Raw genomic sequence first — 54,630 nt, forward strand, 5'->3', positions numbered from 1 at the left:
CCTCGCGCGCGCCACTGCCGCGATCACTGAAGGGACAGCCGTTGCCGAGCGCTCGATGTGTTCGTGACTGGCTATCAAAACCCCACCACAGAACTCCACCGCAAAACCCGCTTCAGAGCACCGGCTCGGACTCGCCGTACGCGGCCACGACGACGGTCGTGGTGTAGGCGCCGGGCGTCGGGCTCGCGGTCTCGACGAGGCGTTCGCGGTCGTCGAGCGTCCAGTCGCGGAGCTCCGCGCCCGCGTCCAGCCCCGCGTCGATGCGCTCGCGGACGTCCTCGGCGTCGGTGCCGGTCACCTCGTAGAACAGTCCCGGGCCGGGGCCGGTCGCCCAGCCGAGGCCGGCGACGATGGCGTCCGAGTCGGAGCCTGCTGCGTCGGTCGCCGAATCCGCGTCGGCCGCGCCGGCGCGCTCGCTCCCGTCGCCCTCCGCGGCACCGGCCACGTCGCCCTGCCGAAAGCTCGCGCCCTCCGGGCCGACGGTCCGGCGCGCCTCGACGACGGTGAGGCGGTTGCCGGCGGGACCGAGGTCGGGCGCGCGGTCGACCGCTTCGACGGTCGCCTCGGCCGGGACGACCGAGGAGACGGAGACGAGGTTGTAGTTGTGGAGGTTGGCGTCGGCGAGCGCCGCGTCGTAGGAGGCCATCTCCGTGGGCGCGACGCCGGTCCCGGCGGCCACGTGGATCGCGTTCATAGAGGAGCGCGGCGCTCGCGGCGGTAAGGCGTTACGAACCCCGGCGACACCGCCCGGTCTCAAGGCCGGCGGCGTCCGGGGAACCCGTCTCGAAGCGCTTACCCTCGCGCCCCTCCCAGTTCCGGCCATGACCGAGACGCGCGTCGAGTGGCGCGAGTGGGGCCCGGAAGCGTTCGCCGCGGCCGCGGAGACCGACCGGCCGGTGCTGCTCTCGCTCACGGCGACGTGGTGTGCGGACTGTCACGAGATGGACGCGAAGACGTACGCGGAGCCGCGGATCGCGGCCAACGTCAACGACGGCTTCGTGCCGGTCCGCGTCGACGTGGACCGCAACCCCCGCGTCCGCGAGCGGTACAACATGGGCGGGTTCCCCTCGACCGTCTTCCTCGCGCCGGACGGCACCCTCCTGACGGGCGCCGGCTACCTCGACCCCGAGGGCATGCGCCAGGTGCTCGATTCGGTCCGCGAAATGTACGCCGAGAAGGGCGCCGACGCCGGACGCGTTCCGCGGGCGCTCGCGGGCGACCTCCCGCCGACCGACCAGGTGACGGAGGCCATCGAGGAGCACCTCGTCGGGCAGTTGGACGTGAAGTTCGACGAGGAACACGCCGGCTGGGGCGACGACGCGAAGTTCCCGCTCCCGCGGACCGTCGAGTTCGCGCTCAAGCGCGACCGCGACCGCGCGCTCCGCACGCTCGATGCGGTCCGGAACCACCTCACCGACGAGGTCGCCGGCGGCTTCTTCCGCTACGCGGGGGGCCGAGACTGGACCGACGTGCACTACGAGAAGCCGCTGGACACGAACGCGGCCGTGCTGCGGGCCTTCGCCAACGCCTACCTCTACACCGGCGAGGAGGCCTACCGCCAGCCGGCCGCGGGCGCGGTGTCGTTCCTCACCGACGACCTCTGGACCGGCGTCGGCGTCGGCGGCAGCCTCGGCCCGGGCACGGGCCGCGCCTACTACGCCCGCAGCGCCGGCGACCGCGCCGACCTCGACGCCCCGCGCGAGGACCTCACCGTCTACGCGGGCGGCAACGCCCTCGCCGCGGACGCCATGCTCGCGTTCCACGCCTACACCGACGACGAGCGCGCCGGCGAGTACGCCGAGCGGATCCTGGGCGTCCTCCGCCGCGACCTGATCGACGCCGAGACTGGCGCAGTCACCAGGTTCCGCGCCGGCGACGCCGTGGGTGAGACCGACCTGCTCGAGGACGCAGCCCGAGTCGTCGCCGCGCTCGTCCGCGCCGAGTCGGTCCTCGGGGAGGGCGCCGACCTCGCGCGGACCGTCGCCGACCGCGCGATCGAGCGCCTCCACGACGGGGGGTCGTTCGTCGACGGGCCACGGGAGGGCGAGGCGCTCCTCGACCGCCCGTTCCGCCCCGTGGACGGCAACGTGGAGATGGCGGAGACGCTGTTGGACCTCTCGCTCGTCACCGGCGAGGAGCGGTACGAGGCGGTGGCCCGCGAGACGGCCGCCGCGTTCGCGGGTGCGTCCGAGCGGTTCGGCGTCCAGGTCGCGGGCTACGGCAGCCTCGTCGGCCGACTGACGCGCGGGTCGACGCTCGTCGCGGTCGGTACCGAACCGGGCAGCGACCTCCATCGGGCCGCGCTGCGGGTCGCCGACCACGAGAAGGTCGTCGTCCCGAACGCGCACCGCGGCGCGGGACCGCTCGACGTCGAGGAGGGGGCCGCCGTCGTCCGCGTGGGCGACCGGACCGCCGACCCGGCGACAACGCCGGACGAGTTGATGGCGCGCGTCGCGGACGCGGTGGCGTAGCGCGAATCGTCGCCGGTTCCACACCGATGCGGGGACATTCCCGCCGTGGGGCACGTCGGTAAACCCCCGGTGCGTTTATGAGCCTCGGCGGAGTCGGTCCGGTATGGCGAGCTTACGCGACCTCGGGCTCTCGGAGTACGAGGAGCGCACCTATCGCGCGCTGTTGCGGACCGGACCGACGACCGCGAAGGACCTCTCGCGGGCGAGCGAGGTGCCGATGGGGCGCATCTACGACGTGCTCAACAGCCTCGAACAGCACGACCTCGTCAGGAGTCAGGCGGCGAGCCGGCCCAAAAAGTACGTCGCGGTGGAGCCGGACGCAGCGCTGGACCGGCTTCTCGACGCGAAAAAGCGGGAGTTAGCCGAGCGCGCCGAGCAGTACGAGTCCGTCGTCGACGAGCTCTCGTCGGAGCTGGAGTCCGCTGATCCGGTGGAGGGGGAGTTCTGGACCGCCGCCGTCGGGTCCGAGGAGACGACGGACCTCCTGTTGGAGCGCATCGCGGCCGCCGAGCGGCGCATGATCGTCGTCGCCGGGGGGCCGACGGTCGGGTTCGACCTCGGGTCCGTCGGCGAGCAGGTGACCGAGCAGCTGGAGGCGGCGCTCGACCGCGGCGTCGAGATCAGGGTCCTGTTGTCGCCCGCGGTCGTCGACGAGCTCCCCCGGAGCGTCGGCCGGCGCTACACCGCCGAGCTGTCCGACCACGAGGGGTTCGCGGTGCGGACCGCCGAGGGCGTCGACGGGACGTTCAACCTGTTCGACGGCGTCGAGACCTGCATCGAGGTGCCCCATCCCCTCTCGACGGAGGAGCCGTTCGCGATGATCGACCTGAAGGATCCGGAGTTCGCGGCCGACGTGAAAGCGCAGTTCGAGCCGCGGTGGGAGGAGGCGGAGCCGCTGCAGTTCGGGTGAGGGCGGGGGCGAGGAGGAGGACGGGACGGCCTCGGTCAGTCGCCGTTCAGCTCGGCGCGCAGCTGCCCCATCGTGACCTCGCGTTCGGCGTGCGCGTTGTGCTGATGGATCGACTCGTCGTTCGACTGCGCAAGGTGGATCACGGCGTCGTCCTCGAGGTGATCGAACTCGTCGACCGTGCTCTCGGCGAGCGCGCGGACGCAGTCCTCCACGAACTTCGCGTCGGAGTGGGCCGCGAACGTCATGTGGTCCTCGTCGGGACGCTTGGCCATGTTGTAGATGCGGGCGCTCATGGCGTCGCGCGCGATGTCGATGATGTCGCCGAGGTCGACCTCGGGATCGCCGTTCGCGGTGACGGTCAGCGTCGCGTGTCCGCGCTGGGAGTGGCCCGGCTGCGGGACGGCGTCGAGGAATTCCTCGGTCGTCTCCTCGTCGACGCCCAGCTCGTGGAGCTTGTCGCGGGCGCGGGACTCGGACATGCCCTGCGAGCAGGGGCAGACCGTCATGCCGGTGACCTCGGCGCCGATCTCCTCGCGGGTACCCTCCTCGGTCGCCTCCGCGGAGGCGATGATCCGCGCGGTGTTCTGTGTCTGCCGGCCCGACGCGGGCGTCTCCTCGCGCGTGATCAGGTCCGCCTCCATGTGGACCTCCGCCGTGGAGGTGTAGTCGTGTTTCGCCAGCAGGCGCTCGGCCGCGTCGCCGCAGACGTCCTCGACGCGGTAGGCCTCCTCGCGGGTGATCTCCTCCAAGATCTCGTCGATCGTCTCCATGTTGCGGGACATGTCGATCCCCTTTCGGCCGCTCGGGAGGTCGACGAACACCTCGAACTCGGCCATGAGGACGATGGGACGTTTGTCCTCGCGCGCCAGCTTGACGAGCTTCTCGACGCCGGTCACGCCGACCTGCGAGAGGCCGACCGCGACGTCCGGCTCGCTCGCCTGTACGTCGGGAAGTTGATGACTCATTACCGGAATGGAGGGGCGAACGCGAATGAGTGCTTCGGAACCGGCGGGGTCGCGGGGCGATGGACGGGACTGAACGGGGCAGCCGGCAAGGGCTTTTCTGGGTGTCGTCGACCGATCGGCGAGGATGAACGCAGAGCGGGAGCAGCAGAAATCCCGAGCGGTGCGCTCAGTCGCCCGCTCGCGCCCGCGACCGGGCCTCGTCGACGGAGGCGTCCTCGCGGACGAGCGCGTCGACGAACAGCTCGCCGGCCTTGTACGAGGAGCGGACCATCGGCCCCGAGGCGCAGTAGAGGAAGCCGAGCTCGTTCTCCGCGACGCGCTTCCAGGTGTCGAAGACGTCCGGGTGGACGTACTCGAAGACGTCGAGGTGCGAGCGGGAGGGCTGGAGGTACTGGCCGAACGTGACGATGTCGACGCCGACCTCGCGGAGGTCTCGCATCGTCCGGTACACCTCGTGGTCGTACTCGCCGAGCCCGAGCATGACGCTCGTTTTCGTGTGGATGTCGGACTCCCGATCGACCTGATCGAGCACCGCCAGCGTCTGCTCGTAGCCCGCGCGACGGTCCCGAACCGGCCACTGGAGGCGCTCGACCGTCTCGACGTTGTGGGCGATCACGTCCGGCTCCGCGTCGACGATCCGGCGGACTGCCTCGGGGTCGCCGCCGAAGTCCGGGATCAGCACCTCGACGAGGACCTCCGGGTCCCTATCTTTGATCGCGCGGATCGTCTCCGCGAAGTGGGCCGAGCCGCCGTCCGCCAGATCGTCTCGGTCGACCGAGGTGAGGACGACGTACTCCAGTCCGATCTCCGCGACCGCGTCCGCGACGTTCGCGGGTTCGTCGGGGTCTAACGCCTCCATCCCGCCGGTCTCCACGTCACAGAAGTTACAGCCGCGCGAGCAGCGGTCGCCCATCAGCATGAACGTCGCCGTTCCCGGTCCGGTACCGGGGCCGTCGCGGCCGGACCAGCACTCCCCGAGGTTCGGGCAGTTGGCCTCCTCACAGACCGTGTTGAGGTTCCGGTCGCGGAGCGTCGACTTGATCTCGGCGAACCGCCGGCCCGAGGGCGGTCGCATCTTGAGCCAGTCGGGCTTCCGCCGCCTGCTGCTCATGTCTCACCCTTCGCCGCCGGGGGCAAAAACGTGCGGATCCGGCGGGTCGTGTGCCCATGGCGCGTGAGCGCACACCACCGCCGTCGCGGTCCTAACCCAGAAAAGTCAACTTTCAAACACATCGGTGCCCTTTTGTTGCCCGGTTCCAATCGCGGAAGGGTGCCGACATGTTCGATCTCTCTCAGGAAGAGATAACCGAGGGATCCATCCCCCGAGCGCTCACCGTGCTGGCGGTGCCGCTGATCGGGATGAACCTCGTCCACGTGGTCAACACCATCGTGGACACCTTCTGGCTGGGGCGGCTGGGGGAGAACGCGGTCGCGGCGGTCGGACTGAACGTCCCGGTGTTAGCGCTGTTCGCGGCGATCTCGGTGTTGACCTTCTCGGGGACGCAGATAGTCGTCTCACAGCTCGTCGGTGGCGGTGACCTGCCGACAGCGCGGCGGGCGACGTTCAACGGCGTCCTCCTGACGCTGGCGGTCGTGACCGTCGTCGTGGTGGCCGTCGCGCCGAACGCGCGGGCGTTCATGTCGCTGCTCGGCGCGGACGCGGCGCTCGCGGGGACGGCGGGGCTCTACCTCGGAACGGTGCTTCTGTTCTACCCTCTCGGCTTCGCGAGCGACACGGTGGAGTACGCCTACGCAGCGGTCGGGGACTCGCGGGCGGGGCTCCACATCAACGTCCTCACCGCGGCGACGAACCTCCTCCTCGACCCCCTGCTGATCTTCGGCGTCTGGCGGTTCCCCGAACTCGGCGTCCGGGGCGCCGCGCTGGCGAGCGGGATCGGGATGACCGTCGGCGCCGCGCTCACGCTGGTGTACGTGGCGGGCTACCGCGACACGTTCGTCCTCACGCGGGAGTCGCTCCGCGTCGACGCCGACCTCCTGCGGGAAATCCTCAAGGTGGGGGCGCCGCTGGGCGCCCAGCGCGTCGTGAGTCAGGTCGTCCGCGTGCTCGTGATCGGGCTCGTGACGGTCGCGGGCGGCGCCGCCGGCGTGGCCGCGTACACCGTCGGCGCGCGCGTGGCCGGGCTCGCGATCGTCCCCGCGACGGGACTCCAGCAGGCCGCCCAGTCGGTGATCGGACAGAACCTCGGCGCCGAGCAGCCGGCGCGGGCCCACCGAACCACGACCGCAGGAGTGGCGATGATCGTCGGGCTGTTGACCGTCCTCGGGCTGTTCCAGTGGTTCTTCCCCGGACTGGTGGTCGCGGCGCTCGTCCCCGGACTCACCGAGGCGGGCCGCGAGCTGACCGTCCTCTACCTCAGGATACTCGCGGTCGGGTATCCCGCGATGGGCGCAACGTACGTCCTGTTCGCGGGGTTCAACGGCGCCTCCCGGACGAAGACCTCGCTCGCGGCAGACCTCGGGAAGTACTGGGGGATCCGGTTCCCCATCGCTCTGCTCGCGGTTCCTGCGGGCATCACGTTCGGCGCGTTCGGGGTCTCGGTCGCGCCGGGGCTCGGCTGGGGCGTCGAGGCGGTCTTCTGGGCCGTGACCGTGTCGAACGTCCTCGGCTTCCTCGGCGTCGGCGCCTACTACGTCTACACGACCCGCGAAGGGATGTTCCAGCGCGCGGCCGAACGTGCGAGCGAGAGCGCGGGCGACGACGGCGGAGAGAGCGCCGAGGCGGCCCCGTGACCAGTACTCAAAAAAGCCGAACGCGACGCGGTCAGTCGTCCGCAGGCGCGGTCGTCCCGGTGTACACCACGTCGGGGATGGTGATCCCGGTCGCCGCGATGCCGAACAGCACCAGCGGCGAGAGGAAGCCGAAGAAGTAGAAGGGGGCGTACTCCAGCGTCGGCACGCCCGTCACGCCCGCCATGTAGACGGCGCCCGCGTGCCACGGGAACAGCGCGCCGGTGGGCGTCCCGGCCGCCTCGACCGCCCGCGAGAGCTGGTCGCTGTCGAGGCCGAACTCGTCGTACGCGTTCCGCAGCGTCACGCCCGGAAGCACGATGCTCATGTACTGCTGGGCGGTGAGCGCGTTGATGGCGATGGCGGAGAACCCGGTCCCGGCCACGAGCGCGCCGGGACTGCGGATCCCCTGCACGAGCCCGTGCGAGAGCACCGCGAGGACCCCGGTGCGCTCGAGCAGGCCGCCGAGCGACAGAGCCGCGACGACGACGGTGATCGTCCACGCGGAGCCGGTGAGCCCGCCGGAGGCGAGCAGCTCGTTCACCAGCTCGGAGCCGGACTCGGGCGCGGTGCCGTACATGAAGACCTCCCAGGCGGGGACGAAGCCGGCGCCCTGCAGGAGGATCGTCGTGAGGACGCCCGCGAACGCGCCCGCCACGAGCGTCGGGAGCGCGGGGTACCCTCGCAGCGCGAGGCCGAAGGTGACGAGCAGCGGGAGGAAGACGAGCACCGAGACCTCGTAGGTGCCCGCGAGTGCCGTCTGGATCGCGGCGACCTGGCCCTCCGGGATGGCGCCGGCCGTCCGAAGGCCGAGGACCGCGAAGGCGGCGACCGCGATGCCGAACGCCAGCAGCGTGCCCGCCTGCATGCGGTCGATGTGGTCGTAGAGGTCGGTGTTGGTGACGCCGGCCGCGAGGTTGGTCGTGTCCGACAGCGGCGACTGCTTGTCGCCCGCGTAGGCGCCGGAGATCACCGCGCCGACCGTCATCGGCTCGGGAACGCCGAGGCCGGCCCCGATGCCGACGAACGCGACGCCGAGCGTCCCCACCGTGGTCCACGAGGAGCCGATGGCGAACGCAACCACGCCGGCCAGCAGCGCGGCCGCCGGGAGGAACGTCCGCGGCGTGAGGATCGACAGCCCGTAGTACATCAGACCGGGGATCGTCCCCGCGGCGATCCACGTCGCGATCAGCGCGTAGATGGTGAAGATGATGAGCAGCGCCTGCAGCCCCATCAGGAGGCCGTTGGCGACGCCCTCGAACAGCTCCTCCCACTCGTAGCCGGCGTACAGCCCGACGCCGCCGACGAAGACGATGCTCCACAAAAGCGGCACGTGTGGATCCATCCCGAGCACGGCCGACCCGATCCCGAGGAACGCGACCACCGCGAGCACCGGCACCAGCGCCAGCCGGAACGACGGCCGGCGGTCCGGGTCGATCTCCTCGTAGGTGGTCGGCGTGAACTCGCGTGTCATCGACCACATATATGCTATTAGCGCATAAGTATCCGTTGAATCATGCGCACAAAGCATGACTCGCGGTAACGGAACCCACGGGACTTGCGGTCACGCGGCGAGTGTGTTCGCCTCCCGAGCGCGGCGCTCGGCTCCGAGAAGCCGCGCGGGCCCCAAACGGACGGTCTTATACGCGGCGGCCGTCAAAACCGGGCAACATGATATTTGAGGACCTCCCCACGACACCTCGATCGGAGGAACTCCTCGACAAGGCCTTCTCGCGGGCGGCCCGGGCCGGGCACGCCAAGAGTGGCCACGAGGCGCAGCTGTCGATGCTCACCACCGCCGCGAACATCCTCTCGGACAACCTCCAGAACGTGTCCACGTCGTGGCCGGACTTCGAGTACGACGTCGATCCGTTCTACTACGAGCTGGCCGACGCCATCGTCGACGTGGACCGGCTCCGCCAGGCGCTCTCCGAGGTGACCTGGGCGGGGCGACAGATCGCGGAGATCCGCAGCGAGTACCAGTCGAAGATCAACGACTCGAACCTCGAGGTCGCCCGCAAACACCGCAAGCAGGCGTTCGCGCGCATGGCGGACATCATGGACGAGATCGAGGACGACCTGCGCGCGGTCGGGGACGCCCGCGACGACCTGAAAGGACTCCCCGAGATCAACGTCGACGAGCCGGCCATCGTCGTCGCCGGCTACCCCAACGTGGGGAAGTCCTCGTTCGTCAACGCCGTCACCCGCGCCTCCAACGAGATCGCGGAGTACCCCTTCACCACCAAGGGCGTCCAGATCGGGCACTTCGAGCGCGACCGCATCCGCTACCAGATCATCGACACGCCGGGCGTGCTGGACCGGCCGGTCGAGGACCGCAACGACATCGAGCGACAGGCGGTCTCCGCGCTGGAACACCTCGCGGACTGCGTGCTGTTCGTGCTCGACGCCTCCGGTGACTGCGGCTACCCCATCGAGTCGCAGCTCGAGCTCCTCGCGGAGGTCGAGGAGCTGTTCGGGGACGCCGTGCCCGTCATCACGGTCTGTAACAAGAGCGACCGCTCGACGGACGTCGAGGCGGACCACTACATGAGCGTCGCCGAGGGCGAGAACGTCGAGGCCGTCCTCGACGCCGCGGTCGAGGCGGTCGGCTTCGAGCCGGACCTCCCCTCGCGCGAGGACGCCTGAGCCCCTCCCCGGGTAGCGAGCGGGAGCGTTCATAGCCCCAGAAAAAGACCGAGCGTTCGGCACCGACTGCCCGTTCAGTGATCGGCGACAGCCCTGATCGCGGTCGGCGCGCGCGAGCAACGCGCGCGAGGGAGGCGGCGGCGCGGCCGCCTGCGGTGCGTTGCGGTCTCGCGGCCGCGCCGCCGCCGAGGCTGGGGAGGTGCGAGGCTGCTGTGCGGTTGCGGTGCGGGGCGGTGCGGGGCGGTGCGGGGCGGAGCGGGGCGGGGCGGTGCGGGGCGGAGCGGGGCGGTGCGGGGCGGAGCGGGGCGGTGCGGGGCGGAGCGGGGCGGAGCGGGGCGGTGCGGGGCGGTGCGGGGCGGAGCGGTGGGTGGGGCTGAAAGGGGCAGCCGGCTCGATCCGGCCCCGACGACGTAAGCACCGCAGTCCCGCGGCGACCCTGTGTCGCCGCGACTGTTCGAGGAGCGCAGCGAGGCGCGGCCGGTCGAGCCGGCTGGGGCTTTCTGGGTGGTGCTGTTCCACGCAGCAGGATCTGCCGCAGTTTCAAAAACGCCCTACTGAGTGCCGGCGAGAGCGCTCGAACCGCAAACCCGCCACACGAGCTGACCGTCCCCGTTACCGTTCCTTTTGAGCCTGCCGAGAACGCCGCCGGATCAGTCTCAGTCCCCGTCCGGCCGCTTCAGCGACAGCACCGTGCGGTCGAACTCGCAGACGAGGGTGTCCTCCTCGCCGTCCTCCACGCGGAACGCCTCGACGTGCATCGTGACGACGCCGCGCTCGCCGTCGCTGGTCTCCCGCTTGTCGGTCACCGTCGACTGCGCGCGGATGGTGTCGCCGTGGAAGACGGGGTTCGGGTGCTCCACCGCGTCGTACGAGAGGTTGGCGACGATGGTGCCGTCCGTCGTCTCCGGGATGGAGACGCCGACCGCGAGCGACATGGTGTAGAGCCCGTTGACCAACCGCTCCCCGAACTGCGTGTCGGCCGCGAACTCGGCGTCGAGGTGGAGCGGCTGCTGGTTCATCGTCATGTCGCAGAACTGCTGGTTGTCCGCCTCGCTCACCGTGCGCCGTCGCGCGTGCTCGATCGTCTCCCCGACGGTGAACTCCTCGTAGTAGCGTCCGCTCATGCCCGGCAGGTCCCCCGAGCGGACCAAATGTCTGTCGCCTCGCGGGCCCGGAGCGTGCGAGGGCCAACGGGACCGCGACCGGTCGCGGCCGCGCGCGCCGCGGTTCGACCTTTTTTGTCGTCTCGCGCGACAGACCGTGTATGGCCAGACGCAGCCTGCTGTTCTCACCCGGGGACAGTCCCGACCTGATGCGGAAGGCGCCCGCCGCGGGCGCGGACGTGATCTGCTTCGACCTGGAGGACGCGGTCGCGCCGACGCGAAAGGACGAGGCCCGCGCGGCCGTCCGCGAGGTGCTCGCCGCGCCCGACTTCGATCCCGACGCCGAAGTCTGCGTCCGGCTGACCGCCGACGAAGCGGCGCGGGACCTCGACGCGCTCGCGGGCGAGGGATCGACCGAGTCGCCGGCGGAATCCCCCCGACTCGACGCGGTGATGCTGCCGAAGGTGGAGACCGCCCAGCGCGTCGACGACGCGGCCGCGCTGTGTGCGGAACGAGACCTCGACCTCGCGGTGTTCGCGCTGCTGGAGACGGCCGCGGGCGTGCTCCACGCGGAGGCGATCGCGGCCGCGGACGCCACCGCGGCGGTCGTCTTCGGCGCGGAGGACCTCGCGGCCGACGTGGGCGCGACGCGGACCGACGAGGGAACCGAGGTGCTGTACGCCCGCCAGCACGTGCTGCTCGCGGCCAGCGCCGCGGGCGTCGACGCCATCGACACCGTGTTCACGGATTTCTCCGACGAGGCGGGGCTCCGCGAGGAGACACGGTTCGCAGTCGAGCTGGGGTACGACGGCAAGCTGGCGATCCACCCGGCACAGGTGACGCCGATCAACGAGGCGTTCACGCCCGACCCGGAGCGCGTCGCGTGGGCCGAGCGCGTCCTCGACGCCCGCGAGGAGGCGGCCGCCGAAGGGAAGGGCGTCTTCGAGGTCGACGGCGAGATGATCGACGCGCCCCTCATCGCGCAGGCGGAGCGCGTTCTGGAGCGCGCTCGCGCCGCGGGACTACGCTGATCCCCGCCGGCGGCGCACGGACACCGAGGAGACCACGCTGGACGCAGATATTGCGGCGAGTGCGACGCTGAGACGACACAGTTAACTCCGCGGCAAAAGCCGATTTCGGTATGTCGGACCAAGCCAATCCGTTCGAGAGTCTGCAGGAGCAGATCGCGGACGCGGCCGCGTATCTCGACGCCGACGAGGGGGTCATCGAGCGCCTGAGCAACCCCGAGCGGGTCCTCGAGACGAACCTCACCGTCGAGCGCGACGACGGGTCGCTGGAGACGGTTCGCGCCTACCGAGCGCAGTTCAACGGCGACCGCGGGCCGTACAAGGGGGGCATCCGGTACCACCCGGGCGTCACGCGCGACGAGGTGAAGGCGCTCTCGGGCTGGATGGTGTACAAGTGCGCGGTCGTGGACATCCCCTACGGCGGCGGGAAGGGGGGGATCGAGATCGACCCCGACGACTACTCCGAGGCGGAGCTGGAGCGGTTGACGCGCGCCTACGCGACCGAACTCCGGCCGATGATCGGCGAGGACCGGGACATCCCCGCGCCGGACGTCAACACCGGCCAGCGGGAGATGAACTGGATCAAGGACACCTACGAGACGCTCGAGAACACCACGGCGCCCGGCGTCATCACGGGGAAGGCGCCCGGATCGGGCGGCTCCGCGGGCCGCGTCGAGGCGACCGGTCGGTCGGTGATGCTCGCGGCCCGCGAGGTGTTCGACTGGATCGGCGAGCAGATCGAGGGCGCGACCGTCGCGGTACAGGGGTACGGCAACGCCGGCTCGGTCGCGGCGAAACTGCTGGAGGACGTGGGCGCGAACGTCGTCGCGGTCTCCGACTCCTCCGGCGGGATCTACGATCCCCGCGGCCTCGACACGCGCGCCGTGAAGGCGCACAAAGGTGAGACCGGCTCCGTCGCCGACTACGGCGACACCGAGGCGATCAGCAACGAGGAGCTGCTGACGCTCGACGTGGACCTGCTGGTCCCCGCGGCGCTGGAGAACGCGGTCGACGCCGACCTGGCCGAGCGCGTGGAGGCGGACGTTGTCGTCGAGGCAGCGAACGGACCGCTGACGCCGGACGCCGACGACGTGCTCGCCGAGCGCGACGTCTGGGTCGTGCCGGACGTGCTGGCGAACGCCGGCGGCGTCACCGTCTCGTACTTCGAGTGGGTCCAGAACAGACAGCGCTTCTCGTGGACCGAGGACCGCGTCAACTCGGAGCTGAAGCGGGTCATCTCGGACGGGTTCGACGGACTGGTCGACGCCTACGAGGAGTACGACCTCCCGAACCTCCGGACGGCCGCGTACGTCGTCGCCATCGAGCGCGTGGTCGACGCCTACGAGCAGGGCGGCAACTGGCCCTGATCGGCGAAACGGCTCTCTCGGGGGTTACTCCGCCTCGGCCGTCTCGGACAGTCGCGCGGCGAGATACGCCGCGATCGGCTCGTCCTCCTCCTCGACGAACCGCGCGACCTCCTCGCCGTCGCGCTCCACGACGACGGTGGGGATCAGCTCGATGCCGTACTCCTCGACGCCGGGGCCGGCCTTTCCCTCCGGGGTCTTCTCGACCGGGTGGTGTTCGATGCGCTCCTCGGGCACGCCCGCGGCCTCGAGCGCGGCCGCGAACTGCGGGAGCTGCTGGCGACAGTCGATACACCAGTCGCCGCCCCACACCTTGAACACGTACTCCTCGGCCGCGAGCGCGTCGAGGACGCCCTCCTGTCCGGCCGCGTCCCACGACTCGCTCGGCTGAAGCGTCTGCAGGCTCATGTCGGCGAGTACGCGGCCGACCCTCAAAAGGAGCGCGGCGCCGGCGAATCCGGCAGTCCCGGCGAATGCGGCACCCCCGACGAATCCGGGCCGGTGTGAGCCGGTCGGTCGGGGGTCGCTGCGGGCCGACCTCGGCCAGGTCTCCCACGCGTTTGCCGCGGTCCGGTGGGCGTTTACGTCGCGGCGGCGAACGGTGAACCGATGAACGACGACATCCTGGACAGCCTCGGCTCGCCGCTGGTCCGGGTCGGGTCGCCTGCGGGAACGACCGTCGCGGCGAAGATCGAGTCGCGCAACCCCGGCGGCTCCGCGAAGGACCGCCCGGCGACGTACATGATCGAGGCCGCCGAGGAGGCCGGCGATCTCCGTCCGGGCGACGCCATCGTGGAGGCCACCTCCGGCAACACCGGCATCGGGATCGCGATGGCCGGCGCCGCGAAGGGCTACGACGTGATCATCGTGATGCCGGCCTCGAAGTCGCCCGAGCGCCGCCGGATCATGCGCGCGTACGGCGCCGACATCGAGCTCGTGGAGGGAGACATCTCGGACGCGCGAACTCGGGCCGACGAGATCGAGTCGGAGCGGGGCGCGGCCCAGCTCCACCAGTTCGAGAACCCCGCGAACCCCCGCGCCCACTACGAGACGACCGCCGCGGAGCTACTGGAGCAGGTCGGCGACCGGACGGTGGACGCGCTCGTCGCCGGCGTCGGCACCGGCGGCACGCTCACCGGCGTCGGGCGCCGACTCCGCGAGGCGTTCCCCGACGTGCGGATCGACGCCGTCGAGCCCGCCGAGAGCGCGGTGCTTGCCGGCGAGGAGCCGACCGGCGACGAGTTCCAGGGAATGGGGCCGGGGTTCGTCTCGCCGAACCTCGACACGGAGCTGATCGACGAGCTACACGCGGTGACGATCGAGGAGGCCGAGGCCGAGTGCCGCCGGCTCGCCCGCGAGGAGGGGATCCTCGTCGGGCAGTCCTCCGGCGCCTCGAACCTCGCCGCGAAGGCGGTCGCCGAGGACCTCCGCGAGGAGGGTCGATACGCCGGCGACGAGCCGCTCGTTGTGACGGTCTTCTGGGACAGCGGCGAGCGCTACATGTCGACCGGGATGTTCGACTAAGGGACACTTCTGAAACCGGGCGCCCCGTCGGGCGCCGCCTCACTCGCCGCGGACGAGGTACTCCTGCTGGACGGCGACCACCTCGGCGGAGTCCTCGCAGTCGGCGTAGCGGCGGAGCGGTTCCTCGTTCAACTCGAGGAACGTCTCGCCCCACGTGAACTTCGCGAGGACCCGCTCGGCGTGGTCGCGCTCGCCGAAGATGCAGAGCGCGGCCGCGAGCGCCTCGACCGTCGTGAGCCGCATCGGGCGCCCGAAGTTGACCGGGTTCGCGGCGACGAGGTACGGGAGCGCGCGGTGCTCGCCCGGCATCGAGAACCGCTTCTCGCCCGCGGACTCCCACGAGCAGTCGAGCGCGACGAGCGTCCCTTCGCTGGTGTCGGCGTCCGCGGGCGAGAGCGCGCGCTCGGCGTGCGGGTTCAAAACGACGCCGTAAGGGGTCGCGCGGTCCGACCGGTGGAGGGTCGCCAGGTCGAAGCGCGCCAGCTTGCGCGCCGTGCACTTGTCGGGGTCGTCGTCGCCCTCGTACCGGACGTGGAGTTCCACGACACTGGATGGGCGGCTCGGGGTGAAAAGTCGACCGCTCCGATCAGCGACCGAACCGGCGCTGGCGGTTCTGAAAGTCGAGGACGGCCCGCAGGTAGTCCCGCTTCCGGAAGTCGCGCCAGTTCACGTCCGTGAAGTACAGCTCCGAGTAGACCGACTGCCAGATGGCGAAGTCGGAGAGCCGCTCCGCGCCCGTCTTGATCACCAGGTCCGGCTCCGCGGGGAAGACGAGGCGGTCGGAGATCTCCGCCTCGTCGACCGCCTCGGGGTCAAGATCGCCGTCGGCCACGTCCTCGGCGATCGACCGCACCGCGGCCGCGAACTCCCGTTTGCCGCCGAGCCCTATGCTGATCCGGATCGGGGCGTCGGCGCGCTCGGTGTCGTCGGGCGCGCGGACCGCCACCTCGAGCGGGGCGTCGACTTCGCGGAGCTCGCGCTCCAGCGTCGGGACGACCGCCTCGTCGAGCACCGAGACCATCACCGTCACGCGCTCGGCACCGTACTCGACGGCCCATCGGAGCGCGTCCGAGAGCGTCTCGTAGGCGCCCTGTTCGAGCAGGTCGCGCTCGGTGATCACCACCGCGACGTGGGCCGGCGGGGCGGCGTCGTGGAACCGATGGCGGAGGGCGAGGTACGCGTCGTAAACTCCCACGCTCGGGTCGTGGCGGCCCCGAGCCAAAAGTTCGCGGGTCCGGGACCTCGCCCCGGCGTCGGCCTCGGACGGCCGACTCCCGAGGCATCGGCGGAGTGTGCGGTTCGGGACCGTTAAGTGCGCGTCGGGGGAATCCCGGGGTGTGAATCGGAGGACACGGCGCGCCGCGGCGTTCGCGGCGGTGTCGCTGCTCGCGCTTGCCGCCCCGCTTTTGGGGCCGGCGGCGCCCGCCCCGTTCGCGGCCGTGGCCATCCTCGCGGCGTTCGTGGTTCGCGAGGGGCGGCTGTTCGAGCTGTTCGCGCGCCCCGGCGACCGCCGGGACCGCCGGCTCAACGGTCTGGCGGGCTTCGCGCTCGGCGCGACCGGACTCGCGGTGTTCGCGAGCATCCCGGCCGTCTCGCTCTCGCCCGCCGTGTTCGCGGCCGCCGTGCTCATCGTCGGTGTCGGCAACCTCGGGACGCAAGCGGCCCGCGAGCACACCGACGAGGAGTTCCTCCACGCGACCGGCTTCGTGCTGCTGGGATCGATCGGCGGCCTCCTCGCGCTCGTGGCCGTCTCCGCGGGGGTTGGCGCGTCGGTCCGACTGCCGGCGTTCGTCTTCCTCGCCACCTCGGGGGCGCTCGCGGCCGCGTTGCTGCGGAGCGTCCTGCTGGAACAGGACGACCCCGTCGTGATGGTCTCCGTGGGCCTGCTCTGCTGGCTGTTCGCGGCCCTGGTCGTCGACGTGACGCTCGCGAGGATCGGTATCGCGCTGGCGGTCACGGCCGCGCTCGGGTACGTCTCCTACGCGCTCGGCACCGCCTCGGTCGCGGGGATGCTCACCGGCGTGCTGCTCGGACTCGTTACCATCGTGCTCGGCGGATTCGGCTGGTTCGCGGCGCTCATCGCCTTCTACGCGGTGGGGGGACTCGCCTCCAAGTTCCGCTTCGAGGAGAAGGCCGAGCGCGGCGTCGCACAGGAGAACGAGGGTGCCCGCGGCACGGGCAACGTGCTGGCCAACTCCGCGGTCGCGCTCGTCGCCGTGGTGGGCTACGCTGCGACCGACCACGCGGCGATGCCCGCCGACCCCTTCGTCTTCGCGTTCGCGGGCGCGGTCGCGACCGCGATGGCGGACACCCTCTCCTCGGAGATCGGCGGCCTCTTCGACAACCCTCGGCTCGTCACCACGCTCGAACGCGTGCCGCCGGGGACCGACGGCGCGATCACCCTGCAGGGCGAACTCGCGGGCATCGCCGGCGCCGGGCTCGTCGGCGCGCTCGCCGCGATAGGAATGCCCGTCGGCGACCCCCTGGTCGGCGGCGGCGTCGTCGTGGGGGCCGGCTTCGCGGGGATGACCGTCGACAGCCTGCTCGGCGCGCTTGTCGAGGGCGACCGGATCGGCAACCAGACCGTCAACTTCCTCGCGACGCTGTCGGGCGCGCTCGTCGCGGTCGCCCTCGCGTTCGGGGTGGTGCTGTCGTGACCACCGGCGAGGCGACCGCAGCCCCGCGCGTCCGACACGCCCGGCCGGCAGAAGCCGCGTCGGTCGAGCGACTCCAGACGCACCTTCGGGACCCGAGCCCGGACCTGCTGGCGTACGGCCTCGCGATGGGCGACGTGCTCGTCTCGGTCACGGGGAGGGAATCCGCCGGAGCCACCGGCGCCGGGGCGGGACCCGACATGCCCGTCGGATACCTGCTCCCAGTCCACGGCCCGGAGGCGCTCCACCTCGGCGAGCTCGCGGTCGCACCTGAGTTCCGGCGACAGGGTCGCGCCCGCGGTCTGCTCGAAACCGCGATAGCCGCGGCGACCGGTCCCGTCACGCTCCTGGTCGCTCCGGAGAACGAGGCGGCGCGGGCGCTCTACGAAGATCTGGACTTCGAGGTCGCGGAGCGTCGCGAGGGCGCGTACCCGGACGGCGACGCGCTGCTGTACCGGCTCGACGAAGAGTAGGTCGTCAGGCGGCCTCGGCACGGAGGTCGCCCGAGGTCCGGACGCGCGTCCCGACCGGTTTCTTGACGAAGTCGCCGGTCGCGGTGCCGAACAGCTCCGAGACCCCGCGCTGTGCCGCCACGTCGAGCAGGCGCTGGTTCACGGTCCCGTCGAGTACCACCGTGTGGGGCGGCTCCGCGGCGTCGGCGACCGCGTCGAAGGCGTCCTCGGCGTCGGCCTCCGCCAGCACGCCGCCGTCGGCGTCGAGCAGTCGCACGCGGCCGCTCCCCGAGTCGACCACCTCCTGCACGTGCTCCTCGAAGGAGCGTGCGCCATCGTCCTCGGCCGATTCGGTTGCGGTCGGCGCAGGCGTCTCCGTGCTCTCGGACTCGCCCGACGTGGACCGCTCTTTCTCCCGCTCGGTCGCGTCGGGTTCGACTGCGTCGCTTTCGGTCGCACCGCCTTCTGTCGCACCGCCTTCTGTCGCACCGCCTTCGGTCGCACCGCTTTCTGTCGCCTCGGAGTCGCTCGCCGCCGATCCCTCGGCCCTCCGCGCGTCAGCATCCCGCTCCTCGGCGCGGCGGTCGTCATCGGTCCGTTCGTCGGCATCGTGGGTCGCGTGCTGATCGTCGGCCGACGCTCCGTCCCCGCGCTCCTCGGTGGCCCCCGCGTCCGACCCGTCGGCCGCTGAACCGCCGTCGTCCGCCTCGACGGCGGCCTCGCGCAGGTTCGGCTCGTCGGCGACGGTCGCGTACGGCACCTTCGCGCGGAGCGCCTCCAGCACCTCGCCGCGGTCGAGGTCCTCGACGGAGCGCCCGGCGGGCGCGAACGCGGCGTAGTCCACGTCGCCGACCTGTCCGAGCTCGCGGAGGATCAGCTCGCCGCCGCGGTCGCCGTCGAGGAACGCCGTGACGGTGCGGTCCGCCGTCAGGTCCGCGACCGCGTCCGGGACGTTCGTCCCCTCGACCGCGACCGCGTTCTTGATGCCGGCGTCGAGGAGGGTCGAGACGTCCGCGCGCCCCTCGACCACGATGACCGCATCGGAGTCGCCGACGCGCGGGCCCGCGGGTAGCCCCTCGTACTCGGTGACGCCCTCGACTCGGGCGGCCTCGCGGACCTCGTCCAGCACGTCGTCGCTGGACAGCGAGGTCTCCTCGAACCCCGACGCGAGCAGTTCCTTCGCGCGGTCGACGACCTCGCGACGCTTGGCCGCGCGGACGTCCTCGATGCTGGTCACCTCGACGGAGGCCTCGCAGGGCCCGATCCGCGTGATCGTCTCGAGAGCGGCGCCGAGGATGGCCGTCTCCACCTTCTCGAGGCTCGAGGCGACGGTGAGCTCTCCGAACGACTGTCCGTTCTCCGATTCGATCGCGACGTCGATCCGGCCGACTTTGTCCGACTGCTGGAGGTCGCGCAGGTCCAACTCGTCGCCGAGCAGGCCTTCGGTCTGCCCGAAGACCGCGCCGACCACGTCGGACCGCTCGACCACCCCGTCGGCCGCGATGGTCGCGTGAATGAGATATTTTGCTGTGTCTTCCATGTGAGATCCCCTTCCGGGGCGTGTTGATGATGATGAACGGCGGCCGTGCCGCCACCTCGTGAAGTTGGTCCGAGCCGGGGAAATAGCTATCGTGTCGGCCTCCGATCGCTCCGTCTGAAGAAAAAATTTCTTCGAATAAGCTGTTCGGTGGACTTCAGCAGAATTTATTACCGGTTGGCGTGTTTTCTCGCCGACGATGGCAGATCAGAATCGAGATTTCGTCTGGATCCCGACGTTCGCGGTGCTGATCGTCTTCGCGGTGCCCTGGTTCCTCTGGGGCGTCGACCGCGTGGTCGCCGGCCTCCCGGTGTGGGTGTGGTGGCACGTCGGCTGGATGTGTCTGTGTGCGGTCCTGTTCGCGCGGTTCGCGCGAGGGGCGTGGAATCGCGGAATGCGCGTGGACTTCGGGCCGACCGCGGACGGAACGGATGCGGAAGCCTTCGACCGCGACGACGCCCGCGCCGACGGCGGTGAGCGCGCGTGAGCCTCGCGGTGCAACTCGGCGTCGTCGTCGGCTACCTGCTGGTGGCGCTCGCGGTCGGCCTCGCCGCCTACCGCGTCGCGGAGTCGACCGCCGCCGACTACTACCTCGCCGGGCGGTCGCTCGGGACCGTCGTGCTGCTTTTCACCACGTTCGCGACGCTTTTGTCGGCGTTCACCTTCTTCGGCGGGCCGGACCTCGCGTACGCGGCCGGCCCGGAGTGGATCCTCGTGATGGGGGCCATGGACGGCGTGCTGTTCGCGGTGCTGTGGTACGTCATCGGCTACCGCCAGTGGCTGATCGGGCGAGCGCAGGGGTACCTCACGCTCGGCGAGCTGCTGGGAGACCGGTTCGACTCGACGGGCCTGCGCGCGCTCGTCGCGGGCGTGAGCCTGCTGTGGCTGTTCCCGTACGTGATGCTCCAACAGATGGGTGCCGGAGAGGCCCTCGTCGGGCTCACGGATGGCGCGGTTCCCTACTGGGGCGGCGCGGCGCTCATCACCGTCTTCATGGTCGCGTACGTCGGCCTCGCTGGAATGCGCGGCGTCGCGTGGACGGACACGGTCCAGGGGCTGTTCATGCTCTCGGTCGTCTGGGTCGCGGTCGTCTGGGTGCTCTCTTCGGTCGGCGGCCTCGGCGCCGCGACGGGCGCGATGGTCGAGGCCCGGCCCGACTTCGCGAGCCTCGGCGGCGGCACGTACACGCCGGGGTTCATCGTCTCCTCGGCGATCACCATCGCGTTCGGCGTGACGATGTTCCCGCAGATCAACCAGCGGTTCTTCGTCGCCGGCTCCGAGCGCGTCCTCAAGCGCTCGTTCGCGCTGTGGCCGGTCCTCGTGCTGCTCCTTTTCGTCCCCGCGTTCATGCTCGGTGCGTGGGCCGCCGGGCTCCCTATCGAGGTGCCGGAGGGCGCGAACGTGCTCCCGGTGCTGCTGAACGAGTACACCCCGGGGTGGTTCGCGGCGCTGGTGATCGCGGGCGCGATGGCCGCGATGATGTCCTCCTCGGACTCGATGCTGCTGTCGGGGTCGTCGTACCTCACACGGGACCTCTACCGGCCGCTCGTCGACCCGGCCGCGAGCGAGCGGCGCGAGGCGTGGGTCGCTCGGGTCGGCGTCGCCCTGTTCGCGACGCTGGCGTTCCTCGCGAGCCTCACGCGGCCCGGGACGCTGATCGAGGTCGGCGACACCGCCTTCTCCGGGTTCGCGCTCCTGGCCCCGCCGGTGATCCTCGCGCTCTACTGGCGCGGCGCGACGACGTGGGGCATGGTCGCCGGCATCGTCGTCCCGCAGGTCGCGTACCTCCTGCTCGTGCTCGTCCCCGCGCTCCCCCGGAGCTACGCCGGGTGGGACTACGCGCTCGCGCTGATGGTCCTGGCCGCGGCCCTCACGGTCGCCGTCTCGGTGGCCACGACCGCGTCGCCGACCGCGGACCCGCGTCGAGTCGGTCTGGGTGCGGACTAAGCGCGGATTGGGGCGGCTATCCGTCGTCGGCCTCAGGGCCGACGCGGTCGCTGATCGCCCCGGTGACTCGGGCCGCGGTCCGGGCGTCGACATGGCGCTCCGCGAACGCGACCCGGGCGCTCTCGGCGGCCTCGCGGTCGACGGAGAAGTCGGGTGACGCGAGTCCGTCTCGGACCGCGGGGTCGTCGTAGGCGACCTCCCACAGCACCAGCGGTTCGGGCGGCGCGGCGCCGAACGCCCGTCGCCCCGTCAGCGGCTCGGTGTCGAGCGCTCGGTCCACGTCAGCCAGGTCGGCGTCACCCGTCCCGACCGCGCGGACCAGCGTAACCGCGCGCCGGACGAACGCGCGCGGGAAGCCGTCGGCGGCGAACTCGATCACCAGCGCGTCCCCCTCTCGGGTCGCCCCCGCGGAGAGGTCGCGGACCGTCCCCTCGTCGTCGGGCGTGAAGTTCGCGAAGTCGTGGCTCCCGGAGAGGCGGTCGAGCGCGGCGCGGACGCGGGCGGCGTCGATCCGCCCGGCCGGGGATCCGGAGCGGGGATCGCGGGGCGCATGGAGGTAGTAGCGGTAGACGCGCCGCGCGGCGTGATGCTGGGCGTGGAACCCCTCGGGCACCTCGGCGCTCGCCCACGCGCGGACGGTGCCGGGGAGTTGGCCGTTGAACGCGCGCGGCGTGAGCCAGTCGGGGGCGTCGAACGCCACCGTCTGGCCGACCGCGGAGACGCCGGCGTCGGTCCGGCCCGCGGCCGCGTACCCCGGCGGCCGGTGGTCGTCCGCGCCGAGGACCCCGTGATCGCGGAGCGCGTCGAACAGCGTTCCCTCGACGGTCGGGACCTGCGGCTGGCGCTGGAAGCCCGAGAAGGGGCGACCGTCGTAGGCGATGCGGAACGCGCGCACGGACCGAGGCAGGCGGCGGGCGGGCTAAAAGGACGCGGCTCGGGTCGCGATGGACGGGGCGTCGGCTACGCGTCGGCGGCGGCGTCGCGGTCGTTCATCGGCACCGTCGTCACCGGGACCGGCGCGTGTCTGACCACGCGCTCGGCGACCGACCCCAGAAGGAAGTGCTGGACGCCGGTGCGCGTGTGGCTCGGCATGACGACGATATCTATCCCCTCGTCCTCGATCACCTCGGAGATAACCTCCTCGGGACGGCCGCGGACCACGTGCGTTCGCGTCTCTATCCCTCGTTCGTCCAGGTCCGCCTCGACCTCGTGGACGCGGTCGCGGGCGGCGCTCTCGATGCGGTCGGCGAGGGACCCGACCTCCGGGCCGGTGAGCGTCTCGACCACGGTGTCGGCGACCGACAGCACGTGAACGGTCGCGCCGTCGCGCTCCCCGATGTGGGCGGCGTGCGGGATCGCTCGGCTGGCGTCGCTGTCCGGGGCGACCGGCAGCAGCACGTCGTCGTACATGACCGAAGGGTTGCGGGCGGAGGGGAAAAACCGTGGCGGCCGCGGTCGGAAGCGGGCGCGGTCGGAAGCGGACGCCGTCGGAAACCGCCCGTCAACCGCGAGCGACCGGCGCTACTCGTAGTCCTCGTAGGTCGGCCGGCCCTCCTCGGGCGGGAACTCGTCGACCGGGACCGTCGTCTGGTCGCCGGAGCCCATGTCCTTTATCGTCACCTCGTCGTTGGCGAGGTCCTGCTCGCCGACGATGACGACGGTCTCGGCGTTGATGGAGTCAGCGTAGCCCATCTGGGCGCCGAAGCTCCGGTCGGCCACGTCCGTCTCCACGACGTGCCCGAGGTCGCGCAGGTCGCGTGCGATGGCGGCGGCCTCGCTCCGCGTGTCGCCCACGGTGAGCACGAAGTAGTCGGTCGTCAGCTCCTCGTCGGGCCAGACGCCGGCGCGCTGGCACAGCAGCGCGAGCGTCTCGTGGCCCGGCGCGACGCCGACCGCGGGCGTCGGCTGGCCGCCGAAGCTCTCGATCAGGTCGTCGTAGCGCCCGCCGCCGAACACCGACCGACTCACCTCGCCGGTCGAGTCGAAACACTCGAAGACGACGCCGGTGTAGTAGTCGAGCCCGCGGGCGGTCGTCAGCGACAGCTTACAGAACTCGGCGGCACCGAAGTCGTCCGCGGCCGCGAGCACGTTTCGCAGGTTCTCGACGGCGGCCGCCACGTCGTCGCCGCCCGCCTCGGCGACCGCGTCGAGGTCGTCGACCGTCTCCACCCCGGCGATCAGGTCGTCGAACTCCCGGGCCGTCTCGCGGTCGAGGCCGGCGTCCGACAGCAGGCCGAGGTACTCGGCGTCGTCGACCTTCGCGCGCTTGTCGACCGCGCGGATCGCGGCGGCGGTGTCGACCGCCTCGGGGTCGTCCGCGAGCGCGCGGACGAGGCCGCCGAGGATGTCGCGGTGCGAGACGCGAAACTCGAAGTCGTCGCCGGTCAGCCCGAGTTCGGTGAGCGCGTCGGCGGCGAACGCCAGCACCTCGGCGTCGGCCTCCGGCTCCGCGGAGCCGAACACGTCGACGTTGGTCTGGTAGAACTCCCGGAACCGGCCCTGCTGGACCTGCTCGTAGCGCCAGAACGGGCGCGTGGAGACCCACTTGATCGGCTTCGACAGCTCCTGGCCCTTCCCGACGACCATGCGCGCGACCGTCGGGGTGAGCTCCGGCGTCATCGCCACGTCGCGGCCGCCCTTGTCCTCGAAGTGGTAGAGCTCGTCGACGATCTCCTCGCCGGACTTGTCGACGTACATTTCGGTCCGCTCCAGCGCGGGCGTGGCGATCTCGCGGAAGCCGTACCGGGCCGCGACCGCCTCCAGCGTGGCGGCGACCTCGGCGCGGGCGGACTGCTCCTCGGGGTAGAACTCCCTGAACCCCTTGAGTCCCTCGTACATGCCTCCCGGTTCGGCGACCGGGCGCTTGAAAGCATCCTTTCCAGGGCGAGCGGAGATCGCGGTGCTGTGAGGAGTCGCAGGAGTCTACGCAGGTGTTTCTCTCGTAGACCCTGTTGATCTGGACAGCACCACCCAGAAAGCCCCAGCCGACTCTCTGTACTACTGATCGGGTTCTATTGCAAACTCTGCTGCTCTGGACAGCAACGTCCAGAAAGCCCCAGCCGACTCTCTGTACTACTGATCGGGTTCTATTGCAAACTCTGCTGCTCTGGACAGCAACGTCCAGAAAGCCCCAGCCGGCTCGACCCGCCGGGCCTCGCTGCGCTCCTCGCTCTCCGCACAGCCCGCTGCGGTGCTTGCGTCGTCCGGGCGGGACCGAGCCGGCTGCCCCTTTCAGTCCCACCCCGAACAGCACCGCAACCGCTCCGCACCGCAGCCTCACACCTCCCCAGCCTCGCCGCAGCCGCGGTCGCGTGACCGCAACGCAACGCGACCGCGGCTGCGGGCTCCCTCGCGCGCGTTTCTCGCGCGCGCCGACCGCACAGCACCGCCACAGTTTCGGGCACCAAGACGATAGGCGGTGTCCCAGTACCCCGGTCAGATCCCGTACACGCGCGTCGTCCAGAAGTCCCGGAAGGCGTCGTTCAGGGCCTCTTCGGGGTCGCCGGTCGCGTCGGCCACGTCCGTCGCGTCCGCGAGGTCGCGCACCTCGCTCAGCACGCTCCGCTCGCCGACGAGCACCAGCCGGTCCACGTCCGCGCGGACCTCCTCGAGCACCTCGCGGGCCTCCTCGATGTGGTCGTGGATCTGCCCCTCGCGCCGACGCGCGAACCGGCCCTGCGAGAAGCCGCCCTTCGAGTGCCCCTCCATCACGTCCGTGTGAAACCCCTCGACTGCGACGCGCTCGCCGGCCTCGTAGGTGCCGACCGCGAAGGTGTCCGCGCGGATCAGGCCGAAGCCCAGTCGCCCGGTCGGCCGGAACCACGCCTCCTCCAGGCGGAAGGAGTCGTCCCACGCGCAGAAGGCCTCCTCGGGGGAAAGCGGTGGTCGGAGCGCGGCGCTCACGAGGCCGGCGTCGTCCGCGACCACGACCGCGGGCGCGGCCCGACGCGCGAGCGGCGCGCGGTCGCCGAGCGTCTCAGAGACGGCTTCGGGCAGCGCATTCCCGTCCGGCAGAAACGCCGTGAGCGCGCCCTCCCGTCCGGCAGAAACGCCGCGGAGACGGTCGAGCACGTCGCGCGTACGCTCGCCGCTCGCGTCGGTCACGCGCCGGAACTCGAGGTCGGCCTCCTCGGCCCCGCCACGTTCGACGCGGTCCTCCAGTTCCTCGATGCGGTCCTCCAGCCTGTTGACGCGCTCTTCCGCGCGCTGGCGGTCCGCGACCGCCTCGCTCCGGCGCTCCTCCTCGGCCTCGGCGCGCCGCTCCAGGTGGCGCTTCTCCTCCTCCAACTCCTCGATGCGCTCCTTCAGCGAGGCGCGGCCGAGCAGCCTGTCGAGCATACCGCCCCTCGGGCGTCGCTCGTGCTTAAAAGGTGGGCGTCGGCGGGACGGCGGCGGCACGCGGCGCCGCGCGTCACCCGACGAGTTCCAGCGTCTCGTCGGAGAGGTCGACGCCGACCTCGTTGCGGGTCTGGTTCTCGATCTGGTCGAGGTTGCGGGTGAGCACCTCGAGGATGTCCTCGACCTCGGGGTAGACGAGCATGTTCTCCTCCTCGTCCTCCATCACGAGCTGGGTGTCCGACAGCTGGATCTGGTTGCCCTCGATGGAGGCGACGATGGCCGGCAGCGCCTCCGCGCCGCCGGTGTCGCCCTCCTTCACGTAGGTGATGTACAGCGAGTCGATGCCGATGAGGTCCTTGTACTCGCGGATCCGCTCCGCGCACTTGACCATGTCCCGGGTGACCGCGGTCTTGTGGTCGTTGCCGTGCGAACCGTCGTAGCAGTGCTTGCACACCCGCAGTTCCATCCGCATTGGCGGTCCGTCGGGGGCCCGCGGGGAAATACCTTTAGACGACGGCGAGCCGCGGAGGGCGCCGACCGAACCCTCGGAGAGAAAGCCCTCGACTGCAGTCACGGCCACGTCTCCGTCCCGATCGGTCGCTACCGGCCGAGAAAAAGCGCGAGAAAGTCCGACAGAACGAGCGCGTTACTCGTCGACGGCGACGGCGTTGACCTGTCCGGTCTGACCGGGACGCGAGGTGACGCGGGCGCGGCCCTCGGTGGTCTCGATGATGGCGCCCTTCGTGATGATGTTCCGGCGGGCGTAGTTGACGTTCGCGGGGTTGTCGACGACGTCCTCGATCTCCGCGGAGACCGTCTCGCCGTCGACGGTGACCTGTGCGAGGTTGGTCGAGAGCGCGCTGACCTTGCTGCCGGTGCCGCGGGAGTCGATGTACTGGAGGCGCGGCTCGCCGAGCGTCGTCTCGGTCGCCTCGCGGCCGAGCTGGTGGCGCTTCTTGTCGCTGGAGTGCTTCAGTCGGCCGCCGGTGCGCTTCCGCTTGGAGCGTCCCTGATCCTTCATACGTACAGCGAACGGCGAGCGAATACTTGAACCGTTCGACTCGGGGCTGTGGCCCCCTATCCCGCACCGCCGGCGGTTCCGGCCGACCGCTTCGATACGTTTACCGGCGTCCGCGCCGGTCGTGCGGACATGAGTCTGGAGGCCGCCGTCGCCGTCCCGTTCCGCCAGTCCGGCAAGGACCGGCTCGGCGAAGGGGAGTTCGTGGTCGCGCTCTCGCTGGACCGCGACTGGTTCTCCCCGGATCAGGCGAAGCGCCTCGTCGACGTGGCGCAGGGGCGCGGGCTGGTGGCGGTCGAGGACGGCGACCTCGTCCCGCAGTTCGACCCCGGAGAGGTGTCGGTTCCCGAGAACTTCGTCCCCGACGAGTCGATCCTCCGCGAGCAGTCGGCGTTCGAGCGCGCGCTCGACGCCGTCGTCGCGGCCGGCATCGACAAGCAGGAGGCGGTCGCGGCGATCAACGAGCGCCAGCGCACGCTGGCGATCAGCCTCGAAGCCGCCGCGGTCGTGTACGCCCGCGAGCACGGGGTCGACGTGGACGCGCTGGCGAAAACCGTCCGCGAGGAGCTGCTCGCGGCGGGCGACGAAGCGAGCGAGGAGACCGCCTGATGGTCGACGAGCGCCTCGACGACGGCGTCCGGATCGCTCAGCTGCTCGCCTCCGAGATCGAGGGGGACGAGGGCCGGCTCCGCGACCTGACGGTCACCGACGCCGACCCCGACGTGGCGCCGACCGCGGACGGCGCGCTGGCGTACGCGGTCCGCCGGACCGAGGACGGACCGGACGACGACGCCGGACGGGATGAGCCCCCGCTCGCGGAGGTGTACGTCCACTCGGACCGCGCGCGCGTCGAGTTCCTCGCCGCTCCCGACGCGGCCGCGGAGGCGGCCGCCGAGCGGGACCTCCGCGTCCGGCCGAAGGCGGTCCGGCCGCCGCGCACGCTCGTCTTCGTCGAGGACGGCGCGCAGGTGAAGTGGATCCTGCCGGTCTTCGAGCGCGTTCTCGCGGCGGGCGAGTCGGAGCCGGACGCGTAGGGCACTGGCCGGCTGCGGCCGCCCCGCTCCCGCACCGTCGCGTCGCGCCGGAGTTTTGTCCCTCGACCGCGGAGGAGGCGCATGGACACGCTTCCGAGCGCGGGCGTGGGCGCCGCGGTCACCGTCCCCCTCGTGTTCGTCCCCTTCTCGCCGGCGGTCGGCGGCACGGTCGCGGCGTACCTCCACGACGGCGACCGCGCGGGCTGGCAGGTCGGCGCGCTCTCGGGCGCGCTCGCGTCGATCCCGGGGATCACCATCCCCGCCGCCGTCATCGGCATCGACTGGCCCATCTCGCTCCCGGTGCTGGCTGTCGTCGCGGTCGTCTACTTCGCGGTCTGCGGCTACTTTGGCGGAATCGTCGGCGAGGGGCTCCGCGACGTGGACTGATCGGGCGGGCGAGGGCCGCGGTCTCGGCCGGCGCAGTTACAGAAGGCGCGCAGTTACAGAAGGCCCGCCGTTACAGAAGGCGCGCAGTTACAGAAGGCCCGCCGTTACAGAAGGCGCGCAGTTACAGAAGGCCCGCATCCACGGAAATCCTGCAGCGACAGAAAAATCCCTGCCAGCGACGCGGCCGGTCAGTACCCCTGCGCGTTGCCGTCCTTGCGGGGTTCGGTCGCGCCGGAGAGCACGCCGCCTTCGTTGCGGGTGATCTGCGCGCCGCCGAACAGGCCGGGCGAGAGCACCTGCACGTCGTGGCCCTTCCGGACGAGCTTGGCGGCCACGTCGTCGTCGAACTGCGGTTCGAGCGCGAGCTCGCCGCTCTCGCGGTAGCGCCACCGCGGCTCGTCGAGCGCGCGCTGGAGCGGCATCCCGTAGTCCACGATGTTGCTGATCACCTGCACGTGCCCCTGCGGCTGCATGTAGCCGCCCATCACGCCGAAGGCGGCCCAGTCGTCCTCGTCGAACTCGACGAGACCCGGAATCAGGGTGTGGAACGGGCGCTTGCCCGGCTCGATCCGGTTCGGGTGGTCCGCGTCCAGCGAGAAGGAGGAACCGCGGTTCTGGAGCGCGATGCCGGTATCGCCCGCGACCACGCCCGAGCCGAAGCCCGCGAACCGCGAGTTGATGTAGGAGACGACGTTGCCCTCGTCGTCCGCGACCGTGAGCAGCACCGTGTCCGCGTCCTCCGCCTCGCCGGCGTTCGGGACGCCGAAGCTCACGTCGTGGTTCGCCTCCGGACCGACCTCCGCGGCGCGCGTCTCGGCCCACGCCTCGGACGCGAGCGGCGGGTGGTCCTCGTAGTCGGGGTCGGTGATGTAGCGGTGACCGTCGTGGAACGCGACCTTCAGCGCCTCCGAGAAGTAGTGGACGCGCTCCGCGGAGTCGTAGTCGTACTCGCCGGCGCCCAACTGCTCGGCGACGTTGAGCGCCTCCAGCGCGATGAGCCCCTGGTTGTTCGGCGGGAGCTCGTACACCTCGGCGCCGTTGTACGTCGTCGAGACCGGCTCCGGCCACTCGACCTCGAAGTCGGCCAGGTCGTCGACGGTCATGAAGCCGCCCTGTTCCTGCACCTCGTCGGCGATGGCCTCCGCGATCTCGCCCTCGTAGACGGCGTCCGCGCCCTCCTCGGCGATCGTCTCCATCGACGCGCCGAGCTTCGGCAGGCGCACGGTCTGGCCCGTCTCCGGGGCCTCGCCGTCGAACAGGAACACCTCGCGCGCGTTCTCGGTCTCGAACAGCTCCTCGCCGTGCTGCCACTGCGCGGAGACGACCTCCGAGACCGGGTACCCCTCGGTCGCATACCGGATCGCGGGCTGGAGCAGTTCGCCGAGGTCCTTCGTCCCGAGCTCCTCCGCGGTCGCCTCCCACCCGCGGGCGGTGCCGGGGACCGTCACCGCGAGCGCGCCCGTGTCCGGCATCTCCGCGTCGGCCGGGTCGTCGGCGTCCGCGTCGGGGTCCTGCGCGACCGCCTCGCGGACGTTCTCCAGCGTGGCGTCCGCCGGGGCGCCGCCGCAGGCGCGCATCGCGCCGACTTCGCCGTCGGCCGTTTTGTACAGCGCGAACACGTCGCCGCCCAGACCCGTCGAGGTGGGCTCGACGACGTTGAGCGCGGCCGCGGTCGCCACGGCCGCGTCGAAGGCGTTACCGCCGTCGCGCAGCGTCTCGATGCCCGCCTGCGAGGCGAGCGGCTGGCTCGTCGAGACGACGCCTCGCTGGCCGTAGACGGTCGACCGGCGCGAGTTGAACCGGTCAAGATCTGGATCCATGGCTCCCGGTTCGGACAGCGTCGTCAAAAGAGGCGGGTAACGGGACTGACTTGCCCCTTGCCGGCCCGTTGACTACTTCGCTACGCCGGCGCCGAGCGCCGGGAGGTCCACGCCGATCTCCGAGAGCAGGGCGCCGAGTGCGGCGTATCCGAGCGCCGCGATGGCGCCGACCATGAACAGCTGCCCGACGACGAACACGGCGATCGAGATCGGGTCGCCGTTCGCCAGTACCTGCTCCACGAAGACGCCGCCGAGACGCCCCACGTCGCCGACCACGCGAACCACGAAGTCCAGAAGCGCGTTCATGGACGAACGTTCGAGGGGCGGGTACTTGTGTGTTGATACCTGCCGAGAGCGGCGCGTCCCCCTCGGGAGCCGCGACCCGTGCGCCCGGCGCGGTCGGTTCGAGTCGAAACTCCGGGAACCGAACGGCTTACCCGGAACGCACCCGAACCGCGGACAATGAATACCCTGCAGTGGATCCTGCTCGGGATCCTCGCGTACACCGCGGCCGCGATGTGGCTGCGCAACCGGGGGTACCTCCCGGACGCGGTCCGCGTCTCCGGCCCGCTGACGACGATCCACACGAAGCGGGGGCGGGCGCTGCTCGACCGCCTCGCGGGCCCGAAGCGACTGTGGCGCGCGGTCGCCAACGTCGGCGTCGGCGCCGCGCTGGTGATCATGGCGGGGATGTTCGTGCTCCTCGTCGCCAACGCGGTCTCGATCGTGGCGAACCCGCCGGCCCCGACCGGGATCAACACGCCGCAGAACGTGCTGATCATCCCCGGCGTCAACGAGTTCCTCCCGCTGACGGTGGCGGCCGAGATCGTGGTCGGCCTGCTGGTCGCGCTGGTGGTCCACGAGGGCGCCCACGGCCTGCTCTGCCGCGTCGAGGGGATCGAGATCGACTCGATGGGCGTCGCGCTGCTCACACTGATCCCCATCGGCGCCTTCGTCGAACCGGACGAGGAGTCCACGAAGGAGGTCGACCGCGGCGGCCGCACCCGGATGTTCGCCGCCGGCGTCACCGCCAACTTCGTCGTCGTCGCGCTGGCGTTCGCGCTGCTTTTCGGCCCGGTCGCGGGCGCCATCTCCGTCGCGCCGGGCGCCGCGGTCGGCGGAACCTACCCCGGCTCGCCGGCCGCCGACGCCGGCATCGGCGCCGGGGACCGCATCGTCGCGCTGGAGGGAGAGCCGGTCGCGAACGCCTCGGAGCTCTCCGAGCGGCTCGAGACGACCGACGCGGAGACCGTCGCCGTCGAACTCTCCGACGGCACGACCGCGGAGGTCGAGCGCGCCCTGCTCGTGACCAGCGTCGCGGAGACCTCGCCGTTCGCCGCGCCGTCGAACGGGTCCGGCGGAGGAGCCGGCGACGGCGCGGCCGGCGTCAGCGTCAACGACACCGTGGTGGCGGTCGACGGCACCGCGGTCCGCACGGAGGGCGGCCTGCGTGAGGCTATCGCCGCCGCCGACGATCCCGTGGTGACGCTTGAGACCGCCGACGGGGAGACGGTCACCGCGCCGGCCGGCGCGCTCGTCGCGGTCGCGGAGGAGGGGCCGTTCCAGGCGGCGGGCGCGCCCGCCGGCGACCATCTCGTCGTCACGTCGGTCGACGGCGAGCGCGTCGTCGACAACGACGACCTGACCGCCGCGCTCGACGCGCACGAACCGGGCGAGGAGGTCACCGTACAGGCGTACCGGACGGCGGGCGACGGCGAGGGCGGCTACGAGTGGACGAACTACGCCGTGGAGCTCGGCACGCACGAGGAGGACGGCGGCGCGTTCCTCGGCATCTTCGCCACGCCGGGCGTCTCGGGCGTGAGCGTGGACAGCCTCGGGATGACGGGCTACCCCGCTGACTACTACCTCTCCCTGCTGAGCGGCGAGGCCGGTGGCGGCCTGCTGGGCACGCTGCTGCTCGTCACGGTCCTCCCGTTCCTCGCGGTCGTCGACCCGAGCATCCAGTACAACTTCGCGGGGTTCGTCGGGAGCAACTCCGCCTTCTACGAGGTGACCGGTCCGCTGTCGGCGCTGGGCGACGGCGGGGTGTTCCTCGCCGCGAACCTGCTGTTCTGGACCGGCTGGATCAACCTCCAGCTCGCCATCTTCAACTGCGTGCCGGCGTTCCCGCTGGACGGTGGACGGATCCTCCGCACCGCGACCGAGGCGGTCGTCTCTCGGCTTCCGGTCGAGGCGCGTCCCGCGCTGACGCGGTCGATCACGGTCAGCGTCGGACTGACGATGCTGGTCGCGCTGCTGGTGATGCTGTTCGGCCCGCAGGTGCTGTCGTAGCCGGCTCGCGGGTGCTACCGGAGGCCAGTCCGACGCGGTCGGCGGGGTTTTTGCCGTCGGGCCCGGAACCGCCACGCATGAGCCACGACAGACACGAGACCGGGTTCAAGGACCGGACCCGAGTCGCGGACGCCCGAGAGACGCTGCTGGGCGCGGCGACGCCCCACGGGCGCGTCGAGACGGTCCCGCTCGCGGACGCCGACCGACGCGTCGTCGCGGAGCCGGTCGACGCCCCGGCGCCGGTACCGGGGTACGACCGCGCCGCGATGGACGGCTACGCGGTGCGCGCGCAGGACACCTTCGGGGCGTCCGGGCGCTCGCCGGAGGTGCTCCGGCGGGCGGGCGATGCCGGTTCAGAAAACGCCGCGGCCGTCGGCCCGGGCGAGGCGGCCCGCGTCCACACCGGGAGCGCGCTCCCGGAGGGCGCCGACGCCGTCGTGATGATCGAGGAGGTCGAGGAGGTCGGCGGCGACGTGGAGACGTTCGACGCGGTCGCCGAGGGGGAAAACGTCGGGCCGGCCGGCGAGGACGTGGCCGAGGGCCAGCGGCTCTACGAGCCCGGCCACCGGCTCCGTCCCTCCGACCTTGGGCTGCTGAAGTCGGTCGGTCTCACGGAGGTCCCGGTGTACGAGGCGCCCGAAGTCGCCGTGATCCCGACCGGCGAGGAGCTGGTCCAGCGCGACCCCGGCCCGGGTGAGGTGATCGAGACGAACGGGCTCACCGTCTCCCGCATGGCCGAGCGGTGGGGCGCCGCAACGCGCTACCGCGACGTGGTCACCGACGACGAGGCCGCGCTGCGCGCGGCGGTCGAGCGCGACCTCGACGCGGACGTGGTCGTGACGACCGGCGGCTCCTCCGTCGGCGAGCGCGACCTGATCCCCGAGGTGCTCGACGCGGTCGGCGAGGTGCTCGTCCACGGCGTCGCGCTCAAGCCCGGCCACCCGGTGTGCCTGGGAGTCGCGGACGGGACGCCGGTCGTCTGTCTCCCCGGCTACCCCGTCGCCTGCATCGTCAACGCGGTCCAGTTCCTGCGGCCGGTCGTCGCGGCGGTCGCGGGGACCGAGGCGCCGCCGCACCCGACCAGACACGCGACCCTGACCAGGAAGATCGCCAGCGAGCCCGGGACGCGGACGTTCGCTCGGGTTCGCCTCGCCGAGGGTGAGGAAGGACCGGTCGCCGAGCCCACCCGCGCCAGCGGCTCCGGCGTCCTGTCGAGCGTCGCGCTCGCGGACGGCTGGGTCGTCGTCCCGGAGGGGCGCGAGGGGATCGACGCCGGCGAAACGGTCGACGTACAGATCTGGGAGGCGACCGAATGAGCGACCGCAAGGAGTTCCGCGACCTCGCGGAGCCGGCGGCCGCCCGCGAGGCCATCGCCTCGCTGGACCTCGCCCCGGAACCGGAGTCGGTCCCGCTCGAAGACGCTCGCGGGCGCGTCCTCGCGGAGCGGATCGACGCCGACCTCGACGTGCCGGGCTTCGACCGCGCGTCGATGGACGGCTACGCGGTGCGGGCCCGGGACACCTTCGGCGCCGACGAGGCGGACCCGGTCGAGCTCGACCTTATCGGTGCGGTCCACGCCGGCTCGGAGCCCGACGTGACCGTCGAGTCGGAGACCTGCGCCGAGATCTCCACGGGCGCGGTGATGCCGCCGGGCGCCGACGCCGTGGTGATGGTCGAGCGCACGGACGAGGTTCGCGACGGAGCCGACGGTGACGGCGGAGACGTGGACGAGGCGGGTGACCCCGACCGCATCGCGTTTCGCACCTCGGTCGCGCCCGGCGACCACGTGATGGTCGCGGGCGCGGACGTGGCGGCCGGCGCCCGCGCGCTCGGCCCCGGAACCCGGCTCACGCCGCGGGAGATCGGCCTGCTGTCCGCGCTCGGGCGCGAGGCGGTGCCGGTCCGCGGGAAGCCGACGGTCGGCATCGTCTCGACCGGCGACGAGTTGGTCCGGCCCGGCGAGGAACTCGACTCCGCACGGGGACAGATCTACGACGTGAACTCGACGACGATCGCCGCGGGCGTCGAGGAGGCCGGCGGCGAGGCGAAGCTCTATCCGCACGCCGGCGACGACTACGCGGAGATGGAGCGCCTGCTGACGCGGGCCGCCGACGAGTGCGACCTCGTGCTGTCGTCGGGGTCCACCTCCGCGAGCGCGGTCGACGTGATCTACCGCGTCATCGAGGAGCGCGGCGACCTGCTGCTCCACGGCGTCGCGGTCAAGCCCGGCAAGCCGATGCTGATCGGGCGCCTCGACCGGTCGCCCGAGGCGGAGCGCGCGGGCGAGTCGGCGTACGTCGGCCTCCCCGGCTACCCCGTCTCCGCGCTCACCATCTTCCGGACGTTCGTCGCGCCGGCGGTCCGCGAGGCGGCGGGCCAGCCCGAGCCCGCGACCGCGACCGTGACCGCGCGGATGGCGGCCGGCGAGCGCTACGGCGAGGGGCGGCTCAGACTGATGCCAGTCGGCCTGCTGGAGCGGCCGGACGCCGCCCCGCTCGCGTACCCGGTCGACAAGGGATCCGGCGCGACGACGAGCCTCGTGGAGGCGGACGGCGTCGTCGCCGTGGACCCGGACACGGACTACCTCGGCGAGGGCGAGGCGGTCGAGGTGCAGCTGTTCTCGCCCGACGTGCGCCCGCCGACCCTGCTCGGCGTCGGCGAGGACGACCCCGCGCTCAACCGCCTGCTGGACGAGGTGGACCGCCCGCGGTACCTCCCCGTCGGCTCACGGGAGGGGCTCCGCCGGCTCCGGGACGGCCTACCCGACATCGCGGTCACCGCGGGCCCGGTCGAGCGCGAGGTGGACGCCGTCGACCTCGGCGGGTGGACGCGCGAGTGGGGGCTCGTCGTCCCCGCCGGAAATCCCGACGGCGTGGCCGGACTCGCAGACCTCGTCGACCGCGACCTCCGGTTCGTCAACCGGACGACCGACTCGGGACTCAGGACCAGCCTCGCGAACGAACTGGCCGCGCTCGCCGAGGACCGGGGCGTCGAGCGCCGCGAGGTGACCGAGGCGGTCGACGGCTTCGACTTCGCGGTCCGGGCCTACGAGAGCCCCGCCAGAAAAGTGAGCGCAGGCGACGCAGACGCCGGCGTCGGGTTGCGAGCGACCGCGGAGAAACTCGGGCTCGGCTTCGTCCCGCTCGGCGAACAGGACGTGCGTGTCCACGCCAACCCCGACCGCGTCGGCGAGTCCGGCCTCGAAGCCCTCCGCGACGCGGTCGAGAACGCGGACGCGGTTCTCGACGACCTTCCCGGCTTCGGGCGCTGACCGGCGGCGCCGTCCGACCCTCCTCTCAATCCTCGCGGAACAGCCGGAACGACCCCTGTCCGACGACCACCTCGCGCGTCTCGCCGTTCGCGGTGCTGGTGACGCGCATGTCGCTGACGCCGATGGAGCCGCCCGCGCGCACCACCTCGGCCTCCGCTCGGAGGTCGCCGGTCGCGGGTCTGAGGTAGTTCACGTTGAGGTTCACCGTCGCGACGCCGCCGTCCAGAGGATCCGGGAACGCCGTCCGCTGGACCAGTCCGCCCGCGGTGTCGATGAGCGTCGCCGCGACGCCGCCGTGGATCGTCTCCCCGTCGCTGTTCGTGAGCTTGTCGTCGTAGGGGATCGTGAGGACGATCCGGCCGCGCTCGACCGACTCGACGCCCGTGTTCAGCCACGAGAGGTAGCCGTGCTCCGCCTCGATCCGCTCCTCCAGAAACGCCGCCGCGTCGTCCGGCAGCGGGGGCAGGTCCGCTGGATCCTGACTCATGCCTTCCACCTCTGCGGCGGCCGGCTTGTAACTCCGGGGATCGCGGCGAACGGTCGGAGAGTTGTCGGCCGAACCTTTTCAGCGATGACGCCGCAGACGCCCCATGACCTGACGACGCACTCCGCGGCGAACTCAGCGGGCGTCCGACGCACCGCCGCGGAGCCATGATCCACGAGACCGTCCGACAGCTCAGGTTCGAGCGCGCCGGCTGTTCGCCATTTTCTGTCTCCCGTAGCGACTGCGTCGTCGCTGCGTCGGCCTCCGTCTATCGCCCCACGCCGAACCGCACCGGGTCGTCCGTCGGCGCGACCCGCACGCGGACCTCGTCGCCCACCGTCAGCGGTGCCTCCGGGAGCACCAGCTTGACGCCGAGCCGCTCCCGCGACGCGAACAGCGACAGCCCCGCCGCCGGCTCGCCGTTCGCACTGATCGCCACCGGCTTCCACCGCACGTGGCGGCCGTCCGCGACGCCCACGCGTTCGTCGAGGAGAGAGAGCTCCACGTCGCGTTCGCGGGTCGACGCCGTATCGCCCGCGACCGTGCCGAGCGCGCCGCCGCCCGCGTAGTGCCGGAGCCCGCCGTCCAGCGGGACGCCCTCGTCGCTCGCCAGCGCCGCGAACCGATCGCCCGGCGCGGGGTGTGTCGGCGCGTCCAGCACCGCGTGCGTCGGCCCGGTCTCCACGACGCGGCCGGTGCCGTCCCACGCGGCCGTCGCCACGTCGACGCCGAGGTCGACCGGGAGCGACCCGCTCGCTCGGTAGGGGTTTTCGTCGGCCGGACGGAATCCGAGGTGAACGTGTCTGTCCACCCACTGGCCGAAGAACCCGGACCGCACCATCGGGCCGAGACGGTCGCCGACCGAGACCCGGTCACCGGGTTCGACCGTCGGATCGACGTGGAGCACCCGCGCCAGCAGGTCGCCCTCGACGCCCGCCGCCGCGGCCCACTCCGGGTCCACGTCGATCACGATCAGGTGGTCTCGCTCCGCAGCGTACGAGCGGTCCGGACAGCCCACGGTCCGCGTCTCGCGCACCACGCCCGCGACCGGAGAGGTCCCGCCGTCGCCGGCGGGATAGAGGTCTACCGCGTGCCCGCGGTCGTGGGCCGGGTACGGCGAGTTGTACAGCGAGAAGCGCGGGTAGCGCGCCAGCACCTCGCCAGACAGCGTGACCCTCATCGCTCGGGTCTCCGGACCGGGTCGGCAAAGCGGCGTCGGTCCCCGGCCCGTTTTTGTCGATCGGTCGCCGAGGAGGAGTCATGCGCGTGGTTCGAGGCCGTGCCGAGACGCCGGACGCGGACCGCAAGGCGACGGCCGCCATGCTGTCCGCGACCGCCGCGGACGGGACCGCGCGGGTCCGCGTTCGCGCGCCGCACCGACAGGTCGCGTTCGGGCGGCGCGACGCCCGGGAGGAAGGGTTCTCGGGGGCACGAGCGGCGGCGCTGGAGCGCGGCTACGAGACGGTCGAGCGGAGCGTCGGCGGCCGCGCGGTCGCGTACACCGGGGAGACACTGGCGTTCGCGGTCGCGGTCCCGCTTGCGGAGATGCGGGAAGGACTCGACGAGCGCTACGCGACTGCCACCGAGACGCTTCTGGAGACTCTCCACGGCCTCGGCGCGGACGTGACGCGCGGCGAGCCGGCGGCGTCCTTCTGTCCCGGCGACCACTCCGTCCGGGTCGCGGACGGCGGCAAGGTCGCCGGACTGGCACAGCGCGTGCAGAAGGACGCCGCGCTCGTGTCCGGCTGTCTGGTCGTCGTCGAAAGCGACAAATCGGCCGTCGCGGACGTGTTGACACCGGTGTACGACGCCCTCTGCGTCCCCTTCGACCCCGAGAGCGTCGGGAGCCTCGCCGCGGCGGGCGGACCGTCCGACCCCGACCGCGTCGCACGGGCGCTGGAGACGGCGTTCGCCGAAGGTCCGTGGGGAGACGGGACGCCGACGGAGACCATCGCCGTCGACGTCCTCCCGGAGAAATAAAGAGCGGCTGCGCTGGGTTCGGAACTCCCGCCCTGCCCGGGGACAAAAAGGACTTGGCCGCGACCGGGACAGAAACAGCCCAGCCACGACCGGGACAGAAACAGCCAGCCACGACCGGGACAGAAACCCCTCCGTGCGGACGGCTCCCGTGCGGCCGCGGATCCGACGTACTTTTACTCGGCCGGGCTGTCGTTTCCCGCATGGCAGAATTCCAGGTCGTCGTCGCCGACCCCGACACCGGCGCGACGTTCCAGCGCGAGGTCGACGGACAGGACGCCAATCGGTTTCTCGGACTGAGCCTCGGTGACGAGGCCGACGGGGCCGCGGTCGGCCTCGACGGCTTCACGGTCGAGATCACCGGCGGTTCGGACGAAACCGGGCGGCCGATGCGCGCGGACGTCCCCGGCACGAGCCTGAAGGAGCTCCTCCTCGAGGGCGGCGTCGGCTACGAGCCGTCCCGCGAGGGCGAGCGCAAGCGAGTCACGGTCCGCGGCGCCGAGGTCGCCGAGGACGTGGCCCAGATCAACGTGAAGGTCGTCGAGGGCGAGGGCGACGTGGCCGCCGCGCTCGGCGAGGGCGACGACGGCGACGAGGAGTAGCCGACCCACCTTTTCGATGGCGCGCGTCACCTCCGACGACGAGAGCGTCGCGTCCGTCCGCGTGACGGTCGCCCGCAGCGGCGGTACCCGGAAGCCCTGCGTGCGCCTCCCGAGCGACGGCGAACTCGACCGTCGCGTCGAGTCCGGGTCCGCGGACGCGCTGGGGCTCTCGGACGGCGATCTCGTCCGGCTGATCGTCGACCGCGAGACGTACCACGCGCGGATCGTCTCGGACGCGAGCGGTCGCCTGATCCGCGGCGCCTACGACAACCGACGGCTCGCGCGGACCCCCGGCGAGGGCGAGAACCGCCTCGTCGCGTGGCTCCGTGAGCACGACCGCGAGGAGGACGATTCCCTGCTGCTCGACGTCGTGGAGTCGGGCGACGCCTACGGGCTCCGGCTGCCGGGCGAGCGCGCGGTCTACGACGTGGACGCCGGGCCGAGCGGGTCGCTGGCGGACATCGCGCGGGACCTCGACGGCTGAGTCCGCTCGGCCGACCGCGGCTCCGAACTCCTTAATCCGCCGCGGCCCTCAGGGCGCGTATGAAGCAGGTCGACGCGGATCTGTCGACGCTCGACCGGGCGATCCTCAACGCCTTTCAGGGGGGATTCCCGGTCGTCGAGCGGCCCTTCGAGCCCGCGGCGGCCGCGCTCCGGGAGCGCGGCGTCGAGGTGACGGGGCCGGAGCTCTGCGAGCGCGTGCGCGAACTGGACGACGAGGGCGTCCTCTCGCGGTTCGGCGCGCTCGTCAACGCCGAGGAGATCGGTGGCGCCGCGTCGCTGGTGGCGATGCACGCCCCCGAGGAGCGCTACGACGAGGTCGCGGAGACCGTGAACGACTTCGTCGAGGTCGCGCACAACTACGAGCGCGAGCACCCGCACCTCAACATGTGGTTCGTCGTCTCGGTGGCGGACCACCCCGATCCCGAGAAGGACGGCGCGGACCGCGTCGCGGAGGTGCTCGCGGAGATCGAGGCCGAGACCGGACAGGAGACGTACAACCTACCCAAGGTGCAGGAGTTCCACGTCGGCGCGAAGTTCCTCCTCGACGGACCGGTTCCGGACGGCGACGTGGACCTCTCGGAGCTCGGTCCCGCGGTCGAACCCTCGGGACGGGACGCGCTGACGCCCGCGGAGCGCGACCTCGTCGTGGAGATCCAGGGCGGGCTCCCGATAACGGAGACGCCCTACGCGGACGTGGCGGCGGCGGTCGGCGCCGAGACCGAGTGGGTCGTGGAGACGATAAAGCGGTTCGACGCGGAGGGGAAGGTCCGCCGCGTCGGCGTCATCCCGAACCACTACGCGCTCGGCTACACCGAGAACGGGATGACGGTCTGGAACGTCCCCGACGAGGTGCTCGAGGAGGTCGGTCCGGTCGTCGCCGACCTGGAGTTCGTCACTCACTGCTACGAGCGGCCGCGCCACGACGGCGTCTGGCCGTACAACTTCTTCGCGATGACCCACGGGCGCTCGGAGGCGGAGAGCGACCGACGAGTCCAGCAGGTAAAAGAGCTGATGGACGATTACTGGGACGTGAGCGACGAGGACTGGGACACGCTGTTCTCGACGCGGATCCTGAAGAAGACGGGGATCCGGATCGACGAGCGCGCGAGTTCGAACACGGCCTGATCCCCCTCGGAGTTCTCCGACATCCATGATTCCCCTGTTCCACGACTTCGACGGCGAGACCGTGCTGGTGGTCGGCGGCGGGAGCGTCGCGACCCGGAAGGTCCGCCGCTTCGCGTCGGAAGCGTCGGTAATCGTCGTGAGTCCGGCCTTTTCGGACGCGCTGCGGGAAATGTCGACCGACGGGGTCGACGACGGCGATGCCGGGACCGTCGACCTGATCCGCGAGGCCCCAGACGCCGACGCGGTCGGCGAGTGGGTCGAGCGGACCGACCCGGCGCTGGTGGTCGCGGCGACGGACGACCCCGCGGTCAACGCGGCGGCGGAGGCGGCCGCGCGGGCGGCGGGCGCGCTGGTCAACCGGACGGACGAGGCCGGCGGGCGCGACGCGGGGAGCGTCGTGGTCCCCGCGACGGTCGCGGACGACCCGGTGACGGTGGCCGTCTCGACGGGCGGGACCAGTCCGGCGCTCGCGAAGCACCTCCGCGAGCGCATCGAGGCGGAACTCGAGGGCGCGGGGGCGATGGCGACGCTGACCGGCGAGATCCGCGCGGAGCTGAAGGCAGCGGGCGTCGACCCCGAGACGCGGCGGGACGCGGTCCGCGCCGTCGTGCGGTCGGGGCCGGTTTGGAAGGCTTTACAAGCGGGCGACGCAAACGCTCGGGAAGAAGCCAACAGGGTGGTCCAGGAGACGTGCAACGCATGATCGACACCGGCGTAATCACGGGCGTCAGCGTTGCTCACACCCGGGCGTCGGTCGACGAGATCGACGCCGCGGGCGGCGACTCGGTCCGCGCGACGGTCTCCGACCTGCTCGCCCGTGAGGGCGTCTCGGAGGCGTACGCGGTCTCCACGTGCAACCGCTCGGAGGCGTACGTCGTCACCGACAGGGCCGCCGACGGCACCGCGGCGCTCTCGGCGTTCGCTCCGGAGGTGCGCGAGGGCGCCATCAGACACCTCGACCACGAGGAGAGCCTCCGCCACCTGATGCGGGTCGCGGCCGGACTGGAGTCGCTCGTGCTCGGCGAGGACCAGATCCTCGGCCAAGTGCGGACCGCCTACGAGGAGTCGCGATCCGCGGGTGGCATCGGCCCGATGCTGGAGGAGAGCGTCACGAAGGCCATCCACGTCGGCGAGCGCGCCCGCACGGAGACTGCGATCAACGAGGGCGTCGTCTCGCTCGGCTCCGCGGCCGTCGAACTCGCCGCCCGCGAACTGGATCTGGCCGGCGCGACCGCGGTCGTCGTCGGCGCCGGCGAGATGGGGACGCTCGCGGCGCGCGCGCTCGCGGACACTCCGACCGCGGATGTCGTCGTCGCCAATCGAACCGTCCCGCACGCCGAACACGTCGCCGGCGAGGTCGAGACGGACGCGCGCGCGGTCCCGCTCTCGGAGCTGGTCGAGGTGATCCCGACCGCGGATCTGGTGATCAGCGCGACGGGCGCCCCGGAGCCGGTCCTCGGCCGCGGCGACCTGATCGACGCGGGCGAGGTCGTCTGCATCGACATCGCGCAGCCGCGCGACGTGGAGTCGGCGGCCGACGAGCTCGACGGCGTCACGCTGTACGACATCGACGCGCTGGAGTCGGTCACGCGCCGGACCCGCGAACAGCGCGAGGCGGAGGCTCGCGCGGTCGAGACGATGATCGACGACGAGCTGGACCGCCTGCTCGACTCGTTCAAGCGCAAGCGCGCCGACGAGGTCATCTCCGCGATGTACGCGGGTGCGGAGCGCACCAAGGCCCGCGAGGTCGACACGGCACTCACCAAACTGGAGACGCAGGGGGGGCTCACCGCCGAGCAGCGCGAAACCGTCGAGGCGCTCGCGGACGCGCTCGTCGGCCAACTGCTCGCGGCGCCCACGAAGTCGCTCCGCGACGCCGCCGGCGAGGACGACTGGACCACCATTCAGACCGCGCTCCGCCTGTTCGACCCGGAGTTCGACGCGCCGCCCGAGACCCCCGGCGAGGAGAGCGACGCCGAGCAGCCCCCCGAGGGGCTGGTCGAGAAACTGGACGACTGAGCGGAAGGCGCAGGGTACCGTTATCTCGACGGTTTCGGCGTCGAGACCGGCTCAGGTATTGCGGTCCGCCGGCGGCCCCTCCGCGGCGAACGGTTTTCCCGGAGAAGGCAGAACTCCCGCCGCGAGTGCAGTTCGATAGCCCCGATGTGCGGCGCGTACCCCGTGGGACAGGGCATTCGGACGCGGGTTCGCGGGGGGGGACGCCCGGATCGGTGAGGCTTTTCTTCGATGAGCATCAGGGGCGGGCATGGTCAGGCGCCGCGTCTACACGAGCCTGTACGCGAGCCTGCTTTTCACCGTGCTCGGGCTGGTCGCATGGGCGACCGGACAGGCGTTCGTCTTTCCGAGTCTGGGCCCGTCCGCGTACCTCCTCGCGTTCGATCGTCGGGCCGACCGTGCGCGGAGCTATCGGGTCGTCTGGAGCCACTTCATCGGCGCAGCCGCGGGGCTGCTGGCGTACTCGCTCATCGCGGAGGGCGTCGCGCTCACCGCGTCCACGCCGCCGTTCTCGCCCGCGGGGCTCCGACTGGCCGCCTCCGGCGTCGTCTCCATCGCGCTGACCTCCTGGGCGATGATCGCGACCGACGCCAACCACGCGCCCGCCTGCGCGACGACGCTCATCGTCTCGCTCGGATTGCTCTCGACGCCGCGGGCCGCCGCGGTCATCGTCGCCGCGGTCGTCCTGCTCGTCGCGATCCACCACGCGGTCGTCGCAGCTGCCGGAACCATCCGTACACGCTTGGAGTGACGCCGACACACCGGGCCGACCGACGCGACGCGGTTCCCGAGCGTCCCGCCGACACCGGGCGATTTATTGTCGTGTGAACGCGTATCACGACCGTGCCGAAGGTTCTGTGTCCCGACTGTGAGCGTCGGATCGCCATGCACGAGCTCGAGACGAACACCGTCGCCCAGTCGAGCGGGTTCACGACGACGTACCGCTGCCCCTTCTGCCGCCACGAGGTCGAGGACGTGACCGAGCACCTCGTGTAGCGGACAACCGCGGCGATCGCGACGGCGGCGCAGCCGCTCTCCTTTACTTATAAATGGGGACGCGCCGAGGGACCGAGTATGCAGACGATCTATCTCGCCGCGGCCGGAGGTGTGGCCCTCGTCGCTCTGCTGGCGCTGCTGGTGTGGCGGCGCCGGTCGAGCGCAGCCAGCGAGTCGGCGCGTGCACACGAGGCAGCACAAAAGCGGGAGCCACCCGTGGAACTCGGCGAGACGGTCGAGTTCGGCGTCACGGAGATCACCGACCACCACTCGGGCAGCGAGGTCGCGGTCGGCAAGGTGGAGGGGTTCGTGATCTTCGCGGAGGAGATCCCCGGCGACGTGGGAGAGGGGGACGTGATCCGCGCGACGGTGCTCTCGTTCAACGAGGGACGAACCTCCGCGGACGCCACGTTCGAGGGGATGGCCTGACTCGCGGTCGGCACGCTCGACCGACGCGGACCCGAGTCGCGAACGTACCTACTCCTGAAGGTCGAGCTCGAACTGCTCGTTCTCCGTCACCGCGTTGAGCACGACGGAGGTGTTCGACTCGCGGATGTCCGCGTCGGTGAGCAGCGTCTTGATCTGGTCGTTCATGCCGTCGGTGTCGGTGAACTTGCCGATGGCGATCACGTCGTAGTCGCCGGTCACCTCGTAGACGCTGACCATCTGCTTCTCCTGCCGGAGGCGCTCGGTGATGTCCGGGAGCGCGCTCCCCTCAACTTTTAGCTGGAGGATGGCGGTCACGTCGTAGCCGAGCTTGTCGTAGTCGACGATGGGGGTGTACCCCCGGACCACGCCCTCGTCCTCCAGGTCGCGGAGGTGGTTGGACACCGTGGTCACCGACACGTCGAGGTCTTCCCCGAGGCTGCGGAGGCTGGCGCGACCGTTTCCGAGGAGTTCGTTCACGAGTTCCGCGTCGAGGTTTTCGTACGTCATTACATCTCCCGAGGTGCGGAGGGGTTTAGAACTTTACGAACATCCAGTTTCGATTTCTGCTCGGCGGTTCATGCACCAATCGATAAGACCTTTATATTGGGTATACTGGATCTATCCGTCCAAAACATGACGGACGACCACGCCAAACCCGACGGTGGGCTTACCGACGAGGAACAGGCCGTTCTCGACCGCATCGACGAGGAGAACATCGACTTCCTGCGGCTCCAGTTTACCGACATTCTCGGCGTCGTGAAGAACGTTTCCGTGCCGGCCCATCAGGCCGAGAAGGCGTTCACCGAGGGCATCTACTTCGACGGCTCCTCCATCGAGGGGTTCGTCCGGATCCAGGAGTCGGACATGCGGCTCATCCCCGACCCCGAGACGTTCGCGGTGCTCCCGTGGCGCAGCGACAGCGACGGCGACGCAGGTGCCGCACGGCTCGTCTGTGACATCGTCACCACGGAGGGGGAACCGTTCGAGGGCGGGCCGCGGCAGGTGCTCAAGTCCGTGCTCGACCGCGCCGAGGAGATGGGCTACACCGTCTCCATCGGTCCCGAGCCGGAGTTCTTCCTGTTCGAGACCGACGAGGACGGCAACGCGACGACGATCCCCCACGACAACGGCGGCTACTTCGACCTCGCGCCGAAGGACCTCGCCTCGGACGTGCGCAAGGAGATCATCTTCACGCTCGAGAAGATGGACTTCGAGATCGAGGCCAGCCACCACGAGGTCGCCGAGGGCCAACACGAGATCAACTTCAAGTACGACGACGCGCTCACCGCCGCGGACAACATCGCCACGTTCCGGGCGGTCGTCCGGGCGGTCGCGAGCCAGCACGACCTGCACGCGACGTTCATGCCCAAGCCGATCGCGGAGATCAACGGCTCGGGCATGCACACGCACATCTCGCTGTTCGACGAGGACGGCAACGCCTTCGCGGACGAGGGCGACGAGTTCAACCTGAGCGAGACGGCCTACCAGTTCATGGGCGGTATCCTGAACCACGCTCCCGCCTTCACGGCGATCACGAACCCGACCGTCAACTCCTACAAGCGGCTCGTGCCCGGCTACGAGGCGCCCATCTACGTGGCGTGGTCCGACACGAACCGCTCCGCGCTCGTTCGCGTCCCCGACGCCGCGGGCGTCTCCGCCCGCTTCGAGGTCCGCAGCCCCGACCCGTCGTGTAACCCCTACCTCGGGCTGGCCGCGCTCATCGGTGCCGGCCTCGACGGGATCGAGAACGACGCCGACCCCGGCGACCCGGTCCGCGAGGACATCTACGAGTTCGACGAACAGAAGCGCGAGGAGTACGGCATCGAGACGCTCCCGCCGAACCTCGGCGCCGCCGTCGAGGAACTCGAGAGCGACGACGTGGTCCAGGACGCGCTCGGCCCGCACGTCTCCGAGAAGTTCGCGGAGGCCAAGACCCAGGAGTTCTCGGAGTACCTCACGCAGGTCTCCGAGTGGGAAGAGGACCGCTACCTCGAAACCTTCTGAGCCGGCCGCTCCGCGCGGCACTCGGTCGATTTTTTGTCCCCGACAGGCCGACAGCGCCGTCCAGCGTTGCCCGGCGAGACGCTCCCCGTCCTGCTCGGCGACGAGGCAGGCATTTATGAGCGCCGCGGGAGTGCGTCGTGGCGATGAACGCCCGGACGCGGCTGGAGCACAACCTGATCGCCGAATCGGAGGCGTACGGCTACACGCTCGCGGTGTGGGGCGCCGGTGCGCTCCTGATCGACGCGTTCGGCGTCCCGGACGTGTGGGGCGTGCTGGCGTACGTGGGCGGCGCGCTCGCGGGGTTCGCCCTGCTCGCGGAGGTCGCGTGGGGCGGCATGGCCGACGAGATGACCGCCGAGCGATCACCGACCTCGCGAGTGGCGTCCGCGATCCACCTGCTGTCGACCGGCGGGGCGTTATTGGCCGCACGCGGCCTCATCGTCGCCGTCGCGAGCGCCGGTGCCGGCGGACGCCTCGCCTTCCTCCTCGTCGGCGTCGCCGTGACCGTGACGTACAACCTGCTGTTGCTCGTCGAGGAGTTCCTCGGCGGGCGGCTTGATTGAGGGGAGGCCTCGGAGGCCGCCTACGCGTCGAGTGCCGACCCGCGGCGGTTCACGACCCGCTCCCCGACCGCGGGCGCCGCGAGGATCCCCGCGGTCGCGGCCGTTGCCATGGCCACCGCGACCGGAAGCGGCGGCTCGACCGCGAGCACGCCGAGCCACAGCGCGCCGGTCACCACCAGCGCCGGCACCGCGACGGGGAGCGTCAGGGGCGGCTCGTCGCCGTCACAGATCCGCCAGCCGAGCGCGCCGCCGAGGCCGGTTCCGATCCCGACCGCGCCGTCGAGCAGGCTCCCGGGATGACCCGTCGCCGCGGCGACCGCGGTCGCGCCGACGCCCGCGAGCGCCGCGACCAGGAAGACCGGGGTGGGGTCGAGCGCGGCCGGATCCGGATCGGCGAGGCCGGTCGCGTCGTTCTCGACCGCGGCGCCCGCGCGCCGCATCAGCCAGAGGCCACCGAACAGGACGCTCGTCCCGAGCGCCACGCCCGCGACCACGTCGGCGAGGTAGTGGACCTCGATGACGACGCGCGAGAGCGCGACGGCGACCGCGAGCCCGACGCCCGCCAGCAGCCGCGTCCGTCGGTCGGGCCGGTCCAGCAGGGTCGCCAGCCCGAGGTAGGTGATCGTCGCGCCCGTCGCGTGGCCGCTCGGGAAGCCGAATCCGTCGCTCGCGGTCGTTCCCTCGAACCACGACGCCGCGAGTCCCGGGAGCCAGCCCGGCGCGGGCGTGGGCGTCGCCGCAGCCGGCGGGCGCGGGAACGCGAACCCCACTTTCAGGAAGGTGAGGATCGCGAGCGCACACGTCGCGAGCGCGACCAGCGCGCCCCCCGAGCGCCGCGGAGCGACGGCGTACTCCTCCGGGAGGAACCAGTAGACCAGCGCGAGCAGGCCGAAGACGAACCACGTGTCCGCGAGCGTCGTGACCGCGGCGCCCGCGACGACCGCGACCTCGGGAAGCGCCTCCACGACGACGAACTCGCCGACGCTTCGCATCGATCAGTCCTCCCCGCGGTTCCGCACGTAGTCGAGCGCCTTGCCGGGCGTCTCCAGCGCGTTCAGGCCGACGCCGACCATCACGAACAGGGTGTAGAGCCCGAGCGTCGAGAGCCCGAGGACGAGCATGGCCGCGATGGCGTAGATCCCGTCCATCCAGTAGAAGGCGCCCAGCGTCAGGACCGTGCCGTACAGCAGCACGAGGTAGGGTCCCCAGCCGCGGGCGTGGCCGCGTCGCATCCGCTTGCGGACGTAGGCTTTCAGCTCCGTCTCGAGCCGCGGCCGGTCGACGGTGCGGCGCTCGACGTCGTCCTCGAACTCGTCGAACTCCGCCCGAAGCCGTTCGACCTCGGCCTCGAGCGCCGAGACGTCGGGCGCGCCGCGGGGGCGCTCCCCGTCATCGCCCTCGCCGACGCCGCCCTCGCTGCGTTCGCTCATAATCGGGGGTCGGCCGGGACCGTCAAGGGCGTGTCGGTCGCCGGATCCCGCGGGCGCGAGCGGCGACGCGACCGGCTCGCTTTCGAACCCAGGCTCCCGACCGACCGCCAGCACCACGTTGACGACCGCGCCGACGATGACGACGGTGGCGGCGAGGTAGAGCCACGTCACGAGCAGCAGCACGCCGCCGATGACGCCGTACACCTGAAACTGTCCCGCGCTCGCGGCGTAGAGCTGAAACCCCGCCTGCAGCGCGGTCCACCCGACCGCCGCGAACGCCGCGCCCGGCAGCGCTTCCCGCAGGGTCACGGCGGGGTAGGGCAGGATGAAGTACATCGGCAGGAACACGAGCGTCAACAGGCCGGGAAGGACCGCGATGCTCAGCAGGCGCAACGCGGGGATCACGTCCAGCGCGGCGATGGCGGTGCCGGTCGCGACCATCGCCGCCATCCCGACGCCGACGCTGAGCGCGACGGTCGCGGCGTCCCGCAGCTGGTCGAGGAAAGAAACCGATTCCTCGACGCCGTACACCTGCAAAAACGCCGTATCGAGCCCGCGGAACACCTTCAGCGTCGACCACAGCAGGACGACCGCGCCGAGCACGGTGGCCCCGCCGCGCCCCGCTGCGGACGCGAGCGCGCTCTCGATCACGTCCTGGCCCGAGGGCGTCAGGAAGCCGCTCGTCATCTCGAGCACCGCGCTCGCGAACGACTCCCCGAACAGCGCGCTCGCCAGCGCGACCAAAAGCAGCAATGCGGGGATCAGCGAGATGAACGCGTAGTAGGCGACGCCCGCCGCCAGAAACGTCACGCGCTGCTGTTCGGTCACCTCGACGATCCGACGGCCCGTACTCACGATGGCGGCGAGTTCGGCGCGCACGTCGACCGGTTCACGGCACGCGGTGAAAAATCGGCCGGGTGTCGTCGGAGCGTGCGGTTCCTCGGGCCGCCGACGCTACTCGTCCAGCGCCGCGGCGCGGATCTCGGGGACCGACGCCGGCGTCTTGAACGCGGTGCCGTGGTAGTGCGCCCGCGTCGCCTCGTGGCCCGCACCGTGGAGGCGGTCGAGAAAGTCGTCCATGCCGATGGCCGGCTCGCTCCACTGCTTGTAGAGGCGGTGCTGGTCGTAGTGGGTCGGCGTGTCGAGTTCGGTCGCGACGCCGTCGAGCAGCTTGCGCGCCCGCTTCGCCTCGCCCATGTCGTCCGTGACCGCTTCCCGGGTCGCCCGCGCGAACTCGGGATCGGCAACCGCGCCGAGCCACAGCGGCCCGGCGGTCAGCACGCGATCGGAGTCGCAACTCGGACACGTCTCAGGGGGATCAGGAATGAGCCCGAACTCGTGGTCCCGGACCAGACAGTCCTCGCAGTGATGGACGAACCCCAATTTCTCGATCTGGCCGTCCGCCGCCTGCGCGCCCGACTCCAACTCGAGGTAGGTGCGCGCGTAGTGTCTGGAGACGTGCGAGAGGATCGGTCGCGCCGCCTTATCGTAGCGCGCCGCGGTCCGGACCAGCGCGGAGAGGAGGGTCCGCAACCCCATCTCGGGGTGGTAGTCGGTGTTGCGCGGCACGGCGCCATACTTCCGGATCCCGCTGTTGAGGTGGGCGCCGCAGAGCGGCGCGGTGTCGGTGGCGGTGACGCAGACCAGGTTCCGCCCGTTCGCGAACGCGGCGTCGGCGAAGGGGATCGGCGTCCCGTAGGGGTCGATGTCGATCACGTCGAAGACGCGCTCGTGCATCAGGGCGTTCACGTTCCGGTGGACGACCTCGCCGTCGAGGTCGTTGCGCGCGAGGTTCTCGCGGGCCAGCTCGACCGCGTCGGGGTCCACGTCCGCGCAGGTGACGTCGTACCCCTCGGCGGCGGCGCGGACGCCCCGGATCCCGGAGGCGGCCATCGCGTCGAGGTACGACGCGGCCCGCGGTTCGCGGTCGGCGTACGCCCGGAGGACCGCCACGGTCACGTCCCGGTTCAGCTCCTGGGTCGGGTTGAAGAAGACGCCCTCGCCGGTCCCCTCACTGGCGCCGTCGCGTGACTCGGGCACCTCGACGGTCACGCCGCCCTCCTCGACGTTCATGAGGCGACGTTGGCGGATGCGGGTGAAAAGCGCCGCGCTCCGCGGGCGGCGGTTATCCTCCCCGGTCGCCGGTGCCGGTTATCCTCCCCGGTCGCAGGACTCCGCCGTGTCCCCGCCGACGCCCCGGAACCGGAGCGCCGTCAGGACCAGAAACGGCGCGAGGAAGACGGTAGCGACCGCGGCGCCGTACGGGACGCCGACCGCGCCGAGGGGCGTCGCGACCGCGTCCGCGACGAGGAACCACGCCATCATGCCGAGGATGGCGACGGCGCTGCGGACGCTCTCGCCCGCGTCCCAGTCCGTCAGGAGAACGAACGGGGCGACGAGCGCGACGCCGAAGGCGATCAGGAAGACCGCGACGAGCGTCCTCTCGCCACCGGTTCCACCGCCCGCGCCGACCCCGACCCACTCGGCGACGCGGACGGCGTCGCCCGCGAGGTACTGCGCGCCGAGGACCCACAGCAGGATCCCGAAGATGCCGAGGAGGATCCGAAGCCCGCGGGGGAGCGCGGCGGCGCGCGTGCGGACGGTCGCCCGGAGGCCGTCGAACATGCCTCCGGCTACGGAAACCCGGGCCAAAGGGCTGACGCTCGGGAGGCCCCCTCGGGAATGCCGACCACCGCACCGACGGGATTTAGGAGCGCCCGGCAGAAGCGGAGAGCGTGGACCCAGTCGACGACTGGCGCGAGGCGCTCGAGGCGGCCGGAGAGCTGACCGGCCCGATAGCCGCCGCCATCGTCGACACGCACGGCGACCGCGGGAAGCGCGCCATCGAGGCGGTCGCCGAGGAGCGGGTGAAGCAGTACCGCGACTTCACCGTCGTCGTCGGTCACGAGGACGAGTACGTCGTGGAGGAGGGCGAGTGCGACTGCGCGGACGCCACCTACAACCTCGACGCCGAGGACCCCGACCAGCGGTGCTGGCACGCGCTCGCGGTCGACGTCGCCGAGCGCGTCGGCGCGGTCGACCACCACGACATGTGGTACTCCGAGGTCCGCGAGTTCCTCTGAGTCTGCGGGGCCGGCCCCCGACCTTGCCGCGGCCGACCCACCGCGGCGCTTTTATCTACTACCGGCCTACGTCCGGGCAACTGTGGCCATCACGGACAAGATCTACGTGAAGAACCACCGCCAGCTCGCCTCCCAGCTGGAGACCTCCATCCCGAAGGGGGCGTTCTCGGGCGCGACGCTGGACCTGCTGTTCACGGGCGAGGGGCTCTCCAAGCTCGACAGCACCACGCGCGACCGCGTGCTGGACTTCGCGGAGGACTTCCTCGACTGCGACTGCGACCAGAACCCCTACTGCGGCTGTCCGGAGCGGAAGTTCATCGCCTACCTGTTGGAGCTGCGCGCGCAGGGGCTCGGCCCCGACGCCATCGTCGACGTGATGACCGACGACTACATGGTGTACGCCTACACCGGCGACGTGCGATCCTTCCTCGACACCGCGATCCGCCGCATCGAGTCGGTCGAGGCGCTCGCGGACGTGGAGGGCGACGCGGAGATGGCCGAGAAGGCACGGCAGGCGAAGCGGGCGCTCTCGGGGTAGGTCCGGCGGCTCGCGGTCCGCGAAGGAGGTCGATTGGCCGCGTCAGCCCAGTCGGAACGAGGGCTCGTCCGGCTCGCCGTCGAGCTCCTCCAGCTGGATCACGTCCTCGTCGTCCTCGTCGAGCTGTTCCTGCAGGTAGGTGACGTAGCGCTTGTGCTCCTCGAGCTGCTCGCGGAGGTGGTCCGCCTCCAGTTCCAGCCGCTCGTGCTCGCGGATGAAGCTCTTGGGGACCTCGACCTTCGGCGGGAACGACTCCGTCTCGTCGTCGCCCTCCAACTCGCCCTCGGGGACGACCCGGACGCGCCCGTCGTGGGCAACCAGCGTGTCCACGTAGTCGCGGAAGACGGCCGACAGCGAGATATCCCGCTCCTCGGCGATGTCGCGGAGGGTCTCGAACGCGTCCTCGTTGACGCGGAACGAGATGGTCTTGTTCTTGTTGCCCATTGGGCGACTATCTCAGCCCGTTCCACTTAATGGTTTGTCAGACGCTACCGCGGTCGCTCGGCGACCCGGCGTGGCGGGCGCACGGCTCCGGCGCGGAGGCGTGTGCGAAAAATCGGTGCGGCGGGGGAACGGCGGGCGTCGGAGCGCGACGCGTCGGCCGATCCGGGGCGTTACGCCTCGGGGGCGTCGGCCGAGTCGGTCGCGTCGCCGGCGTCCGACTCCGTCCCCTCACTCGCCAACTCCTCCAGCGCGGACAGGGCCGCGGCCTTGTACGTCTCGGGGTCGAGGTCGTACTCCTCCTCGGCCATCCGCGCGTACTCGTTCCCCTCGTCGTCGAACCGGGCGACGCGTTCGAGCGTGCGCTCGGCCGCCTCGGCGACCCAGCGGTCGCGGACGGTCGCGTCGACCACGGTGATCGACTCCGGGCGGACGGAGACGTTGATCGAGCCGTCGTCCGTCTCGTACGTCCGGGGCTTGCCCACGACTGCGACGTAGGCGGGCGGTTCGAGATCGCGGAGCGTGGAGGCCGCCTCGGGCTGGTACTGGCCGGCGTAGACGAAGAACGTCCCGGTGGGGTCGACGATCCGGCCCTGCCAGTACTCGCTGTCGTCCCCGACGTCCTCCTTCTCGGTCAGCGTGCCGACGAAGAAGACGCGGTTCGCGCTCTCGCCGGTCGGGAGCAGCGAGTAGACCGGCGCGCGCTCGTCGTCGGACTCCTTGAACGTGTAGCCGGCGTCGTTGAACTCGCGGGCGAAGACGCGCCGCGCGACCTCGCGGGTGGGTGCGCTACCGCTCATCTCAGATCGACCTCGCTTTGACCAGCGCAGCCTCGGCATCGATCTGACCGGGCTCCTCGGCGTCGTTGACCAGCACGTAGCGGCCCAGCGTCGGGCCGCTGACGCGGTAGTAGCGCCCCAGCAGGTCGCCGGCCATGTCCTCGGCGACGACGGTGGTGTCGAGCGCGTCCATCGCCATGTCCTTGGCCTCCTCCAGCGTCATGCCGGTGAGCTCCTCGGTGGCCTCGCGGTCGAAGATGACCTCGTGGACCTCCTCGCCGTCGTCGAGCACGCCCTTGATGCGGAGGTCGAACTCACCCTCCACCTGGCCGTGCTCGCTGCAGCGGCCGTTCTGGAGGACGCGCGTGCAGTCCTCCTCCGGGCAGCGCTTGATCAGGCCGGAGCCGGACTGGATGTCGACGAGCGCGCCCTCGACAGTCTCGGCGTTGTCGCCGACCTCGATCTCCTCGTCGATCTCGGTGATGCCGGTCGTCCGGTTGAGCTTCACGGAGTAGCGACCCTCGTACTCGTCGGTCACGACGTTCGTCAGCTCGTAGGCCTGTCCCTCCTCCAGCTCGGGGAGCTCGGAGGTGTCGAAGGAGACGAACTTGATGGTGCCCGACTCGTCGCCGAGCAGGCCCACCTGCGCGATGGCGTCGCTGCGGGGCTCCCACAGCTCCACCAGCTCCACGCGCAGGTCGACCCACTGCTCGTCCTCGTCGATGTCGTTCACCCGGACCTCCTCGCTGCCGCCGCGGCCGAGCTCCTCGCGCTCCATGCCGGCGTCGTCGAGGTAGCTGTTGATGACGCTGCGGCGCGCCTCGTCGACGGGCACTCGGTACTCCGTGACGAGGTTCTCCAGCCGCTCCTCGACCTCGTCCGGCGAGACGTCCAACTGGTCCGAAAACTGTTCCGCGATCTCTTCCGCGTGTTGTCGCAGTTCGCTCATGGGGTTCACTGCCTCCGGTCGTGTTTCAAGGGGAGGCACACGGTGGTTGGTGCGGAATCACGTAAAAGGTTTCGCGACCGGAGCGGAAGTGGAAACGCACGGAAGCAGCCCTCACACCCGACACCGTCAGACGCCCGTCGGCTCTCCGCGGGCTCCGTTTCGGGTGGAACTCGGTGGCGTGGGTGGCGTTCGCACGGTCGGGTAGCGAGGGTCGGTCGCGCCAACGGACCTTTGTCCGCGGCCGTCGAACGACCGCACATGGACGACCGGCTCGGGCGCGTCATCCGGCAGCAGCTCCGCAAGGCCGGGCGCCAGTTCGAGGAGGCGAAGCGCGCGTACGCGGAGGGCCAGGAGGGCGGCGAGGGGCCGCCGGATCGGTCGGGGGCGGACCGGTACGACCTCCCCGCGGACGCGGCCGGCGACGCGCGGATCGTCTGCCGACGCCACGCCGAGAAGCGCACGGTCGCGGTCGGCGCGGACGGCCGCCCCGAATGCTTCGAGGCGGGCCACCCCGACTGCGAGGGCTGCGCTGAGGACGTGCGGGACGGCTACGTGGAGACGTGGTAGGGCAGGTCGAGTTCGAAAAAAGCCTACTCGCCGGCCGGGGTCGCGGACTCCGCGTGCCGCTCGATGTTCGCCCAGACCTCGCTCATGCGCTCGCCGGTGAGGTCGATCAGCGCCTCGACCTCGGGCTCGCAGTCGCCGGGCGCACAGCCCAGGTCGCGGATCGCCTTCGTCGCGGAGACGTGGTGGACGTGGACCAGGTCGTCCGCCTCGCGTTCGTAGATGACCGTCGTGCAGGGGAGCAGCCCCGCGAGCGTCGGGTCGATGGCGAGCGCGTCGCGGGCGATCTGCGGGTGACAGACCACCAGCAGCGCGGTCCGCGGGACCTCGTCGCCGAGCATACCCGCGATCATCTCGTCGAGTCGGGTCACCTGCACCGTCTCGAAGTCCGCCAGCTCGTGTTCGAGTTGGACGAACGGGACAACGTCCTCGAAGGGGGCGTCGAGGGTCGTGTGGAGCGCCTCCTCCACGGTGGGGGCGGGAGCGTGGCTCATAGCGAGGAAGCGGGTAGCAGGGACATAAGGACTGCGCCGGACGGCGGTCGGCGCTCGAGAAGCGTGGTGCGGAACCGCGCGGGACTTCGGAACACAAGGAGTGCGAACGAGCACGGAGGGATTCGAACCCTCGACCATCGGAT

The 54,630-nt window shown here is 71.2% G+C and carries 58 protein-coding genes and 1 tRNA gene (1 of these 59 only partly in view); 30 read left to right on the top strand and 29 right to left on the bottom strand.

The features are described from left to right. Positions 1 to 112: 112 nt before the first annotated feature. Positions 113 to 694: a pyruvoyl-dependent arginine decarboxylase gene (locus AN233_RS07655; protein WP_058366206.1), complete on the bottom strand. Its 582-nt coding sequence runs from the start codon at positions 692 to 694 to the stop codon at positions 113 to 115. 127 nt (positions 695 to 821) lie between these two features. On the opposite strand from AN233_RS07655, the gene AN233_RS07660 reads away from it, so the two are divergent. Then, complete coding sequence (locus AN233_RS07660; protein WP_058366207.1) at positions 822 to 2,471, top strand: DUF255 domain-containing protein; 1,650 nt, start codon at positions 822 to 824, stop codon at positions 2,469 to 2,471. Between the two features lie 103 nt (positions 2,472 to 2,574). Continuing rightward, on the top strand, positions 2,575 to 3,381 hold the full coding sequence (locus tag AN233_RS07665) for a TrmB family transcriptional regulator (protein ID WP_058366208.1): 807 nt from the start codon (positions 2,575 to 2,577) through the stop codon (positions 3,379 to 3,381). 35 nt (positions 3,382 to 3,416) lie between these two features. Here the strand turns inward: AN233_RS07665 and mptA are convergent, their stop codons facing one another. Then, the gene (mptA, locus tag AN233_RS07670) at positions 3,417 to 4,346 is read right to left on the bottom strand and encodes a GTP cyclohydrolase MptA (RefSeq protein ID WP_058366209.1); all 930 of its coding nucleotides are present in this window, start codon (positions 4,344 to 4,346) and stop codon (positions 3,417 to 3,419) included. Between the two features lie 166 nt (positions 4,347 to 4,512). Then, a complete protein-coding gene (gene lipA, locus AN233_RS07675) occupies positions 4,513 to 5,457 on the bottom strand; it encodes a lipoyl synthase (protein ID WP_058366210.1) in 945 nt (314 codons plus the stop codon). 167 nt (positions 5,458 to 5,624) lie between these two features. Between lipA and AN233_RS07680 the strand changes: the two genes are divergently transcribed. Continuing rightward, positions 5,625 to 7,097, top strand: coding sequence for an MATE family efflux transporter (locus tag AN233_RS07680; RefSeq protein ID WP_058366211.1), 1,473 nt, complete (start codon positions 5,625 to 5,627; stop codon positions 7,095 to 7,097). A gap of 31 nt (positions 7,098 to 7,128) precedes the next feature. Here AN233_RS07680 and arcD read toward each other — a convergent pair whose 3' ends face one another. Continuing rightward, positions 7,129 to 8,568, bottom strand: a complete 1,440-nt coding sequence (gene arcD, locus AN233_RS07685; RefSeq protein ID WP_058366212.1) for an arginine/ornithine antiporter ArcD — start codon at positions 8,566 to 8,568, stop codon at positions 7,129 to 7,131. A 197-nt stretch (positions 8,569 to 8,765) separates the two neighbouring features. Here arcD and AN233_RS07690 point away from each other — a divergent pair, with 197 nt between their 5' ends. After that, complete coding sequence (locus AN233_RS07690) at positions 8,766 to 9,740, top strand: NOG1 family protein (protein ID WP_058366213.1); 975 nt, start codon at positions 8,766 to 8,768, stop codon at positions 9,738 to 9,740. 656 nt (positions 9,741 to 10,396) lie between these two features. Here AN233_RS07690 and AN233_RS07695 read toward each other — a convergent pair. Next, positions 10,397 to 10,864, bottom strand: a complete 468-nt coding sequence (locus tag AN233_RS07695) for a MaoC family dehydratase (protein WP_058366214.1) — start codon at positions 10,862 to 10,864, stop codon at positions 10,397 to 10,399. A 140-nt stretch (positions 10,865 to 11,004) separates the two neighbouring features. Between AN233_RS07695 and AN233_RS07700 the strand changes: the two genes are divergently transcribed. Then, positions 11,005 to 11,874 (top strand): HpcH/HpaI aldolase/citrate lyase family protein, encoded by an 870-nt coding sequence (locus AN233_RS07700; RefSeq protein ID WP_058366215.1) that lies wholly within the window; start codon positions 11,005 to 11,007, stop codon positions 11,872 to 11,874. A gap of 110 nt (positions 11,875 to 11,984) precedes the next feature. Continuing rightward, positions 11,985 to 13,238, top strand: a complete 1,254-nt coding sequence (locus AN233_RS07705) for a Glu/Leu/Phe/Val family dehydrogenase (RefSeq protein WP_058366216.1) — start codon at positions 11,985 to 11,987, stop codon at positions 13,236 to 13,238. Positions 13,239 to 13,262: 24 nt separating this feature from the next. Here AN233_RS07705 and AN233_RS07710 read toward each other — a convergent pair whose 3' ends face one another. Further along, positions 13,263 to 13,643, bottom strand: a complete 381-nt coding sequence (locus AN233_RS07710; RefSeq protein ID WP_058366217.1) for a TlpA family protein disulfide reductase — start codon at positions 13,641 to 13,643, stop codon at positions 13,263 to 13,265. Between the two features lie 201 nt (positions 13,644 to 13,844). Here AN233_RS07710 and AN233_RS07715 point away from each other — a divergent pair, with 201 nt between their 5' ends. Then, positions 13,845 to 14,759 (top strand): PLP-dependent cysteine synthase family protein, encoded by a 915-nt coding sequence (locus AN233_RS07715; RefSeq protein WP_058366218.1) that lies wholly within the window; start codon positions 13,845 to 13,847, stop codon positions 14,757 to 14,759. Between the two features lie 39 nt (positions 14,760 to 14,798). Here AN233_RS07715 and AN233_RS07720 read toward each other — a convergent pair whose 3' ends face one another. Both AN233_RS07720 and AN233_RS07725 read right to left on the bottom strand, forming a co-directional pair. Further along, on the bottom strand, positions 14,799 to 15,302 hold the full coding sequence (locus AN233_RS07720) for a DUF367 family protein (RefSeq protein WP_058366219.1): 504 nt from the start codon (positions 15,300 to 15,302) through the stop codon (positions 14,799 to 14,801). Positions 15,303 to 15,345: 43 nt separating this feature from the next. Continuing rightward, positions 15,346 to 15,954: an undecaprenyl diphosphate synthase family protein gene (locus AN233_RS07725; RefSeq protein WP_058366220.1), complete on the bottom strand. Its 609-nt coding sequence runs from the start codon at positions 15,952 to 15,954 to the stop codon at positions 15,346 to 15,348. A 142-nt stretch (positions 15,955 to 16,096) separates the two neighbouring features. On the opposite strand from AN233_RS07725, the gene AN233_RS07730 reads away from it, so the two are divergent. After that, the gene (locus AN233_RS07730) at positions 16,097 to 17,416 is read left to right on the top strand and encodes a DUF92 domain-containing protein (protein ID WP_058366221.1); all 1,320 of its coding nucleotides are present in this window, start codon (positions 16,097 to 16,099) and stop codon (positions 17,414 to 17,416) included. Then, positions 17,413 to 17,886, top strand: coding sequence for a GNAT family N-acetyltransferase (locus AN233_RS07735; RefSeq protein WP_058366222.1), 474 nt, complete (start codon positions 17,413 to 17,415; stop codon positions 17,884 to 17,886). The genes AN233_RS07730 and AN233_RS07735 overlap by 4 nt, the downstream gene beginning before the upstream one ends. Before the next feature lie 4 nt (positions 17,887 to 17,890). On the opposite strand, the gene dnaG is transcribed toward AN233_RS07735, so the two are convergent. After that, the gene (dnaG, locus tag AN233_RS07740) at positions 17,891 to 19,405 is read right to left on the bottom strand and encodes a DNA primase DnaG (protein ID WP_058366223.1); all 1,515 of its coding nucleotides are present in this window, start codon (positions 19,403 to 19,405) and stop codon (positions 17,891 to 17,893) included. Between the two features lie 196 nt (positions 19,406 to 19,601). Here dnaG and AN233_RS07745 point away from each other — a divergent pair, with 196 nt between their 5' ends. Further along, complete coding sequence (locus AN233_RS07745) at positions 19,602 to 19,889, top strand: DUF3311 domain-containing protein (RefSeq protein WP_058366224.1); 288 nt, start codon at positions 19,602 to 19,604, stop codon at positions 19,887 to 19,889. Further along, a complete protein-coding gene (locus AN233_RS07750) occupies positions 19,886 to 21,349 on the top strand; it encodes a sodium:solute symporter family protein (RefSeq protein ID WP_058366225.1) in 1,464 nt (487 codons plus the stop codon). The genes AN233_RS07745 and AN233_RS07750 overlap by 4 nt, the downstream gene beginning before the upstream one ends. Before the next feature lie 16 nt (positions 21,350 to 21,365). Here the strand turns inward: AN233_RS07750 and truA are convergent, their stop codons facing one another. The 6 genes from truA to AN233_RS07780 form a co-directional block, all read right to left on the bottom strand. Next, on the bottom strand, positions 21,366 to 22,244 hold the full coding sequence (truA, locus tag AN233_RS07755; RefSeq protein ID WP_080508405.1) for a tRNA pseudouridine(38-40) synthase TruA: 879 nt from the start codon (positions 22,242 to 22,244) through the stop codon (positions 21,366 to 21,368). A 65-nt stretch (positions 22,245 to 22,309) separates the two neighbouring features. After that, entirely contained in the window at positions 22,310 to 22,759 is a 450-nt protein-coding gene (locus AN233_RS07760; RefSeq protein WP_058366227.1) for a universal stress protein, read from the bottom strand. A 111-nt stretch (positions 22,760 to 22,870) separates the two neighbouring features. Then, positions 22,871 to 24,187 (bottom strand): histidine--tRNA ligase, encoded by a 1,317-nt coding sequence (hisS, locus tag AN233_RS07765; protein ID WP_058366228.1) that lies wholly within the window; start codon positions 24,185 to 24,187, stop codon positions 22,871 to 22,873. A 597-nt stretch (positions 24,188 to 24,784) separates the two neighbouring features. Continuing rightward, positions 24,785 to 25,687, bottom strand: a complete 903-nt coding sequence (locus AN233_RS07770; RefSeq protein WP_058366229.1) for a Vms1/Ankzf1 family peptidyl-tRNA hydrolase — start codon at positions 25,685 to 25,687, stop codon at positions 24,785 to 24,787. A 73-nt stretch (positions 25,688 to 25,760) separates the two neighbouring features. Further along, positions 25,761 to 26,159, bottom strand: a complete 399-nt coding sequence (locus AN233_RS07775) for a hypothetical protein (RefSeq protein WP_058366230.1) — start codon at positions 26,157 to 26,159, stop codon at positions 25,761 to 25,763. A gap of 174 nt (positions 26,160 to 26,333) precedes the next feature. Further along, positions 26,334 to 26,708, bottom strand: a complete 375-nt coding sequence (locus AN233_RS07780) for a 30S ribosomal protein S8e (protein WP_058366231.1) — start codon at positions 26,706 to 26,708, stop codon at positions 26,334 to 26,336. Between the two features lie 129 nt (positions 26,709 to 26,837). Between AN233_RS07780 and AN233_RS07785 the strand changes: the two genes are divergently transcribed. From AN233_RS07785 to AN233_RS07795, 3 genes are all read left to right on the top strand, one after another. Next, positions 26,838 to 27,314 (top strand): DUF2240 family protein, encoded by a 477-nt coding sequence (locus tag AN233_RS07785; RefSeq protein WP_058366232.1) that lies wholly within the window; start codon positions 26,838 to 26,840, stop codon positions 27,312 to 27,314. Then, on the top strand, positions 27,314 to 27,739 hold the full coding sequence (locus tag AN233_RS07790) for a hypothetical protein (RefSeq protein ID WP_058366233.1): 426 nt from the start codon (positions 27,314 to 27,316) through the stop codon (positions 27,737 to 27,739). Before AN233_RS07785 ends, AN233_RS07790 begins: the two co-directional genes overlap by 1 nt. 81 nt (positions 27,740 to 27,820) lie before the next feature. Further along, on the top strand, positions 27,821 to 28,126 hold the full coding sequence (locus AN233_RS07795; protein ID WP_058366234.1) for a DUF5518 domain-containing protein: 306 nt from the start codon (positions 27,821 to 27,823) through the stop codon (positions 28,124 to 28,126). Between the two features lie 188 nt (positions 28,127 to 28,314). Here AN233_RS07795 and ggt read toward each other — a convergent pair whose 3' ends face one another. Beyond that, positions 28,315 to 29,946, bottom strand: a complete 1,632-nt coding sequence (gene ggt, locus AN233_RS07800; RefSeq protein ID WP_058366235.1) for a gamma-glutamyltransferase — start codon at positions 29,944 to 29,946, stop codon at positions 28,315 to 28,317. A gap of 72 nt (positions 29,947 to 30,018) precedes the next feature. Beyond that, complete coding sequence (locus AN233_RS07805; RefSeq protein WP_058366236.1) at positions 30,019 to 30,252, bottom strand: hypothetical protein; 234 nt, start codon at positions 30,250 to 30,252, stop codon at positions 30,019 to 30,021. Positions 30,253 to 30,408: 156 nt separating this feature from the next. Between AN233_RS07805 and AN233_RS07810 the strand changes: the two genes are divergently transcribed. From AN233_RS07810 to AN233_RS07820, 3 genes are all read left to right on the top strand, one after another. Continuing rightward, complete coding sequence (locus tag AN233_RS07810) at positions 30,409 to 32,238, top strand: site-2 protease family protein (protein ID WP_058366237.1); 1,830 nt, start codon at positions 30,409 to 30,411, stop codon at positions 32,236 to 32,238. A 77-nt stretch (positions 32,239 to 32,315) separates the two neighbouring features. Continuing rightward, complete coding sequence (locus tag AN233_RS07815; protein ID WP_058366238.1) at positions 32,316 to 33,554, top strand: molybdopterin molybdotransferase MoeA; 1,239 nt, start codon at positions 32,316 to 32,318, stop codon at positions 33,552 to 33,554. Further along, positions 33,551 to 35,509 carry a molybdopterin biosynthesis protein gene (locus tag AN233_RS07820; protein WP_058366239.1) on the top strand — a complete coding sequence of 653 codons (1,959 nt, stop codon included), beginning with the start codon at positions 33,551 to 33,553 and terminating at the stop codon, positions 35,507 to 35,509. Before AN233_RS07815 ends, AN233_RS07820 begins: the two co-directional genes overlap by 4 nt. Before the next feature lie 25 nt (positions 35,510 to 35,534). Here AN233_RS07820 and AN233_RS07825 read toward each other — a convergent pair whose 3' ends face one another. Both AN233_RS07825 and AN233_RS07830 read right to left on the bottom strand, forming a co-directional pair. Further along, positions 35,535 to 35,996, bottom strand: coding sequence for a PaaI family thioesterase (locus AN233_RS07825; protein WP_058366240.1), 462 nt, complete (start codon positions 35,994 to 35,996; stop codon positions 35,535 to 35,537). Between the two features lie 265 nt (positions 35,997 to 36,261). After that, positions 36,262 to 37,173, bottom strand: a complete 912-nt coding sequence (locus AN233_RS07830; RefSeq protein ID WP_058366241.1) for a hypothetical protein — start codon at positions 37,171 to 37,173, stop codon at positions 36,262 to 36,264. A gap of 80 nt (positions 37,174 to 37,253) precedes the next feature. On the opposite strand from AN233_RS07830, the gene AN233_RS07835 reads away from it, so the two are divergent. From AN233_RS07835 to AN233_RS07870, 8 genes are all read left to right on the top strand, one after another. Next, complete coding sequence (locus AN233_RS07835) at positions 37,254 to 37,973, top strand: lipoate--protein ligase family protein (protein WP_058366242.1); 720 nt, start codon at positions 37,254 to 37,256, stop codon at positions 37,971 to 37,973. Positions 37,974 to 38,173: 200 nt separating this feature from the next. Further along, positions 38,174 to 38,572 (top strand): 30S ribosomal protein S6e, encoded by a 399-nt coding sequence (locus AN233_RS07840; RefSeq protein WP_058366243.1) that lies wholly within the window; start codon positions 38,174 to 38,176, stop codon positions 38,570 to 38,572. Between the two features lie 16 nt (positions 38,573 to 38,588). Continuing rightward, the gene (locus AN233_RS07845) at positions 38,589 to 39,056 is read left to right on the top strand and encodes a DUF7112 family protein (protein ID WP_058366244.1); all 468 of its coding nucleotides are present in this window, start codon (positions 38,589 to 38,591) and stop codon (positions 39,054 to 39,056) included. Positions 39,057 to 39,115: 59 nt separating this feature from the next. Then, positions 39,116 to 40,201 carry a siroheme decarboxylase subunit beta gene (gene ahbB / locus AN233_RS07850; protein WP_058366245.1) on the top strand — a complete coding sequence of 362 codons (1,086 nt, stop codon included), beginning with the start codon at positions 39,116 to 39,118 and terminating at the stop codon, positions 40,199 to 40,201. 25 nt (positions 40,202 to 40,226) lie between these two features. Then, positions 40,227 to 40,904, top strand: a complete 678-nt coding sequence (locus tag AN233_RS07855; protein WP_058366246.1) for a precorrin-2 dehydrogenase/sirohydrochlorin ferrochelatase family protein — start codon at positions 40,227 to 40,229, stop codon at positions 40,902 to 40,904. Beyond that, positions 40,901 to 42,220, top strand: coding sequence for a glutamyl-tRNA reductase (gene hemA, locus AN233_RS07860; protein ID WP_058366247.1), 1,320 nt, complete (start codon positions 40,901 to 40,903; stop codon positions 42,218 to 42,220). The genes AN233_RS07855 and hemA overlap by 4 nt, the downstream gene beginning before the upstream one ends. Before the next feature lie 247 nt (positions 42,221 to 42,467). Further along, positions 42,468 to 42,968 (top strand): HPP family protein, encoded by a 501-nt coding sequence (locus tag AN233_RS07865; protein ID WP_058366248.1) that lies wholly within the window; start codon positions 42,468 to 42,470, stop codon positions 42,966 to 42,968. 323 nt (positions 42,969 to 43,291) lie between these two features. Continuing rightward, positions 43,292 to 43,642 (top strand): hypothetical protein, encoded by a 351-nt coding sequence (locus tag AN233_RS07870; protein WP_058366249.1) that lies wholly within the window; start codon positions 43,292 to 43,294, stop codon positions 43,640 to 43,642. Between the two features lie 48 nt (positions 43,643 to 43,690). On the opposite strand, the gene lrp is transcribed toward AN233_RS07870, so the two are convergent. Continuing rightward, positions 43,691 to 44,149: an HTH-type transcriptional regulator Lrp gene (gene lrp, locus AN233_RS07875; RefSeq protein ID WP_058366250.1), complete on the bottom strand. Its 459-nt coding sequence runs from the start codon at positions 44,147 to 44,149 to the stop codon at positions 43,691 to 43,693. 126 nt (positions 44,150 to 44,275) lie between these two features. Here lrp and glnA point away from each other — a divergent pair, with 126 nt between their 5' ends. After that, on the top strand, positions 44,276 to 45,646 hold the full coding sequence (gene glnA / locus AN233_RS07880; protein ID WP_058366251.1) for a type I glutamate--ammonia ligase: 1,371 nt from the start codon (positions 44,276 to 44,278) through the stop codon (positions 45,644 to 45,646). A gap of 143 nt (positions 45,647 to 45,789) precedes the next feature. Beyond that, positions 45,790 to 46,209: a hypothetical protein gene (locus AN233_RS07885; protein ID WP_058366252.1), complete on the top strand. Its 420-nt coding sequence runs from the start codon at positions 45,790 to 45,792 to the stop codon at positions 46,207 to 46,209. A gap of 20 nt (positions 46,210 to 46,229) precedes the next feature. Here the strand turns inward: AN233_RS07885 and AN233_RS07890 are convergent, their stop codons facing one another. The 4 genes from AN233_RS07890 to AN233_RS07905 form a co-directional block, all read right to left on the bottom strand. Next, a complete protein-coding gene (locus AN233_RS07890) occupies positions 46,230 to 47,201 on the bottom strand; it encodes a phosphatase PAP2 family protein (RefSeq protein ID WP_058366253.1) in 972 nt (323 codons plus the stop codon). A 3-nt stretch (positions 47,202 to 47,204) separates the two neighbouring features. Continuing rightward, positions 47,205 to 48,518, bottom strand: a complete 1,314-nt coding sequence (locus tag AN233_RS07895) for a YihY/virulence factor BrkB family protein (RefSeq protein ID WP_058366254.1) — start codon at positions 48,516 to 48,518, stop codon at positions 47,205 to 47,207. Positions 48,519 to 48,593: 75 nt separating this feature from the next. After that, positions 48,594 to 49,712: a tRNA (guanine(26)-N(2))-dimethyltransferase gene (locus tag AN233_RS07900; RefSeq protein ID WP_058366255.1), complete on the bottom strand. Its 1,119-nt coding sequence runs from the start codon at positions 49,710 to 49,712 to the stop codon at positions 48,594 to 48,596. Between the two features lie 78 nt (positions 49,713 to 49,790). Next, entirely contained in the window at positions 49,791 to 50,264 is a 474-nt protein-coding gene (locus AN233_RS07905; protein ID WP_058366256.1) for a hypothetical protein, read from the bottom strand. A 110-nt stretch (positions 50,265 to 50,374) separates the two neighbouring features. Here AN233_RS07905 and AN233_RS07910 point away from each other — a divergent pair, with 110 nt between their 5' ends. Beyond that, positions 50,375 to 50,722, top strand: a complete 348-nt coding sequence (locus tag AN233_RS07910; protein WP_058366257.1) for a hypothetical protein — start codon at positions 50,375 to 50,377, stop codon at positions 50,720 to 50,722. An 82-nt stretch (positions 50,723 to 50,804) separates the two neighbouring features. After that, complete coding sequence (locus AN233_RS07915) at positions 50,805 to 51,260, top strand: DUF5814 domain-containing protein (protein ID WP_058366258.1); 456 nt, start codon at positions 50,805 to 50,807, stop codon at positions 51,258 to 51,260. 42 nt (positions 51,261 to 51,302) lie between these two features. Here AN233_RS07915 and AN233_RS07920 read toward each other — a convergent pair whose 3' ends face one another. The 3 genes from AN233_RS07920 to AN233_RS07930 all read right to left on the bottom strand — a co-directional run bounded on the left by AN233_RS07920 (position 51,303) and on the right by AN233_RS07930 (position 53,429). Next, entirely contained in the window at positions 51,303 to 51,704 is a 402-nt protein-coding gene (locus AN233_RS07920) for a CopG family transcriptional regulator (protein ID WP_058366259.1), read from the bottom strand. Positions 51,705 to 51,874: 170 nt separating this feature from the next. After that, positions 51,875 to 52,501, bottom strand: a complete 627-nt coding sequence (locus AN233_RS07925) for an RPA family protein (RefSeq protein ID WP_058366260.1) — start codon at positions 52,499 to 52,501, stop codon at positions 51,875 to 51,877. A 1-nt stretch (position 52,502) separates the two neighbouring features. Next, entirely contained in the window at positions 52,503 to 53,429 is a 927-nt protein-coding gene (locus AN233_RS07930) for a replication factor A (RefSeq protein ID WP_058366261.1), read from the bottom strand. A 258-nt stretch (positions 53,430 to 53,687) separates the two neighbouring features. Here AN233_RS07930 and AN233_RS07935 point away from each other — a divergent pair, with 258 nt between their 5' ends. Beyond that, positions 53,688 to 53,996 (top strand): DUF7091 family protein, encoded by a 309-nt coding sequence (locus tag AN233_RS07935; protein WP_058366262.1) that lies wholly within the window; start codon positions 53,688 to 53,690, stop codon positions 53,994 to 53,996. 23 nt (positions 53,997 to 54,019) lie between these two features. On the opposite strand, the gene AN233_RS07940 is transcribed toward AN233_RS07935, so the two are convergent. Together AN233_RS07940 and AN233_RS07945 are read right to left on the bottom strand one after the other, a co-directional pair. After that, a complete protein-coding gene (locus AN233_RS07940; protein WP_058366263.1) occupies positions 54,020 to 54,487 on the bottom strand; it encodes a DUF302 domain-containing protein in 468 nt (155 codons plus the stop codon). Between the two features lie 107 nt (positions 54,488 to 54,594). Then, a tRNA-Arg gene (locus AN233_RS07945) sits at positions 54,595 to 54,630 on the bottom strand (it continues 39 nt past the right edge of the window).

The organism is Haloparvum sedimenti (assembly GCF_001462205.1).
Classification (GTDB): Archaea; Halobacteriota; Halobacteria; order Halobacteriales; family Haloferacaceae; genus Haloparvum; species Haloparvum sedimenti.

Coding starts and splice junctions, on each gene's coding strand:
- AN233_RS07710 (WP_058366217.1), bottom strand. CDS start 13,643: ATGAGCCTGCAGACGCTTCAGCCGAGCGAGTCGTGGGACGCGGCCGGA.
- AN233_RS07775 (WP_058366230.1), bottom strand. CDS start 26,159: ATGCGGATGGAACTGCGGGTGTGCAAGCACTGCTACGACGGTTCGCAC.
- AN233_RS07885 (WP_058366252.1), top strand. CDS start 45,790: ATGAACGCCCGGACGCGGCTGGAGCACAACCTGATCGCCGAATCGGAG.
- AN233_RS07795 (WP_058366234.1), top strand. CDS start 27,821: ATGGACACGCTTCCGAGCGCGGGCGTGGGCGCCGCGGTCACCGTCCCC.
- AN233_RS07845 (WP_058366244.1), top strand. CDS start 38,589: ATGGCGCGCGTCACCTCCGACGACGAGAGCGTCGCGTCCGTCCGCGTG.
- AN233_RS07680 (WP_058366211.1), top strand. CDS start 5,625: ATGTTCGATCTCTCTCAGGAAGAGATAACCGAGGGATCCATCCCCCGA.
- AN233_RS07925 (WP_058366260.1), bottom strand. CDS start 52,501: ATGAGCGGTAGCGCACCCACCCGCGAGGTCGCGCGGCGCGTCTTCGCC.
- AN233_RS07700 (WP_058366215.1), top strand. CDS start 11,005: ATGGCCAGACGCAGCCTGCTGTTCTCACCCGGGGACAGTCCCGACCTG.
- AN233_RS07770 (WP_058366229.1), bottom strand. CDS start 25,687: ATGCTCGACAGGCTGCTCGGCCGCGCCTCGCTGAAGGAGCGCATCGAG.
- AN233_RS07935 (WP_058366262.1), top strand. CDS start 53,688: ATGGACGACCGGCTCGGGCGCGTCATCCGGCAGCAGCTCCGCAAGGCC.
- AN233_RS07905 (WP_058366256.1), bottom strand. CDS start 50,264: ATGTTCGACGGCCTCCGGGCGACCGTCCGCACGCGCGCCGCCGCGCTC.
- AN233_RS07855 (WP_058366246.1), top strand. CDS start 40,227: ATGATTCCCCTGTTCCACGACTTCGACGGCGAGACCGTGCTGGTGGTC.
- lipA (WP_058366210.1), bottom strand. CDS start 5,457: ATGAGCAGCAGGCGGCGGAAGCCCGACTGGCTCAAGATGCGACCGCCC.
- AN233_RS07900 (WP_058366255.1), bottom strand. CDS start 49,712: ATGAACGTCGAGGAGGGCGGCGTGACCGTCGAGGTGCCCGAGTCACGC.
- AN233_RS07940 (WP_058366263.1), bottom strand. CDS start 54,487: ATGAGCCACGCTCCCGCCCCCACCGTGGAGGAGGCGCTCCACACGACC.
- AN233_RS07840 (WP_058366243.1), top strand. CDS start 38,174: ATGGCAGAATTCCAGGTCGTCGTCGCCGACCCCGACACCGGCGCGACG.
- AN233_RS07865 (WP_058366248.1), top strand. CDS start 42,468: ATGGTCAGGCGCCGCGTCTACACGAGCCTGTACGCGAGCCTGCTTTTC.
- AN233_RS07890 (WP_058366253.1), bottom strand. CDS start 47,201: ATGCGAAGCGTCGGCGAGTTCGTCGTCGTGGAGGCGCTTCCCGAGGTC.
- AN233_RS07815 (WP_058366238.1), top strand. CDS start 32,316: ATGAGCCACGACAGACACGAGACCGGGTTCAAGGACCGGACCCGAGTC.
- AN233_RS07810 (WP_058366237.1), top strand. CDS start 30,409: ATGAATACCCTGCAGTGGATCCTGCTCGGGATCCTCGCGTACACCGCG.
- ggt (WP_058366235.1), bottom strand. CDS start 29,946: ATGGATCCAGATCTTGACCGGTTCAACTCGCGCCGGTCGACCGTCTAC.
- mptA (WP_058366209.1), bottom strand. CDS start 4,346: ATGAGTCATCAACTTCCCGACGTACAGGCGAGCGAGCCGGACGTCGCG.
- AN233_RS07820 (WP_058366239.1), top strand. CDS start 33,551: ATGAGCGACCGCAAGGAGTTCCGCGACCTCGCGGAGCCGGCGGCCGCC.
- AN233_RS07660 (WP_058366207.1), top strand. CDS start 822: ATGACCGAGACGCGCGTCGAGTGGCGCGAGTGGGGCCCGGAAGCGTTC.
- ahbB (WP_058366245.1), top strand. CDS start 39,116: ATGAAGCAGGTCGACGCGGATCTGTCGACGCTCGACCGGGCGATCCTC.
- AN233_RS07825 (WP_058366240.1), bottom strand. CDS start 35,996: ATGAGTCAGGATCCAGCGGACCTGCCCCCGCTGCCGGACGACGCGGCG.
- AN233_RS07785 (WP_058366232.1), top strand. CDS start 26,838: ATGAGTCTGGAGGCCGCCGTCGCCGTCCCGTTCCGCCAGTCCGGCAAG.
- AN233_RS07745 (WP_058366224.1), top strand. CDS start 19,602: ATGGCAGATCAGAATCGAGATTTCGTCTGGATCCCGACGTTCGCGGTG.
- arcD (WP_058366212.1), bottom strand. CDS start 8,568: ATGACACGCGAGTTCACGCCGACCACCTACGAGGAGATCGACCCGGAC.
- AN233_RS07780 (WP_058366231.1), bottom strand. CDS start 26,708: ATGAAGGATCAGGGACGCTCCAAGCGGAAGCGCACCGGCGGCCGACTG.
- AN233_RS07665 (WP_058366208.1), top strand. CDS start 2,575: ATGGCGAGCTTACGCGACCTCGGGCTCTCGGAGTACGAGGAGCGCACC.
- AN233_RS07760 (WP_058366227.1), bottom strand. CDS start 22,759: ATGTACGACGACGTGCTGCTGCCGGTCGCCCCGGACAGCGACGCCAGC.
- AN233_RS07790 (WP_058366233.1), top strand. CDS start 27,314: ATGGTCGACGAGCGCCTCGACGACGGCGTCCGGATCGCTCAGCTGCTC.
- AN233_RS07690 (WP_058366213.1), top strand. CDS start 8,766: ATGATATTTGAGGACCTCCCCACGACACCTCGATCGGAGGAACTCCTC.
- AN233_RS07715 (WP_058366218.1), top strand. CDS start 13,845: ATGAACGACGACATCCTGGACAGCCTCGGCTCGCCGCTGGTCCGGGTC.
- AN233_RS07920 (WP_058366259.1), bottom strand. CDS start 51,704: ATGGGCAACAAGAACAAGACCATCTCGTTCCGCGTCAACGAGGACGCG.
- glnA (WP_058366251.1), top strand. CDS start 44,276: ATGACGGACGACCACGCCAAACCCGACGGTGGGCTTACCGACGAGGAA.
- AN233_RS07835 (WP_058366242.1), top strand. CDS start 37,254: ATGCGCGTGGTTCGAGGCCGTGCCGAGACGCCGGACGCGGACCGCAAG.
- hemA (WP_058366247.1), top strand. CDS start 40,901: ATGATCGACACCGGCGTAATCACGGGCGTCAGCGTTGCTCACACCCGG.
- AN233_RS07870 (WP_058366249.1), top strand. CDS start 43,292: ATGCAGACGATCTATCTCGCCGCGGCCGGAGGTGTGGCCCTCGTCGCT.
- AN233_RS07695 (WP_058366214.1), bottom strand. CDS start 10,864: ATGAGCGGACGCTACTACGAGGAGTTCACCGTCGGGGAGACGATCGAG.
- dnaG (WP_058366223.1), bottom strand. CDS start 19,405: ATGGAAGACACAGCAAAATATCTCATTCACGCGACCATCGCGGCCGAC.
- AN233_RS07930 (WP_058366261.1), bottom strand. CDS start 53,429: ATGAGCGAACTGCGACAACACGCGGAAGAGATCGCGGAACAGTTTTCG.
- AN233_RS07805 (WP_058366236.1), bottom strand. CDS start 30,252: ATGAACGCGCTTCTGGACTTCGTGGTTCGCGTGGTCGGCGACGTGGGG.
- lrp (WP_058366250.1), bottom strand. CDS start 44,149: ATGACGTACGAAAACCTCGACGCGGAACTCGTGAACGAACTCCTCGGA.
- AN233_RS07705 (WP_058366216.1), top strand. CDS start 11,985: ATGTCGGACCAAGCCAATCCGTTCGAGAGTCTGCAGGAGCAGATCGCG.
- hisS (WP_058366228.1), bottom strand. CDS start 24,187: ATGTACGAGGGACTCAAGGGGTTCAGGGAGTTCTACCCCGAGGAGCAG.
- AN233_RS07830 (WP_058366241.1), bottom strand. CDS start 37,173: ATGAGGGTCACGCTGTCTGGCGAGGTGCTGGCGCGCTACCCGCGCTTC.
- AN233_RS07655 (WP_058366206.1), bottom strand. CDS start 694: ATGAACGCGATCCACGTGGCCGCCGGGACCGGCGTCGCGCCCACGGAG.